Annotated in this window: 44 protein-coding genes and 1 tRNA gene; 34 read left to right on the top strand and 11 right to left on the bottom strand. The window is 65.3% G+C overall.

Features of this window, described 5'->3' with window-relative positions; genetic code table 11:
• Positions 1 to 59: 59 nt before the first annotated feature.
• The gene (gene trxB / locus WBG56_RS13840) at positions 60 to 1019 is read right to left on the bottom strand and encodes a thioredoxin-disulfide reductase (protein WP_424269301.1); all 960 of its coding nucleotides are present in this window, start codon (positions 1017 to 1019) and stop codon (positions 60 to 62) included.
• 45 nt (positions 1020 to 1064) lie between these two features.
• Between trxB and WBG56_RS13835 the strand changes: the two genes are divergently transcribed.
• Genes WBG56_RS13835 through WBG56_RS13820 form a run of 4 tightly spaced genes read left to right on the top strand, consistent with a single transcriptional unit; the run spans position 1065 to position 6166 of the window.
• Positions 1065 to 3428, top strand: coding sequence for a DNA translocase FtsK (locus tag WBG56_RS13835; RefSeq protein ID WP_424269299.1), 2364 nt, complete (start codon positions 1065 to 1067; stop codon positions 3426 to 3428).
• Positions 3429 to 3439: 11 nt separating this feature from the next.
• Positions 3440 to 4075 carry an outer membrane lipoprotein chaperone LolA gene (gene lolA, locus WBG56_RS13830; RefSeq protein ID WP_424269307.1) on the top strand — a complete coding sequence of 212 codons (636 nt, stop codon included), beginning with the start codon at positions 3440 to 3442 and terminating at the stop codon, positions 4073 to 4075.
• Entirely contained in the window at positions 4075 to 5466 is a 1392-nt protein-coding gene (locus WBG56_RS13825; protein ID WP_424269297.1) for a replication-associated recombination protein A, read from the top strand. The genes lolA and WBG56_RS13825 overlap by 1 nt, the downstream gene beginning before the upstream one ends.
• A 4-nt stretch (positions 5467 to 5470) precedes the next feature.
• A complete protein-coding gene (locus WBG56_RS13820) occupies positions 5471 to 6166 on the top strand; it encodes an aspartate/glutamate racemase family protein (RefSeq protein WP_424269305.1) in 696 nt (231 codons plus the stop codon).
• Positions 6167 to 6172: 6 nt separating this feature from the next.
• Here WBG56_RS13820 and WBG56_RS13815 read toward each other — a convergent pair whose 3' ends face one another.
• Positions 6173 to 6781 (bottom strand): HutD family protein, encoded by a 609-nt coding sequence (locus tag WBG56_RS13815; RefSeq protein ID WP_424269295.1) that lies wholly within the window; start codon positions 6779 to 6781, stop codon positions 6173 to 6175.
• Between the two features lie 154 nt (positions 6782 to 6935).
• On the opposite strand from WBG56_RS13815, the gene serS reads away from it, so the two are divergent.
• The 6 genes from serS to WBG56_RS13785 all read left to right on the top strand — a co-directional run bounded on the left by serS (position 6936) and on the right by WBG56_RS13785 (position 10989).
• The gene (gene serS / locus WBG56_RS13810) at positions 6936 to 8273 is read left to right on the top strand and encodes a serine--tRNA ligase (protein ID WP_424269293.1); all 1338 of its coding nucleotides are present in this window, start codon (positions 6936 to 6938) and stop codon (positions 8271 to 8273) included.
• A 99-nt stretch (positions 8274 to 8372) separates the two neighbouring features.
• A tRNA-Ser gene (locus WBG56_RS13805) sits at positions 8373 to 8463 on the top strand.
• A 93-nt stretch (positions 8464 to 8556) separates the two neighbouring features.
• Positions 8557 to 8958: a GFA family protein gene (locus tag WBG56_RS13800; RefSeq protein ID WP_424269291.1), complete on the top strand. Its 402-nt coding sequence runs from the start codon at positions 8557 to 8559 to the stop codon at positions 8956 to 8958.
• Positions 8959 to 9160: 202 nt separating this feature from the next.
• Positions 9161 to 9859, top strand: coding sequence for an aquaporin Z (gene aqpZ, locus WBG56_RS13795; protein ID WP_424269289.1), 699 nt, complete (start codon positions 9161 to 9163; stop codon positions 9857 to 9859).
• A 122-nt stretch (positions 9860 to 9981) separates the two neighbouring features.
• Entirely contained in the window at positions 9982 to 10560 is a 579-nt protein-coding gene (locus WBG56_RS13790; RefSeq protein ID WP_424269287.1) for a DJ-1/PfpI family protein, read from the top strand.
• A gap of 63 nt (positions 10561 to 10623) precedes the next feature.
• The gene (locus WBG56_RS13785) at positions 10624 to 10989 is read left to right on the top strand and encodes a ribbon-helix-helix domain-containing protein (protein WP_424269285.1); all 366 of its coding nucleotides are present in this window, start codon (positions 10624 to 10626) and stop codon (positions 10987 to 10989) included.
• A gap of 25 nt (positions 10990 to 11014) precedes the next feature.
• Here WBG56_RS13785 and WBG56_RS13780 read toward each other — a convergent pair whose 3' ends face one another.
• Positions 11015 to 12550 carry an MDR family MFS transporter gene (locus WBG56_RS13780; RefSeq protein ID WP_424269283.1) on the bottom strand — a complete coding sequence of 512 codons (1536 nt, stop codon included), beginning with the start codon at positions 12548 to 12550 and terminating at the stop codon, positions 11015 to 11017.
• 58 nt (positions 12551 to 12608) lie between these two features.
• Here WBG56_RS13780 and WBG56_RS13775 point away from each other — a divergent pair, with 58 nt between their 5' ends.
• Both WBG56_RS13775 and WBG56_RS13770 read left to right on the top strand, forming a co-directional pair.
• Positions 12609 to 12914, top strand: coding sequence for a biotin--protein ligase (locus tag WBG56_RS13775; protein WP_424269281.1), 306 nt, complete (start codon positions 12609 to 12611; stop codon positions 12912 to 12914).
• Complete coding sequence (locus WBG56_RS13770; protein WP_424269279.1) at positions 12911 to 13699, top strand: lipoate--protein ligase family protein; 789 nt, start codon at positions 12911 to 12913, stop codon at positions 13697 to 13699. The genes WBG56_RS13775 and WBG56_RS13770 overlap by 4 nt, the downstream gene beginning before the upstream one ends.
• Before the next feature lie 77 nt (positions 13700 to 13776).
• Here the strand turns inward: WBG56_RS13770 and WBG56_RS13765 are convergent, their stop codons facing one another.
• Both WBG56_RS13765 and WBG56_RS13760 read right to left on the bottom strand, forming a co-directional pair.
• Positions 13777 to 14496, bottom strand: a complete 720-nt coding sequence (locus WBG56_RS13765; RefSeq protein WP_424269277.1) for an RNA polymerase sigma factor — start codon at positions 14494 to 14496, stop codon at positions 13777 to 13779.
• A gap of 82 nt (positions 14497 to 14578) precedes the next feature.
• The gene (locus WBG56_RS13760) at positions 14579 to 14926 is read right to left on the bottom strand and encodes a carboxymuconolactone decarboxylase family protein (RefSeq protein WP_424269275.1); all 348 of its coding nucleotides are present in this window, start codon (positions 14924 to 14926) and stop codon (positions 14579 to 14581) included.
• 117 nt (positions 14927 to 15043) lie between these two features.
• Between WBG56_RS13760 and WBG56_RS13755 the strand changes: the two genes are divergently transcribed.
• Positions 15044 to 15967, top strand: a complete 924-nt coding sequence (locus WBG56_RS13755; RefSeq protein ID WP_424269273.1) for a DMT family transporter — start codon at positions 15044 to 15046, stop codon at positions 15965 to 15967.
• Here WBG56_RS13755 and WBG56_RS13750 read toward each other — a convergent pair.
• Positions 15959 to 16522, bottom strand: a complete 564-nt coding sequence (locus tag WBG56_RS13750; RefSeq protein WP_424269271.1) for a DUF924 family protein — start codon at positions 16520 to 16522, stop codon at positions 15959 to 15961. The genes WBG56_RS13755 and WBG56_RS13750 overlap by 9 nt on opposite strands.
• An 11-nt stretch (positions 16523 to 16533) precedes the next feature.
• Positions 16534 to 17523 (bottom strand): diaminopimelate dehydrogenase, encoded by a 990-nt coding sequence (locus tag WBG56_RS13745; RefSeq protein WP_424269269.1) that lies wholly within the window; start codon positions 17521 to 17523, stop codon positions 16534 to 16536.
• Positions 17524 to 17739: 216 nt separating this feature from the next.
• Here WBG56_RS13745 and sstT point away from each other — a divergent pair, with 216 nt between their 5' ends.
• On the top strand, positions 17740 to 18972 hold the full coding sequence (sstT, locus tag WBG56_RS13740; RefSeq protein ID WP_424269267.1) for a serine/threonine transporter SstT: 1233 nt from the start codon (positions 17740 to 17742) through the stop codon (positions 18970 to 18972).
• On the opposite strand, the gene WBG56_RS13735 is transcribed toward sstT, so the two are convergent.
• The 3 genes from WBG56_RS13735 to ompA all read right to left on the bottom strand — a co-directional run bounded on the left by WBG56_RS13735 (position 18929) and on the right by ompA (position 20990).
• Positions 18929 to 19612, bottom strand: a complete 684-nt coding sequence (locus WBG56_RS13735; RefSeq protein ID WP_424269265.1) for an HAD family hydrolase — start codon at positions 19610 to 19612, stop codon at positions 18929 to 18931. The genes sstT and WBG56_RS13735 overlap by 44 nt on opposite strands.
• Before the next feature lie 6 nt (positions 19613 to 19618).
• Positions 19619 to 20326, bottom strand: coding sequence for a bifunctional 2-polyprenyl-6-hydroxyphenol methylase/3-demethylubiquinol 3-O-methyltransferase UbiG (gene ubiG / locus WBG56_RS13730; RefSeq protein WP_424269263.1), 708 nt, complete (start codon positions 20324 to 20326; stop codon positions 19619 to 19621).
• Positions 20327 to 20420: 94 nt separating this feature from the next.
• Positions 20421 to 20990, bottom strand: coding sequence for an outer membrane protein OmpA (ompA, locus tag WBG56_RS13725; protein WP_424269261.1), 570 nt, complete (start codon positions 20988 to 20990; stop codon positions 20421 to 20423).
• A gap of 374 nt (positions 20991 to 21364) precedes the next feature.
• On the opposite strand from ompA, the gene gyrA reads away from it, so the two are divergent.
• The 15 genes from gyrA (at position 21365) to cysM (ending at position 37789) form a co-directional block, all read left to right on the top strand.
• Positions 21365 to 24055, top strand: a complete 2691-nt coding sequence (gene gyrA / locus WBG56_RS13720; RefSeq protein ID WP_424269259.1) for a DNA gyrase subunit A — start codon at positions 21365 to 21367, stop codon at positions 24053 to 24055.
• Complete coding sequence (gene serC / locus WBG56_RS13715; protein WP_424269257.1) at positions 24052 to 25182, top strand: 3-phosphoserine/phosphohydroxythreonine transaminase; 1131 nt, start codon at positions 24052 to 24054, stop codon at positions 25180 to 25182. Before gyrA ends, serC begins: the two co-directional genes overlap by 4 nt.
• Entirely contained in the window at positions 25175 to 26263 is a 1089-nt protein-coding gene (gene pheA / locus WBG56_RS13710; RefSeq protein ID WP_424269255.1) for a prephenate dehydratase, read from the top strand. Before serC ends, pheA begins: the two co-directional genes overlap by 8 nt.
• Positions 26264 to 26275: 12 nt before the next feature.
• The gene (hisC, locus tag WBG56_RS13705; RefSeq protein WP_424269253.1) at positions 26276 to 27388 is read left to right on the top strand and encodes a histidinol-phosphate transaminase; all 1113 of its coding nucleotides are present in this window, start codon (positions 26276 to 26278) and stop codon (positions 27386 to 27388) included.
• Positions 27385 to 28278 carry a prephenate dehydrogenase gene (locus WBG56_RS13700; protein ID WP_424269251.1) on the top strand — a complete coding sequence of 298 codons (894 nt, stop codon included), beginning with the start codon at positions 27385 to 27387 and terminating at the stop codon, positions 28276 to 28278. Before hisC ends, WBG56_RS13700 begins: the two co-directional genes overlap by 4 nt.
• Positions 28275 to 29600 (top strand): 3-phosphoshikimate 1-carboxyvinyltransferase, encoded by a 1326-nt coding sequence (aroA, locus tag WBG56_RS13695; RefSeq protein WP_424269249.1) that lies wholly within the window; start codon positions 28275 to 28277, stop codon positions 29598 to 29600. The genes WBG56_RS13700 and aroA overlap by 4 nt, the downstream gene beginning before the upstream one ends.
• An 8-nt stretch (positions 29601 to 29608) precedes the next feature.
• Complete coding sequence (cmk, locus tag WBG56_RS13690) at positions 29609 to 30313, top strand: (d)CMP kinase (protein WP_424269247.1); 705 nt, start codon at positions 29609 to 29611, stop codon at positions 30311 to 30313.
• A 108-nt stretch (positions 30314 to 30421) separates the two neighbouring features.
• Positions 30422 to 32134 (top strand): 30S ribosomal protein S1, encoded by a 1713-nt coding sequence (gene rpsA, locus WBG56_RS13685; RefSeq protein WP_424269245.1) that lies wholly within the window; start codon positions 30422 to 30424, stop codon positions 32132 to 32134.
• A gap of 8 nt (positions 32135 to 32142) precedes the next feature.
• Positions 32143 to 32493 (top strand): integration host factor subunit beta, encoded by a 351-nt coding sequence (locus WBG56_RS13680; protein WP_424269303.1) that lies wholly within the window; start codon positions 32143 to 32145, stop codon positions 32491 to 32493.
• 179 nt (positions 32494 to 32672) lie between these two features.
• Positions 32673 to 32996, top strand: coding sequence for a LapA family protein (locus WBG56_RS13675; RefSeq protein ID WP_424269243.1), 324 nt, complete (start codon positions 32673 to 32675; stop codon positions 32994 to 32996).
• Positions 32997 to 33007: 11 nt separating this feature from the next.
• Entirely contained in the window at positions 33008 to 34219 is a 1212-nt protein-coding gene (gene lapB, locus WBG56_RS13670; RefSeq protein WP_424269241.1) for a lipopolysaccharide assembly protein LapB, read from the top strand.
• Positions 34216 to 35151, top strand: a complete 936-nt coding sequence (gene rfaE1 / locus WBG56_RS13665) for a D-glycero-beta-D-manno-heptose-7-phosphate kinase (protein WP_424269239.1) — start codon at positions 34216 to 34218, stop codon at positions 35149 to 35151. Before lapB ends, rfaE1 begins: the two co-directional genes overlap by 4 nt.
• The gene (gene rfaD / locus WBG56_RS13660; protein ID WP_424269237.1) at positions 35148 to 36149 is read left to right on the top strand and encodes an ADP-glyceromanno-heptose 6-epimerase; all 1002 of its coding nucleotides are present in this window, start codon (positions 35148 to 35150) and stop codon (positions 36147 to 36149) included. The genes rfaE1 and rfaD overlap by 4 nt, the downstream gene beginning before the upstream one ends.
• Positions 36150 to 36262: 113 nt before the next feature.
• A complete protein-coding gene (locus WBG56_RS13655) occupies positions 36263 to 36751 on the top strand; it encodes a ComEA family DNA-binding protein (protein WP_424269235.1) in 489 nt (162 codons plus the stop codon).
• Positions 36752 to 36883: 132 nt separating this feature from the next.
• Complete coding sequence (cysM, locus tag WBG56_RS13650; protein WP_424269233.1) at positions 36884 to 37789, top strand: cysteine synthase CysM; 906 nt, start codon at positions 36884 to 36886, stop codon at positions 37787 to 37789.
• A gap of 75 nt (positions 37790 to 37864) precedes the next feature.
• Here cysM and mltB read toward each other — a convergent pair whose 3' ends face one another.
• On the bottom strand, positions 37865 to 39019 hold the full coding sequence (gene mltB / locus WBG56_RS13645) for a lytic murein transglycosylase B (RefSeq protein ID WP_424269232.1): 1155 nt from the start codon (positions 39017 to 39019) through the stop codon (positions 37865 to 37867).
• A 10-nt stretch (positions 39020 to 39029) separates the two neighbouring features.
• Between mltB and WBG56_RS13640 the strand changes: the two genes are divergently transcribed.
• From WBG56_RS13640 to WBG56_RS13620, 5 genes are all read left to right on the top strand, one after another.
• Positions 39030 to 39953, top strand: a complete 924-nt coding sequence (locus tag WBG56_RS13640) for a histone deacetylase family protein (RefSeq protein WP_424269230.1) — start codon at positions 39030 to 39032, stop codon at positions 39951 to 39953.
• 75 nt (positions 39954 to 40028) lie between these two features.
• Positions 40029 to 40778: an electron transfer flavoprotein subunit beta/FixA family protein gene (locus WBG56_RS13635; RefSeq protein WP_424269228.1), complete on the top strand. Its 750-nt coding sequence runs from the start codon at positions 40029 to 40031 to the stop codon at positions 40776 to 40778.
• Positions 40779 to 41708 carry an electron transfer flavoprotein subunit alpha/FixB family protein gene (locus tag WBG56_RS13630; RefSeq protein WP_424269226.1) on the top strand — a complete coding sequence of 310 codons (930 nt, stop codon included), beginning with the start codon at positions 40779 to 40781 and terminating at the stop codon, positions 41706 to 41708.
• A 90-nt stretch (positions 41709 to 41798) separates the two neighbouring features.
• Entirely contained in the window at positions 41799 to 43604 is a 1806-nt protein-coding gene (locus WBG56_RS13625; RefSeq protein ID WP_424269224.1) for an acyl-CoA dehydrogenase, read from the top strand.
• A gap of 120 nt (positions 43605 to 43724) precedes the next feature.
• Complete coding sequence (locus WBG56_RS13620; protein WP_424269222.1) at positions 43725 to 44366, top strand: peroxiredoxin; 642 nt, start codon at positions 43725 to 43727, stop codon at positions 44364 to 44366.
• Positions 44367 to 44676 lie beyond the last annotated feature (310 nt).

Here is a 44676-nt window from a genome sequence, read left to right as displayed (position 1 = left end):
GGCGTTCCGCCGCCTGTTCGGCAGCGGAACGCAGCCGGCGCAGATCCGCCAGCGTGGGCTTAGAGTCCTTCATTCTCCAGCCAGCGTTGTGCGTCCAGGGCGGCCATGCAGCCGGTGCCGGCGCTGGTGATGGCCTGGCGGTAGACGTGGTCCTGCACGTCGCCCGCGGCGAACACGCCGGGAACCGAGGTCATCGTGGCCAGGCCCTGCAGGCCGCTGCGCGTCGTGATGTAGCCGTTTTCCATCGCCAACTGGCCTTCGAAGATGGCCGTGTTGGGTTTGTGGCCGATGGCGATGAAGGTGCCGGTCACGTCCAGATCTTCGGTCCGGCCGGTCTGCTTGTTGATCAAGCGGGCGCCCGTGACGCCGGAATCATCGCCCAGGACTTCCTGCAGTTCGTAGAAGAGTTTCAGGCGCATGTTGCCGTTTTCGACCTTGTCCATCAGCTTGTCGACCAGGATGGGCTCGGCGCGGAATTTGTCGCGCCGGTGCACCAGGGTGACGGTGCGGCAGATATTGGACAGGTACAGGGCTTCTTCCACCGCCGTATTGCCGCCGCCCACCACCAGCACGTCCTGGTTCTTGTAGAAGAAGCCGTCGCAGGTGGCGCAGGCCGATACGCCGCGCCCCATGAAGGACTGTTCGGATGCCAGCCCCAGATACTGGGCGGACGCCCCGGTGGCGATGATCAGGGCGTCGCAGGTATAGGCGGCGCCCGTGTCGCCGTTCAGCACGAAGGGCCGTTTGGACAGATCGACGCTGGCGACGTGATCGAAGACCATTTCCGTATTGAAGCGCTGGGCATGTTCCATGAAACGCTGCATCAGGTCCGGCCCCTGGACGCCGGCCACATCGGCGGGCCAGTTGTCGACTTCGGTGGTGGTCATCAATTGACCGCCCTGTTCCAGGCCGGTGACGAGCACCGGGGACAGATTGGCGCGGGCGGCGTAGACCGCAGCGGTATAACCAGCCGGGCCGGAGCCCAGAATCATCACTTTCGCGTGTTTTGCAGTAGACATCACAGAAAATCCGTTCATCATCAACCGCCCAATTATAATGGGCGGATGGCTAGAATTCCGGTGACCTCTTCCCGCTCCACGCGTAACGTGCGCAATGGCCCTTCCCCCCTGCAGGCGCGCCTGACCGGTTTGCTGCGCGAGGCCCGCTGGATCCTGCTGGCGGCGGTCGCCGGCTGGCTGATCCTGGTCCTGGCGACCTGGCATCGATCCGATCCGGGCTGGTCGCATTCCCTGACCATCGGCGCCACCCAGAACTGGGGCGGCACCTTCGGGGCCTATGTGGCCGATCTGATGCTGTACCTGTTCGGCGCATCCGCCTGGTTGTGGGTGCTGCTGATGCTGCGCCACGTCGCGGCGGGGTTTTATCGCCTGACCCGCGTGGTGCTGCCGTCCAGGATTCCGGAACTCCTGCCCCGGGTGCGCTGGGAAGTCGGCATCGGCTTCACCTTGCTGTTCCTGGGCTGCATGGGCATCGAGGCCCTGCGCCTGCAAAGTCTCGGCACCGCGCTGCCGGCCGGCGCCGGCGGACAGCTCGGCCATCTGCTGGCAGGCATCCTGGCCGAAACCGCGGGCAGCGCCGGGGGCACCTTGCTGCTGCTGGCTTTCATCGTCATGGGTTCCAGCCTGTTCTTCGGGTTTTCCTGGCTCAACGTCTCGGAAAAGGTGGGGTTCTACCTGGAAACGGCCGTGCGCCGCCTGATGGACCTGAAGAATGCCTGGCAGGACCGCCGGGTCGGCATGACGGCCCAGGCCGAACGCCAGGAAATCGTCGAAACCCGCCAGACGCAGTTGGTGCACGAACAGCCGGTGCGCATCGAGCCCACCGTCACGACCGTGCCTAAATCCCCGCGCGTCCAGCAGGAAAAGCAGCAGGCGCTCTTCACCGTCAAGGAAGACCCTGCGCTGGGCGGCAGCCTGCCGGCCCTGTCCCTGCTGGACCCTGTCGAACAGGCCCAGGAAACCGTTTCGCCCGAGACCATCGAGTTCACCTCGCGCCTGATCGAGAAGAAACTATCGGATTTCGGCGTCAGCGTCACGGTGGTGTCGGCCCAGTCCGGCCCGGTCATCACCCGGTATGAAATCGAACCCGCCACGGGGGTCAAAGGCAGCCAGATCGTCAATCTGGCCAAGGACCTGGCCCGGGCCCTCAGCCTGGTGCGCATCCGGGTGGTGGAAACCATCCCGGGCAAGAATCTGATGGGGCTGGAGCTGCCCAATCCGCGCCGCCAGATGGTGCGCCTGTCGGAAATCCTGGGGTCCCAGGTCTATCACAGCAGCGCGTCGCTGCTGACCATGGCCCTGGGCAAGGACATCGCCGGCAACCCGGTGGTGGCCGACCTGGCGAAAATGCCCCATCTGCTGGTGGCCGGCACGACCGGTTCGGGCAAATCGGTGGGCATCAACGCCATGATCCTGTCGCTGCTGTACAAGGCCGATGCCAGCCAGGTGCGCCTGATCCTGATCGACCCGAAGATGCTGGAAATGTCCGTCTACGAAGGCATTCCCCATCTGCTGGCGCCGGTCGTCACCGACATGCGCCATGCGGCCAATGCCCTGAACTGGTGCGTGGCCGAAATGGAAAAGCGCTACAAGCTGATGAGCAAGCTGGGCGTGCGCAACCTGGCGGGCTACAACGCCAAGATCCGCGAGGCCCAGAAACAGGAACAGCCCATCCCCAATCCTTTTTCGCTTACGCCCGATGCGCCGGAACCCCTGGGCACTCTGCCCATGATCGTGGTCGTCATCGACGAGCTGGCCGACCTGATGATGGTGGTCGGCAAAAAGGTCGAGGAACTGATCGCCCGCCTGGCGCAGAAGGCGCGGGCGTCCGGCGTGCATCTGATCCTGGCCACCCAGCGCCCCAGCGTGGACGTGATCACCGGCCTGATCAAGGCCAATATTCCCACCCGCATCGCCTTCCAGGTGTCGTCCAAGATCGATTCCCGCACCATCCTGGACCAGATGGGCGCGGAAACTTTGCTGGGGCAGGGCGACATGCTGTACCAGCCGCCCGGCACCAGCGTGCCCACCCGCGTCCATGGCGCTTTCGTGCACGATGACGAGGTGCATCGTGTGGTCGACGCCCTGAAAGAAGCCGGCGAACCCGATTATGTCGAAGGCCTGCTGGAAGGCGCCCTGGAGGGCGAGACCGGCGACGGCGTCAGTTCCGTCACCGGCTTCGGCGACCAGGAAAACGACCCCCTGTACGATCAGGCCGTGGAAGTCGTCATGCGCAGCCGCCGCGCGTCGATTTCCTTCGTGCAGCGCAACTTGCGCATCGGCTACAACCGCTCGGCGCGGATCCTGGAACAGATGGAGCGGTCCGGGCTGGTCAGCCCGCAGCAGCCCAACGGCAACCGCGACATCCTGGTGCCGGCCCAGTCCGGCGAAGACGAGTCATCCCTATGAATACCTGTGTCTTGAATCGCCGCCGCATGCTGGCCGCCGCCGTCGCGCTCTGCGGCCTGGTGGGGCTGCCCGGTCCCTCCTGGGCTGTCGATACGGCCCAGATGCAATTGCAGTCTTTCGTCGACAAGGTCAAGTCCGCCACCGGCCGGTTCCAGCAGGAACAGGCCGCCCCGGATGGCGCCAAGCGCTTGCAGACCGGCACTTTCGCCTTCCAGCGGCCCGGGAAATTCCGCTGGCAGGTCGTGAAGCCCTATGCCCAGTTGATCGTGTCCGACGGCCAGCGCGTCTATCAATACGACCCGGACTTGGAACAGGTTACCGAACGCAAGGCGGGCCAGGCCATCGGCGCCTCGCCGGCGGCGCTGTTGTTCGGATCCGGTTCCCTGGACGATGCCTTCAATGTGCAGGCCCAGCCCGACCGCGATGGCCTGCAGTGGCTGCGCGCGGTGCCCAAGACCCCGGATGCCGGCTTCACCCACGTGAATATCGGCTTTTCGGATGGCGTGCCGCAGCGCCTGGAATTGCTGGATGCCTTTGGCCAGACCTCGCGCATTGCCTTTTCTGATCTGAAGGCCAATCCGGGGATCCCCGCCTCTGAGTTCCAGTTCACCGTGCCCCAGGGCGCCGATCTGGTGAAGATGAACTGATGGTCACTCAGGGGGATCTGCTGGGGGATGCGCCCCTGCCATCCGGCAAGGGCGCGGCGGGCGATCATTCCGGCTCGGCGCCGTCCGGGCGGCGGGTCGCGGTCGATCCCGCGCATGCGCCGCTGGCGGAATCCCTGCGCCCCCATACCCTGGACCAGGTCATCGGGCAATCGCATCTGTTGGGCGAAGGCAAGCCGCTGCGTCTGGCATTCCAATCCGGCAAGCCCCATTCCATGATTTTCTGGGGGCCGCCCGGGGTCGGCAAGACCACGCTGGCGCGGCTGATGGCCACGGCTTTCGATTGCGCCTTCATCGCCCTGTCGGCGGTTTTCTCGGGCGTGAAGGACATCCGCGCCGCCATGGTCCAGGCCGAACAGCACCAGGCCCAGGGCCAGCCCACCATCCTGTTCGTGGATGAAATCCATCGTTTCAACAAGTCCCAGCAGGATGCGCTGCTGCCCTATGTGGAAAGCGGCCTGGTGACCTTCATCGGCGCCACGACGGAAAATCCTTCCTTCGAGGTCAATTCCGCCTTGTTGTCGCGCGCCCAGGTCTATGTGCTGAAATCGCTGAGCGAAGACGAATTGCGTCAATTGGCCCGGCGGGCGCAGTCCCAGGCCATGGGCGAATTGGTGTTCGACGATCTGGCGCTCGACACGCTGGTCGGCTATGCCGACGGCGATGCGCGGCGCCTGCTGAATCTGCTGGAACAATGCCAGACCGCGGCCGGCGCCAGCGGCGTCACGCAGGTCGATGCCGGTTTCATCGAAAACGCCCTGACCCTGAACGCCCGCCGCTTCGACAAGGGCGGCGACAATTTCTACGATCAGATCTCGGCGCTGCACAAATCCGTGCGCGGATCCCACCCCGATGCCGCCCTGTACTGGTTGACGCGCATGCTCGATGGCGGCGCCGACCCGCGCTATCTGGCGCGGCGCATCGTGCGCATGGCCTGGGAGGACATCGGCCTGGCCGATCCCCGCGCCATGCAGGTCGCCAACGACGCCGCCCTGACGTATGAACGGCTGGGCAGCCCCGAAGGCGAATTGGCGCTGGGCCAGGCCGTGATCTACCTGGCCGTCGCCGCCAAGAGCAATGCGGGCTATATGGCCTACAACCGGGCTCGCGCCTTCGTGAAGCAGGACAAGAGCCGCGAGGTCCCCGTGCACCTGCGCAACGCCCCCACCAAGCTGATGAAGGAACTGGGCTACGGTCACGCCTACCGCTACGCCCACGACGAACCCAACGCCTACGCGGCGGGGGAAACCTATCTGCCCGATGGCATCGATGAACCCGGCTGGTACCGGCCTGTGCCTCGCGGCCTGGAAATCAGGATCGGCGAAAAACTGGCGCAACTGCGGCAATGGGACGAGGAGGCCGACGATGCCTGATCCCCTGAAGACCATCGGCCTGATCGGCGGCATGAGCTGGGAATCCACCGTGCCCTACTATCGCCAGATCAACGAGGCCGTCAAGGCTGGACTGGGCGGCCTGCATTCCGCCAGGATCGTTCTCTACAGCGTCGATTTCGCCGAGATCGAACGGCTGCAGCATGCCGGCGACTGGGACGCCGCCGGCGTCATCCTCGCGGATGCCGCCCGGGCCCTGGAACGCGCTGGCGCGGATTTCCTGGTGCTGTGCACCAACACCATGCACAAGGTGGCGCCCGCCATCGAATCCGCCGTCGGGATCCCGCTGCTGCACATCGCCGACCCCACGGCGGCGGCCATCCGCCAGGCGGGCCTTTCCCGCATCGGCCTGCTGGGCACGGCCTTCACGATGGAACAGCCGTTTTACCGCGATCGCCTGCAGGACCGGCACGGCATCAAGGTCCTGGTTCCGGACGCGGATGACCGCGCCCTGGTTCACCGCGTCATCTATGACGAGTTGTGCCTGGGCCGCATCGAGGCCGCGTCCCGCCAGGCCTACCGCGCCGTGATGCAACGTCTGGTCGATCAGGGGGCCCAGGGCATCATCCTGGGCTGCACGGAAATCTCGCTCCTGGTCGGCCCGCAGGACGCCGGCGTGCCGCTGTTCGATACCACGGCGATCCATGCGCAGGCGGCGGCGCAGGCCGCGCTGGGCCGCTAAGCTGCGTCAGGGATACAGGTTGACGCGCGTATCCACCAGCCGCGCGTCCGGCGTCAACGGGGTCAGCGCCAGCTTGAAGAAAGGCACGTAATCCAGGGTGATGCGCAGGGTGTCGCCCGTATCCAAGGTGCATGGTCCCCCCAGGCGAACGGGCAGATCCGCCTGGAAGCGTCCTTGCACGCAGTGCAGGATCGTCTCGCCCGGACGCAGGGGCAGTTGCTGGGCGCCGTTGCGCATATCGATGCAGCCGTGCGCCTGCTTGCGGCGCAGCATCAGGTTGAAATCCTTGGCCGGGCCGGCCGTCAGGGCGGCGGTGTAGGGCGTTTCCCCGGCGAAATACAAGCGGGCGCCGGTGCCCAGCAGTGTTTCCTGGCCGGTATCGGTCCGGGTCAGGCGCAGGGGGCCGCCTTCGGTCAGGATCAGGATGCGGTCAATGTCTTCCCAGTGCGAGAACGGTCCGTCGGAGGCGACGTCGGCCGCGCTGATGCGCCAGATGAAGTCGTCCGGCCCGGCGTCGTCCGGAAAAATGGCGATCTGGCGGGTGGTGCCGCCGCCGTTCTTCCAGGGGGCGGGCCGCAGTTCGGCGGCGGGGATGAAGCGGATGGCGTCCTGCATGAAAGCTCGCGTTCTATGGCTTGGTTTAATTTAATACAATAACCCGGCTCCGGATGCCGCCATCCGGGGCATCCGGTTTCGGCCCGCCCGCTGCGTGGGCCCAATCACAGATGTTCCGGTCGTCCCGGGGCATCTTCATCATTCGCTCATCGCCATGCTAGATACCAATCTGCTGCGCAAGGACCTGGAGCGCGTCGTGCACGCGCTGGGCCGCCGCGGCCTGACCTTCGATACGGACCGCTATCATGCCCTGGAAGCCCGCCGCAAGGCCGTCCAGGTGCAGACGGAAGAACTGCAAGCCCGCCGCAATGCGCTGGCCAAGCAGATCGGCCAGCTGAAGTCCCGGGGGGAAGACGCGTCCGCCGTACTGGCCGAATCCCAGGCGATCCCCGACCGTCTGAAGGCCTTGGAACAGGACCTGGGCGCCGTGCAGCAGGAATTGTCGCAGTGGCTGATGACGATCCCCAACCTGCCCGACGACAGCGTGCCCGACGGGGCATCTGAAGCCGACAACGTCGAAGTCCGCCGCTGGCTGCCGGGGGCGGCCGACGCCGACGGCAATCCGGCCGGCCTGGGTTTCGAACCGCTGGATCACGTCGCGCTGGCCGAACCCGTCGGCCTGGATTTCGAAGCAGCCCGGTCCCTGGTGGGCGCGCGTTTCATGATGCTGCGCGGCCCCATCGCCCGCCTGCACCGCGCCCTGGCGCAGTTCATGCTGGACCTGCAGACCGGCGAGCACGGCTATCAGGAATGCTACACGCCCTACATCGTCAACAGCTCCACGCTGTTTGGCACCGGCCAGCTGCCGAAATTCAAGGACGACATGTTCTGGGTGACCAAGGGCGGGCAGGGCAGCACGCCGGATGAAGACGGTCCCGCCGAAGACCTGTACCTGATCTCGACGGCGGAAATCCCGCTGACCGGCACCGTGCGCGACCGCATCCTGGACGCCCGGGACCTGCCCCTGAAGCTGACGGCCCACACCCCGTGCTTCCGCTCGGAAGCCGGCAGCGGCGGGCGCGACCTGCGCGGCCTGATCCGCCAGCACCAGTTCGACAAGGTCGAGATGGTGCAGATCGTGCACCCGGAACAGTCCTGGCAGGCCCTGGACGAGATGGTCGGCCATGCCGAGCACGTGCTGCAGGCCCTGGGCCTGCCCTACCGCGTGGTGCTGCTGTGCGCGGGCGACATGGGATTCGGCTCGGCAAAGACCTACGACCTGGAAGTCTGGCTGCCGGCGCAGAACACCTGGCGCGAAATCTCTTCCGTGTCCAACTGCCTGGATTTCCAGGCCCGCCGCCTGCAGGGCCGCTTCCGCCCCGAAGGCCCCAAGGCCAAGCCGGAATACCTGCACACCCTGAACGGTTCCGGGCTGGCCGTGGGCCGCGCCATGGTCGCGGTGCTGGAAAACTACCAGCAGGCCGACGGCAGCGTGGTCGTGCCGCCGGTCCTGCGTCCCTATATGGGCGGACTGGAAGTCATCCGCGCCTAGTCGCCGCGCCAGGAGGGCGGGGAGCGAATCCCTGCCCGTTCCTGCCGGGAGATCGCCGGATTCTGTGCTAGAATGCGCAGCTTGACCGCAGTCAAAGCCGGAGAGGTGGCAGAGTGGTCGAATGTACCTGACTCGAAATCAGGCGTACGGTAACCCCGTACCGTGGGTTCGAATCCCACCCTCTCCGCCAGTTTGAAGAAATGCAGCCCGCCAACCGAGAGGTTCGCGGGCTTTGTTGTCTCCGGCAATTGCTATCATGGGGTGACTCGTTGGAGCATTCGCCATGTACTCAGGCAGTTGCCTCTGCAAAAAGATTCGCTATGAAATCAGTCTGGAGCCGGGAGACTTCGGCTATTGTCATTGCGTCAGTTGTCGTAAAGCCAGCGGTTCCAGCCACGCGGCCAATGCGCCCATACAGCGAGAGAACTTCCACCTCTTGTCGGGCGCCGAGATCCTGAAGGAATTCGAATCATCGCCCGGCATGTTTCGTGCGTTCTGCACGAACTGCGGCTCGCCTATCTATGCCTTTCGGTCCGATCACCCGGGTCTGCTCGGCGTCCGCTTGGGTTCGCTGGATACCCCGTTCACCAAGCAGGCAAAAGAGCATCGGTACGTTGCTGAAAAGGCGTCGTGGGAAGAGATTGAAGATCACCTTCCGCAGTATCCGGGCCCCCACACGCCGTAGACTGCGCTAAGCCTGCCGGCCAGGAGAAAATCGAATGCTCTCCGATCTGGTTTTCCTGGATGCTTCGCGGGTGCTGCCGGCATAACGCAGCGATCAATCGTCAAATACCTTTAAATTGACAATCCATTGCATTCTCCATGCACCATCCGGCATGTCGCGTTGGTAGACTCTTTGGCTCTTGAACTTTCGTCGAGTCAACAATATGTCCTTGACCAAGCGATGCGCCGCGGAATTGTTCGGCACGTTCTGGCTGGTGTTCGGCGGCTGCGGCAGCGCCGTGCTGGCAGCGGCATTTCCTGAACTGGGGATCGGTTTTGCGGGGGTCGCCCTGGCCTTCGGTTTGACGCTGCTGACCATGTGCTATGCGATCGGGCATATCTCCGGCTGCCACATCAATCCCGCGGTGACTTTCGGTCTGGTGGCGGGCGGGCGCTTTCCCGCGCGCGACTTGATTCCCTACGTCTTGTCACAGGTGCTGGGCGCCATCGCTGCAGCTGCGGTGCTGTATCTGATCGCGAGCGGCAAGGCCGGCTTCGACGCGTCGGCGGGTTTCGCATCGAACGGCTATGGCGAGCATTCGCCCGGCGGTTATTCGCTGACGGCGGCATTGACGGCCGAAGTGGTGCTGACCGGGTTTTTCCTGTTCATCATCATGGGCGCCACACACCGGCTGGCGCAGTCGAGTCTGGCCGGCGTGGCGATAGGGCTGTCGCTGACGCTGATCCACCTGGTCGGCATTCCGGTGACCAACACGTCCGTCAATCCCGCGCGGTCGACCGGCGTGGCCCTGTTTCAGGGCAGTTGGGCGCTGGATCAGCTCTGGCTGTTCTGGCTGGCGCCCATTGCGGGCGGAGTGATCGGGGCGCTGGTGTACCGCGCCTTGCTTACCAGCGACGATTGAGGTTCCGCAGGACGTCATGATCACCGGTTTCTGACGCCCGGACGGTATGGGCATACCACCCGGGCCTCCTGCGAAAGCATCACAATGGACCTGATATCCACATTCAGGACAGGAGACACGTGATGGCCAAGAAATTGCTGATGCTGGTGGGCGACTACGTCGAGGACTATGAAGTCATGGTGCCGTTCCAGGCCTTGCAGGCGGTCGGGCATCAGGTCGATGCGGTGTGTCCGGGGAAAAAAGCGGGCGAATGGGTGGCCACGGCGGTCCACGATTTCGACGGCGCCCAGACCTATAGCGAAAAGCCTGGGCACCGCTTCACGGTGAACCGTGATTTCGACGCCGTCGATGAGGCGGCCTACGATGGCCTGGTCATTCCGGGCGGCCGCGCGCCCGAATACCTGCGCATGAATGATCGTGTGCTGGAGATCGTGCGGCACTTCCAGGCGGCTGACAAACCCATTGCGTCGATCTGCCATGGCGCGCAGTTGCTGGCGGCGGCTGGTGTGCTCCAGGGCCGCACATGCTCCGCCTATCCGGCGTGCGCAGCGGAAGTCCGCCTGGCAGGCGGCCGATATGCCGACATTGCGGTGGACCAGGCGCATACGGATGGCAACCTGGTCACCGCGCCGGCCTGGCCCGCTCATCCGGCCTGGATCGCCCAGTTCCTGACCGTTCTGGGCACACGCATCCAGCACTGATTCCCCAAGCCGGCGCCAATCTCTACAATCGGGGGGTGAAGCGCCTGTTCGGGAGCCTGTGCCATGTGTGAAATCTTCATCCGGGCCAATCCACGGTCCTACGGCAGCGAAAGCCGTTCAATGCGCCTGCATGGCGTGGCGACCAGCGTGCGCCTTGAACACCTGTTCTGGCACGTTCTGGAAGACATCGCGCGGCGCGATGGTATGCGGGTGACGCAACTGATCGAGCGCCTGTACGACGAGTTGCTGCAGTATCGGGGGGAAACCGGCAACTTCGCTTCGTTTTTGCGGGTCTGTTGCCTGCGCTACCAGATGCTGCAGGTCGATGGCCGCATTCCGGCGGATGCGGGCGTGCCGCTGCGTTCGCTGGATGCCGGCGCCGTGTTGCGCGACCTGCCGGATTTGCTGTGCGAAAACGAGGCGGCTTGAGCCCTGCAGCCGAGCCCGGCATGTCTCAGGGGTGAGCCTCGTCCGGGCGCCGTGGCACCAACAGCACCACGATCAGGGTCAGGACAGCGGCGCCGACCATGCCTGTATACACTTGGTGGGTGGCGATGTCGAAGGCCGACAGCAGGTATTGGCGGCTGGCTGAGGCGGCCGGATCCGTCTGCAATGCCGTGATCACGCCGTTCACGCTCGGCAGGGCGCCGCCCAGCGCGGCGGGAGCTGCATCCAGAGATTCGCGCATGGCGTTGTTGAACAGCGCGCCGACCACGGCGGCCCCCAGGCTCTGGCCCAGGTAGCGCGACCACATGTTGGCGCTGGTCGCCACGCCGCGCTGGCGCCAGGGGACGGCGGATTGCACGCCGACCAGCAGGGGGGTGGACAGCATCCCGAAGCCGGCCCCCAGCAGGATCTGGTCTGCCGTGACCAGCCAGACGGCGGGCTGGGGCGGTAGCCAGACGAAGCCCAGGACCGCCAGCAGGATCAGGACGCCGCCGAACAGCGCGGTATCCCGGAAGCCGAATTTCAGATACAGGCGCCCCGACCAGGCGGATGCCGAGACCCAGCCCAGGCTCATGCTGGCCAGCACCAGTCCGGCGCTGATCGGGCCCAGGCCCATGACGGATTGGGCGAAAACCGGCAGGTAGGTGCCGGGCGCCATCATGACCAGACCCATGCCCAACGCCCCCAGGTTCGAGCCCAGCATCAGCCGGTGGCGCCAGACCCAGCCGGGCATGATGGGTTCGGCCGCGCGCCGTTCCCGCGCCACGGTGGCGGTCATCAGCACGGCCATCAGGGCGAAGGTCGCCAGGCTGGGGGCGGATGTCCAGGCCCAGGCGTTGCCGCCTTGCAGCAGGCCGAAGACCCCCACGGCTCCCGCCAGCATCATCAGGATGGCGCCGATGTAGTCGATCGCATGCCGATGGGCGGGCGCCTGTTCGTGCAGGTAGCGGGCGATCAGGGCAATGGCCGCGAGGCCGATGGGCAGATTGATCAGGAAGACCCAGCGCCAGGTGGCGTATTCCGCGAAGGCGCCGCCCAGGGTGGGGCCGACGATGGCCGCGATGCCCCAGACGCTGGACAACCAGCCCTGCACCCGGGCGCGTTCCCGGGTGGAGTAAAGATCGCCCGCCAGGGTGTTGACGGTGGCCATGATGGACCCGGCCCCCAGGCCCTGGATGGCGCGAAAAACGATCAGGGGGATCATGCCCCAGGCCAGGGCGCAGGCCGCCGACCCCAGCAGGAACAGGGCGGAGCCGCCGATCAGCACGGGCTTGCGGCCGTACAGGTCCGCCAGCTTGCCGTAGATGGGGATGGTGACGGTCTGGGCCAGCAGATAGATGGAGAACAACCAGGTGAACCGGTCGAAGCCCCCCAGGTCGCCGACGATCTGCGGGATGACGGTGGCGACGATGGTGATGTCCATGGCCGCCAGCGACATCGTCAGCATCAGGGCGGCCAGTATCCAGCCTCGATGGGCGACGGGGGCGGATTCGGCGGGATGGCTGTGGGGGGATTCCTGCTTTTCGGAAGTGATCACGGTCATAATGGCGGCAGTGCGGCGAGGCTTCAATCTTAGTCCACGCGGAACAAGGGAAACAGGCATGCATGACGCGAAGCTGGGGCCCCGGCAGGGGCATGGGGAATACAAGATCCCGGGCGGCAAGTTGGTGGTGGTGGATCTGCGGGTGATGGACGGCCATTTGAATCATGTGCGGCTGTCGGGGGACTTCTTCCTTGAACCGCCGGAGGCCCTGGATGCCATCAATGCGGCGCTGGAAGGTCTGCCCGCGGACACCGATGCGGCGCATCTGACGCGGGTGGTGAACGACGCCCTGGGGGCGGACGTCGAGATGTTCGGCCTGACGCCGGAAGGCATCGCCGTCGTGGTCGGGAGGGCGCTGGCATGAACGAATCCGCGAACCGTAGCGCATGGGCCGATTTCGATTGGCAACTGCTCCATCCCGCGCCGATGCTGCCGCTGCAGCATGTGGCGCTGGATCAGGTGCTGCTGGACGAGGTAGCTGCAGGGCGCCGCGCGCCGACCCTGCGGATCTGGGAATGGGCGGCGCCGGCCGTCGTCATCGGCATCTTCCAGTCCCTGAAGAACGAAGTCGACGCGCAGGCCGCCCAGGCGCTCGGCATCCAGGTCGTGCGTCGCATCAGCGGGGGCGGGGCCATGTTCATCGAGCCCGGCAACGCGATCACCTATTCCATCTACGCGCCGCTGTCCCTGGTGGAAGGCATGAGCTTTCGGGAAGCCTATGCCTACATGGATGATTTCGTCCTGCAGGCGTTGGGGGATCTGGGTATCAAGGCCTGGTATCAGCCGCTGAACGACATTACGTCCGATGGCGGCAAGATCGGCGGCGCGGCCCAGGCCCGCCGGGGCGGCGCCGTGCTGCATCATGTGACCATGGCGTATGACATCGATGCGGTGAAAATGCTGCAGGTCCTGCGGATCGGCCGGGAAAAGCTGTCGGACAAGGGCACCACGTCCGCCGCCAAGCGCGTGGATCCGCTGCGCAGCCAGACCGGCCTGCCCCGCGAAGCCATCATCGCCCGTATGCTGGAGACCTTCCGGCGGCGCAACGGCTTGCGGGACGACGCCTTGAACGCCGCCGAACTGGCCCAGGCCGATCGCTTGGTCCGGGAAAAATTCGGCGCCCCGGACTGGCTGTCCAAGGTGCCTTGAGAAATATCGTCCCGCGGGGCCGAGCCATACGAGGGCCTGGCTAGCCCCTCAATAGCCCTGGGCAAGCCGGGGGCGGCTTATTCCGGGGCCTTCAGGATGCCGGCCGCCCGCATCCGGGCGTGGACGCCGGCCACGATACGGTCGCAGCGCTCGCCGGCAAACGAAAACGCTTCGCCGATGTGGGGATCGAAGTCTTTCTTCAGGCCTTCCTGAAGCAGGCGTCGGGCCCGCATGAACCTGACCCGCACCGTGGCTTCGGGCATCCCGAGCGCTTGGGCGACTTCGGCTGCGGACATTTCCTCGACCCCGCGCAGCATGAAGACCGTCCGGTAGATGTCGGGCAGGGCGTCGATGCGCTCTTCGATGTGATGGCGCAGTTCAGCCCGCCACGCGGATTGATCGGGACGCGAGGTGTCGGAAGCGGGGAGGTCGGAGCCGGGCGCAAACATGCTGTCCTGTTCGGTGGAAACCTGGTATGCCGATTGGATGTGGGCTTCGCGGGTTTTGTTTCGTCGGCGGCGCATCAGGGCCTCGTTGACGGTGATGCGGGTCAGCCATGTGGCGGGCTGCGCGTCGGCGCGGAAGTCCGCCAGATGCTGAAAGGCTTTCCACCAGGCTTCCTGGACCGCGTCTTCGGCCTCGGCCTCGTCGTGCAGGATGCTGCGCGCCGCCCGGTAGAGCTGCTGGTTGTGCCGGCGCATCAGCAGGTCGAATGCCTGCAGTTTGCCGGCGCGGCACCAGGCGATCAGCGATAAATCGCTTTCTTTCGTCAAGTCGTGCTGAATCTGAGTATCCACCTCGTTCCCCGAATAAGCCTCGACACCATTAGATGGCCCCGGCTGTGAAAACGTTTCATGGCCCGCTCCGGCGATGGGCAGTTCAGCCGTGGGCGTTGCCATGCAGGCCGTCCAGAGTCTGCAGCGCGAGATTGGAATGCGCGTAGGCCCCGCCGGCCCGCATTTCGGCCGCCACCCAGATGGCTTCCATGATTTCGGCGTCCGAGGCCCCGGCGCGCGAGGCGCCTTCGGTGTGGCCCTTGATGCAATAGGGGCACTGGGTGACATGGGCCACTGCCACGGCGATCAGCTGTTTGGTCTTGGCGTCCAGGGCTCCGGGCGCAAAGACGGCCTTGCTGAAGGCCTTGAACGCGGCCAGGGGTTCCGGGGCCAGTTCGGCCCGGCGCTTGGCCAGGTCCGCTGTGGCGTGAGGGTACATGGGTGCATCCATGGGACGGCTCCTGTGTCGATGATCCATCCATGATAGACCCGGCGGCCGCCGGGAACCAGCGAACCCCTGTTGCGACCAGGGGCCTACAATGTCAGGTTTTGATCAAGGAAGCTTCTCGTGGAGAGTCGTCAACCCATGGATGGCAGGGCATCGGGGATCATGCTGCTGCTGTGCCTGATCTGGGCGATGCAGCAGATTGCGCTCAAGGCCACGACGGATGATTTTTCCCCGGTCTTCCAGATCGGCCTGCGCACGGCCCTCGGCGGCCTGCTGGTCGGATTGATGATGATCGGGCGCCGCGAACGGATCGGTGCGGCCCTGGCCCTCTGGAAGCCCGGCCTGTGCGCGGGCGCCTTGTATGCGCTGGAATTCATCCTGATCGGGGAAAGCCTGCGGTTCACCACGGCGGGCCATGTGGTCGTGCTGCTGTATACGGCGCCGATCTTCGCCGCCATCGGACTGCACTGGAAATTGGCCGAAGAGCGCTTGGCGGCGGTGCAGTGGGGCGGGGTCGTCCTGGCGTTCTGCGGGGTGGGTATCGCCTTTCTGCTGCGCGGCGGCGCTGCGCCGGCCCAGGCCGACGCCATGTTGTGGGGCGACCTGCTGGCTTTGCTGGGCGGCGCGGCATGGGGGGCGACGACCGTCGTGGTCCGGGTGACGCCGCTGGCATCCCTGCCGGCCAGCCAGACTTTGATGTACCAGCTGGTGGGCGGGTCGGTGCTATTGCTGCTGGCGGCGGCGCTGATGGGGCAGACGACCTTTCATTCCACGCCGCTGGTCTGGGCCGGCCTGGCCTTCCAGGTCTTTTTCGTAGCGTTTTTCAGCTATCTGGCCTGGTTCTGGCTGCTGACGAAATACCTGGCATCGCGCCTGGGCGTGTTTTCCTTCCTGACGCCGCTGTTTGGCGTGATCCTGGGCGCCTGGCTGCTGGGCGAACCCATCGGGCCGGGCTTCCTGCTGGGGTCCCTGCTGGTTGTGGCCGGGGTCGTGCTGCTCAGCGGCTATGGGTGGTATGCGCAATGGCGGACGCATTCATCCTGAGAATCCTCCCGAATCCAGGAAATCCTGTTCTTCCGGCGTCGTGACGCGGCCCAGCGCGGCATTGCGATGGGGGAAGCGTCCGAAGCGGGCGATGATGTCGTGATGCACCTGGGCCCAGGGCAGGGAGTCGGGGGCGTGTCGCTGATAGATGACCAGCGCCTCTTGCTGGGTGGGCAGGTTTTCCGCATGCATGAAGGGCAGGCAGATGAAATTGCGCAGGGCGGGTTCGATCCGGTCCAGGAAGTCCAGGCTGCGGCGGGCATAGGACAGCGCCAAGCCGTCGGTGGCGAACATGTGGCCCGTATCCCGGAAGGCATTGCGCGGGTATTGATCCAGCAGCAGGATCAGGGCCAGGGCGGATTCGGGCTGCCGCAGCCAGTCTTCCAGTTCACCGCGGGCGGCGGCGTAGTGGGCGTCTTGGAAGCGGCTGCGGAAATCCGTGTCGAACGCCGCATCCTTGGCGAACCATTTGGCGGGGCCGGCATCCCGCCAGAAATCAATCATGGCCTGTGCGGTCTGTGCGAGGGCGGGCGGATTCTGGCTGGATCGGGTCATGGCCGGGCTTCCTATAACAGTTCGCGGCGCAGATCGGCCGCCGATTTGGGGGACAACAGGCCGGGGGCCACGTCGAAGACCGTGCGCGCGCCGGTTTCGCCGGCGGATTTCATGCGCCAGGCCGCGCGGGCGTAGGCCACCAGCACGCTGGATGTAAACCCCGGGTTGCTGGCCAGCTTCAGGGAATATTCCATCACCTGCGGGTCGCCGTGGCCGGATTCGCCGCTGCGGATGACGAATCCGCCATGCGGCATGCCGGCGTGGTCGCGCCGCAAGGTGTCGGCATCGATGAAATGCACCGTGGTGTCGTAATCGGCGAAATAATCCGGCATGGTCACGATGGCCTGTTCCACCTGCCGGGCGTCGGCTCCCGCCTGCAGGACCACGTAGCATTCCCGGGTGTGCTTTTCACGGGTGCTCAGTTGCGGCTGCCGGCCTGCCCGCACGCGTTCGACCGCGGCTGGCACGGGGATGGTGTACTGCACGCCGCCCGCGACGCCGGGCACGCGACGGATGGCGTCGGAATGGCCTTGGCTGAGGCCCTTGCCCCAGAACGTATAGGTCGCGCCTTGGGGCAGGATGGCTTCCCCCATCAGGCGGTTGATGGAAAACAGGCCCGGGTCCCAGCCGACGGCCAGGATGGACAGATTGCCGTGCGCCCGCGCCGCCGCGTCGACGGTCTGGAAGTACTGCGGGATGCGGGCGTGGGTGTCGTAGCTGTCCACTGTGGTGAACCACTGGGCCAGTTCCGGACCTTGCGTGGGCAGGTCGTCCTTGGAGCCCCCGCACAGGATCAGCACGTCGATGTCGTCGCGGCGGGCCGCCGCGTCGGCCAGGGACCAGACCGGTACGGTCGGATCGTCCAGCACCAACGAGGCCGGATCGCGGCGCGTGAAGACGCCGACCAGCTGCATGTCGGCGTGGCGGGCGATGGCCGCCTGCGCGCCGCGTCCCAGGTTGCCATAGCCGGCGATGCCGATGCGGATGGGGGATGAAGCCATGAATGTCCTTTCAGTGGAAGTCAGCCGGATGCGGCAGTGGTTTCATTGTATCGGCTCGAGTTTCCGCAGGTGGGGCGCCGCTCGCCCGGATGCTAGAATGGCGGCCATTTCTCGCTGGGCGCGGTGCCCTGCCGGTTTTCGGAGGCAGGGTGATTTGGGTAGGTACATGATTGATCTTCCTGGTCCGTCGCCGGAAGTTCATCCTGGAGTATCCCTATGGCGCTTTCCGCCTCCAAATCCAATCCGTTGCTGCAGTTCGTCAGCAATGGCAGCCTGGTGACGCAGATCCTCATCGGCCTGATCGCCGGCGTGCTGCTGGCCTACGTGTCTCCCGATGGCGCCCGGGCCGTCGGCCTGCTGGGCGGTTTGTTCGTCACAGCGCTGAAATCCATCGCGCCGTTGCTGGTGTTCGTCCTGGTGGCCGCCTCCATCGCCAATCACAAGAAAGGCGCCCAGACGCGCTTGAAGCCGATCCTGGTGCTGTATCTGGCGGGGACTTTCGCGGCGGCGCTGGTGGCGGTCGTGGCCAGCTTCATGTTTCCCCTGACCATCCAGTTGCACCTGGGAGATGCCGCCTTGACGCCGCCCAGCGGCGTGCTCGAAGTCTTGCGCAATCTCTTGCTCAGCGTAGTGGACAATCCGGTGCGCGCCCTGCTGGAGGCCAATTACATCGGCATTCTGGCTTGGGCCGTCGGCCTGGGCGTGGCCTTGCGTCATGCCCATGAGTCCACCAAACACGTCATGTCGGATCTTTCTCTGGGGCTGTCCTTCATCGTGCGCATCGTGATCCGCATGGCGCCGCTCGGGATCTTCGGGCTGGTCGCCTCGACGATCGCCGACACCGGTTTCGGCGCCTTGCTCGATTATGTCCGCCTGTTGGGCGTGCTGCTGGGCTGCATGGCGTTCGTGGCTTTGGTGGTCAATCCCCTGATCGTCTTCTGGCGGCTGCGCGCCAACCCCTATCCTCTGGTGCTGACCTGCTTGCGGGAATCGGGCGTGACGGCGTTCTTCACCCGCAGCTCGGCGGCCAATATTCCGGTCAATATGGCGCTCTGTGAAAAGCTGGGTCTGGAAGAAGACACGTACTCCGTCTCGATCCCTCTGGGAGCCACCATCAATATGGCGGGCGCGGCCATCACCATCACGGTGCTGACGCTGGCCGCCGTCAATACGCTGGGGGTCTCCGTGGATCTGTTCACGGCGCTGTTGCTCAGTGTCGTGGCGGCCGTGTGCGCCTGCGGCGCGTCGGGCGTGGCGGGCGGGTCCTTGCTGCTGATTCCGGTCGCGTGCAGCCTGTTCGGCATTTCCAACGACCTGGCCATGCAGGTCGTGGGCGTGGGCTTCATCATCGGCGTCCTGCAGGATTCTGCGGAAACCGCGCTGAATTCCTCGACCGATGTGCTGTTTACGGCTGCGGGGTCGGCTCGCGTTGCGACCAGCGCTGGATGATCGGCCACAGGTCGGCCGGCTGGCGGGCGATGGCGTCCGCCTGCCAGCGGGCCGGGTCGTCCAGGGAACAGTAGCCATAGCCGGCTGCCACAGTCGCCATGCCGGCGGCCTTGCCGGCCAGGATGTCGCGTTCGTCGTCGCCTACGTACAGACACTGGGCCGGGGCGAAGCCTGCCTGCCGGGCGGCATGCAGCAGGGGTTCGGGATGCGGTTTGGTATGGGGCGTGGTGTCGCCGCCCACCGTCACGCGGCAGCGCGGCTCCAGTCCCAGATGGCGCACGATGGGCAGAGCCAGGGATTCGACCTTGTTGGTCACGATGCCCCAGCTCATCGAGGCCTCGGCCAGCTGATCCAGCAGGGTGTCGATGCCCGCGAACAGCCGGGTGTGCACCAGCATGTCCTGAGCGTAGTCCTGCAGGAACTGCCGGCGGCTGCGTTCGTATTCCTCGCTGCCCGGGTCCAGGTCCAGCGCAGCCTTCAACAGGCCGCGCGCACCGTGGGAGGCGTAGGGCCGCAGGGCGTCGTAGGGCAGGGGATCCAGGCCCCGGTAGCTGCGCTGGCGGTTGGCCGCCGCCGCCAGATCGGGCGCCGTGTCCGCCAGGGTACCGTCAAAATCGAATAGAACGAAACAGGGATGCATGGGGATTCATTCCGGGCGGCGGGCCGCCATCAGATAATTCACGCCCGTGTCCGGGGCCAGGCGGTATTGCCGGGTCAGCGGCAGGTATTCCAGCCCGCTGAGCGCGCTGATGTCCAGGCCTGCCGCGCGCGCCGCGCCGGCCAGTTCGCTGGGGGTGATGAACTGGTCGTAGCTGTGAGTGCCCTTGGGCACCATGCGCAGCAGGTATTCCGCGGCCACGATCGCCAGCAGAAACGATTTCGGGTTGCGGTTCAACGTCGAAAAGCAGACCAGCCCGCCAGGACGGACCAGTCGGGCGCAGGCCTGGACGATGGCGGCCGGGTCGGGCACGTGCTCCAGCAGTTCCATGCAGGTGACCAGATCGAACTGACCGGGCTGCTGCTCCGCGTAGTCTTCGGCGCTGATGCATTCATAGTGGACCTGGACGCCGGATTCGTGGCCGTGCAGGCGGGCTACCTGCAAGGACGCCTTGGCCAGGTCGATGCCCGTGACCTGGGCGCCTTCGGCGGCCATGGCTTCGGTCAACAGGCCGCCGCCGCAGCCGATGTCCAGCACCCGCTGCCCGGCCAGGTCGCCCGCCTGGCTGCGGATCCAGTCCAGCCGCAGGGGATTGATGTCGTGCAGCGTTTTCAGATCCCCCAGGGGGTCCCACCAGCTGGAGGCCAGGGCACTGAATTTGTCGAGTTCGGCGGGATCGGCGTTGGCGGTGTGCATGGATGTCGGATTCCAGAAATGAACAAGGCCCCGCACGCGCGGAGCCTTGGGTTCCGCCGCGCCAGAGGCGCGGCGGCTCGTGCGGCCTGCAGAATTACTTGCGGGTACCGACGATTTCGATTTCCACGCGACGGTTTTGGGCACGGCCTTCGCGAGTCTTGTTCGACGCGACCGGTTGCAGTTCACCCTTGCCTTCGGCGTAGACGCGATCAGCCGGAACGCCCTTGCTGACCAGGTACTGCTTGACCGAATTGGCACGGCGCTCGGACAGTTTCTGGTTGTAGGCTTCGGTGCCGATGGAGTCGGTGTGGCCGACGGCAATGATGGTTTCCAGGTTGATGGAGCTGGCCTGTTGAGCGACCTGATCCAGAACCTGCTTGCCTTCGGGCTTGATGGTGGACTTGTCGAAGTCGAAGAAGGTGTCGGCGTTCAGGACGACCTTGCTGGCGGTCGGGGCGACGACAGGGGCTTCGGCGACGGGCTTGCCGCAGCCTTCAGCGGCGGTGGCCGGCGTCCAGAATGCATCGCGCCAGCAATTTTGGCCGCTGGCATCTTTCCAGACATGACCATCGACGTTGGTCCAGTTGTCGGAAGCCGACGCGGTACCCATGGCAGCCATGGCAGCAATGGCGAGTCCAATAGCGATTTTGGAGGGTTTATTCATGTTTCTCCTCGTTTGAGCATGATGCTTGAAAGTGACCGCAGCGAACCCCCGCCGCATCTCGAAAGAACATTTCCAGTATAGCAATGTCCAGTTGGAAAACTATCAATTGCGCTGGGTTTGGTGCGTGTTAGCCGAAATCTTAAGGCATTTTCAACGCCCGGGTTAAGTATTGATGGCCTTGCCCGGTACTCTGGGGGTAATTTGTCCGGGCCAGGGGCCTCAGGCTGTGGGCTTTTTGCAACGCTGGTCCCTGCCGGGTCGGATCGGGCCACCGTCCGGCCCCCGGCGGGCGCCGGACGGTGGCCCGGCGGCACGGATGATAGAATCACCGATTGCCTCTGGCGGTTTGACGCCTATCGGTTTCGGACATACACATGGAATCCTTCGCTAAAGAGACCCTGCCCATTTCGCTTGAAGACGAAATGCGGCGCAGTTATCTGGATTACGCCATGAGCGTGATCGTGGGACGGGCGCTGCCCGACGTGCGCGACGGCTTGAAGCCCGTGCACCGACGCGTCCTGTTTGCCATGCACGAGCTGAACAACGACTGGAACCGGGCATACAAGAAGTCCGCCCGTATCGTCGGCGACGTCATCGGTAAATATCACCCGCACGGCGATTCCGCCGTCTATGACACCATCGTGCGCATGGCGCAGGATTTCTCCCTGCGCTACATGCTGGTCGACGGGCAGGGCAACTTCGGCTCCGTCGATGGCGACAATGCGGCTGCCATGCGGTACACCGAAGTCCGCCTGGCGAAGATCGCCCACGAACTGCTGGCCGACATCGACCAGGATACGGTCGACTTCGGCCCCAACTATGACGGCAGCGAACAGGAGCCTCTGCTGCTGCCCTCGCGCCTGCCCAATCTCCTGGTCAACGGCAGCGCCGGGATCGCGGTGGGCATGGCCACGAATATCCCGCCGCACAATCTGTCCGAGGTCGTCGAGGGCTGCCTCTACTGCCTGCGCAATCCCGATTGCACGATCGATGAACTGATCGAACGCATTCCTGCGCCCGATTTTCCCACGGGCGGCATCATCTACGGCATGGCCGGCGTGCGGGAAGGCTATCGCACCGGGCGCGGCCGGGTCATCATGCGGGCCAAGGCCCACTTCGAAGATCTGCCCCACGGCAACCGCCAGGCCATCGTCATCGATGCGATCCCTTATCAGGTGAACAAAAAGTCCCTGCAGGAACGCATCGCCGAACTGGTCAACGAAAAGAAAATCGAAGGCATTTCCGACATCCGCGACGAATCGGATAAAGACGGCATGCGCCTGGTGATCGAACTGAAGCGCGGCGAAGTCCCGGAAGTCGTGCTCAATAATCTGTACAAGAACACCCAGCTGCAGGAAACCTTCGGCATGAACATGGTGGCGCTGGTCGATGGCCAGCCGCGCCTGCTGAATCTCAAGCAGATGGTGCAGTACTTCCTGCGGCATCGCCGCGAGGTCGTCACCCGCCGCACGATCTTCCAATTGCGCAAGGCCCGCGAACGCGGCCACGTGCTGGAAGGCCTGGCCGTGGCCCTGGCCAACATCGATGACTTCATCGCCATCATCAAGGCCGCCCCCACGCCGCCGGTGGCGCGCCAGGCCCTGATGGAGCGCAGCTGGGATTCCTCCCTGGTCCGGGAAATGCTGGCGCGCGCGGATGACAACATCGAATCCGGCGGGCGGGCCGCGTATCGCCCGGACGGGCTGGAGCCCCAGTTCGGCCTGCAGGCCGACGGCCAGTACCGCCTGTCCGAGGTCCAGGCCCAGGAAATCCTGAACATGCGCCTGCAGCGCCTGACGGGGCTGGAACAGGACAAGATCGTCGGCGAATACCGCGAGATCATGGACACCATCGCCGACCTGCTGGACATCCTGGCGCGGCCGGAACGCGTCACGACCATCATCAGCGACGAATTGCAGGCCATTCGCGCGGAATTCTCCGCCCCGGGCAGCGACCTCCGGCGTTCCGAGATCGAATTCAACGCGACCGAGCTTGAAACCGAAGACCTGATCACCCCCATGGATATGGTGGTGACCCTCTCTCGCAGCGGCTACATCAAGAGCCAGCCGCTGTCCGAATACCGGGCGCAGAAACGCGGCGGGCGCGGCAAGCAGGCCACCACCATGAAGGAAGACGACTGGGTCGACCAGCTCTTCATCGCCAACACGCACGATTTCCTGCTGTGCTTCTCGGATCGCGGCCGGGTGTACTGGCTGAAGGTCTGGGAAGTCCCGCAGGGCTCGCGCAATTCGCGCGGCCGGCCCATCGTCAATATGTTCCCGCTGGTCGATGGCGAAACCATCACCGCCGTGCTGACGGTCAAGGCCTTCAGCGACGATCACTACGTCTTCATGGCCACGTCGCGCGGCACGGTCAAGAAAACCCCGCTGTCGGATTTCTCCAATCCTCGCAAGGCCGGCATCATCGCCGTCGGTCTGGACGATGGCGATTACCTGATCGGCGCCGAAGTGACCGACGGGCAGCATGACGTCATGCTGTTCTCCGATGCCGGCAAGGCCGTGCGTTTCGACGAGAACGACGTTCGCCCCATGGGCCGCACGGCGCGCGGGGTGCGGGGCATGTCCCTGGAAGACGGCCAGTCCGTCATTGCCTTGCTGGTGGCCGAAGACGAAACCCAGAGCGTGCTGACCGCGACTGAAAACGGCTATGGCAAGCGCACGTCCATCGTCGAATACACCCGCCACGGGCGCGGCACCAAGGGCATGATCGCCATCCAGACCTCGGCCCGCAACGGCAAGGTCGTCAGCGCCGTGCTGGTGCAGCCTGAAGACGAAATCATGCTGATCACCACCAGCGGCGTGCTGGTGCGCACCCGGGTCTCGGAAATCCGCGAAATGGGTCGCGCCACCCAAGGGGTGACGTTGATCAACGTGGACGAAGACAGCCGACTGATCGGGGTGCGTCGCGTGGCCGAAAGCGACGCGGACGATGACGAGGTCGATGCTGCCGACACGACAAATGGCGACGATGCCGGTCCGGCGGGCGGCGCGCCTGCCGACGACGCCGCGCCCGAGGCTTCCCCTTCTCCCAAGGACCCTTCATGACCCGCCCCTGGAATTTTGCCGCAGGCCCCTCGACCCTGCCTTTGGAAGTATTGCAGCAGGCCGCGGCGGACCTCTGCGATTGGCAGGGCAGCGGCACGTCGGTCATGGAAATGAGCCACCGGGGCAAGCACTACAGCCGCATCCGGGACGAAGCGGAAGCCGACCTGCGCGCCTTGCTGGCCGTGCCGGACGATTTCGAAGTGCTGTTCATGCAGGGCGGCGCCTCGGCGCAGAATGCCCTGATTCCCTTGAACCTGATCGGCCGGGCCGGGCAGGGGCGGGCGGATTACGTGCTCAGCGGCCATTGGGCGCGGAAGTCCTTCAACGAAGCCCAGCGCTATGGCGACATCGCCGTGGCGGCCACGGCGGAATCCTCCGTCGACCTGGACGGCCGCGCCTATGGTCCCTGGTGCTGGCTGCCGGCCCAGGATCAGTGGCGTGTGCGCCCTGATGCGGCTTACCTGCATCTGTGCGCCAATGAAACCATCGGCGGCGTCGAACAGGCCGTCATGCCGGACATGGCCGGTCTGGGCGCCCCCGACGTGCCGCTGGTGGCCGATATGTCCTCGAACATCCTGTCGCGACCGATCGATTTTTCGCGCCTGGGCGTGGTCTACGCCGGCGCGCAGAAAAATGCCGGCCCGGCGGGCGTGACCCTGGTGTTCGTGCGCAAAGACCTGATCGGCCACGCCTTGCCGCATTGCCCTTCGGTCTTCGACTATGCGCCGGTGGCGGGCGCCCAGTCCATGTTCAATACGCCGCCGACCTTCGCCATCTACATGGCCGGACTGGTCTTCAAATGGCTGCTGAAGAACGGCGGGGTGGCCGCCATGGATTCGGCCAGCACGCGCAAGTCCCGCGCCCTGTACGATTATCTGGATGGTTCCGCGTTGTATGAAAGCCGCATCCATCCCTCCGTGCGATCCCGCATGAACGTGCCGTTCTTCCTGCGCGACGAATCTTTGAACGCCGCGTTCCTGGCTGAAGCGGAAGCCGCCGGGCTGTTGGCCCTGAAGGGGCATAAGGCGGTGGGCGGCATGCGGGCGTCCCTGTACAACGCCATGCCCTTCGAGGGCGTCCAGGCATTGATCGGCTTCCTGCAGGATTTCGAGGCGCGCCATGGCTGAACAGGATCTGCAGGCCAGTCTGGAGCCTTTGCGGGCGCGCATCGATGCGCTCGACGAACAGATCCTGGTCCTGCTGAATCAGCGCGCGCAGGCGGCTTTGCAGGTAGGCGACGTCAAGAAACGCTTTGACGCCGCCGGTCCGGTTCTGAAGCCCGAACGCGAGGCCCTCATCATCCGGCGCCTGCAGACCATCAACGGCGGGCCTCTGCCGGAATCGGCCGTGGCGGCCATCTGGGGGCAGGTGATTTCCGCCTGTCGAGGCCTGGAAAGCGTCCTGACCGTGGCCTTTCTGGGGCCGCAGGGATCGTTTTCGGAGCAAGCCTCCTATGAGCATTTCGGCCAGGCGATCACGGGCTTGCGTTGCGAATCCTTCGACGAAGTCTTTCGCTCCGTCGAGGCCGGCCAGGCCGATGTCGGCATGGTGCCGGTCGAAAATTCCACGGAAGGCGCCGTCAACCGCAGTCTTGACCTGTTGCTGAATTCTTCGCTGAAGGTGCTGGGCGAACGCACCATCCGCATCCACCACAACCTGCTGACCCGGACGGGCGGCCTGGAGGGCGTGCGCCGGGTGCTGGGACATCCCCAGGCCCTGGCGCAGTGCCAGGCCTGGCTGAGCCGCAACCACCCGGGGCTGGAACGCCTGCCGGTCGCCAGCAATGCGCAGGCGGCCCGCATGGCTGCCGAGGACCCTTCCTGTGCGGCCATCGCAGGGGACGCGGCAGCCGCCGCCTGGGGCTTGAGCGCCGTGGCCAGCGGCATCCAGGACGATCCCCAGAACCAGACCCGCTTCGTGGCGGTCGGAGCGCGGGACGCCGGGCCGACCGGCCGTGACAAGACCAGCCTGATCCTGGCGGTGCCCAATCGCGCCGGCGCGGTCTACGAGATGCTGGCGCCGCTGTCGCGCCACGACGTGTCCATGACCCGCTTCGAATCCCGGCCGGCCCGCACCGGTCAGTGGGAATACTATTTTTATGTGGATCTGCTGGGGCATCACCAGGACGAACCTGTGCGCCAGGCCCTGGCCGAATTGCGCCAGCAGGTGGCCTTTTTCAAGATCCTGGGCTCCTATCCCCGGCAATGAGGTAACTCCGTCATGATTCAGCCCCTGGCTCCGGAACACGTCCGGGCGATTGCACCGTATCAGCCCGGCAAGCCCATCGAAGAACTGGCCCGCGAATTCGACCTCGATCCGGCCGGCATCATCAAACTGGCATCCAATGAAAACCCGCTGGGCTGTTCCGGTCGCGTGCGCGGGGCTCTCAGCCAGGCGGCGGGCAGTCTGCAGGGACGCTATCCCGACCCCAACGGCTTCGACCTGAAGGCCGCCCTGGCCGCCCATCACGGCGTGCCGCCCGCCTGGATCACCTTGGGCAATGGTTCCAACGACTTGCTGGAACTGGCCTCGCTGGCTTTGCTGGACGAGGGCACGTCCGCCGTGTACGCGGCGCACGCCTTTACGGTGTACCGCCTGAGCACCCAGGCCCGGGGCGCGCGCCATATCCAGGTCCCCGCCCGCGATTACGGGCACGACCTGCCGGCCATGCTCGGCGCCATCGCCGACGATACCCGGCTGGTGTTCATCGCCAACCCCAACAATCCCACCGGCACGCATGTGCCGCCGGCCCAGGTCAGGACCTTCCTGGATGCCGTCCGGGATCGTCATGGGGATCGCGTCACTGTCCTGCTGGACGAGGCCTACGACGATTACCTGGATCCCGACGAGCGCGTCGACAGCGCCCGCTGGGTCGAGGAATATCCCAACCTGATCGTGACCCGCACCTTTTCCAAGGCCTATGGCCTGGCGGGACTGCGGGTGGGCTATGCCCTGGCTCAGCCGGCGTTGACGGACCTGCTGAATCGTGTGCGCCAGCCCTTCAATGTCAATGCCCTGGCCCAACTGGCCGCCCGGGTGGCGCTGGCGGATACGGATTTCCTGGCCCGGACTTACGCCCTGAACCGCGATGGCCGCTCCCAGTTGCAGGATGCCTTTGCGGCGCTGGGCCTGGATTACGTGCCCAGCCACAGTAATTTTGTCCTGGTCGAGGTCGGTGATGCCGCCCGGGTGCATCGCGAATTGCTGCGCCGGGGCATCATCGTGCGTCCGGTGGCGGGCGATGGCTTGCCCCAGCATTTGCGTGTCACCATCGGCCTGCCTCAGGAAAATACCCGTTTCATTCAGGCGCTGACCGATATCCTGCAGCCATGAGCAGCGTTCCCGACCCTCTGGTGCCGGTGCTGGCCGTGGTGGGCACCGGCCTGATCGGCGGCTCGTTCGCAGCCGCTTTGCGCCGGGTAGGGCAGGTGGGGCGCGTGCTGGGGGTGGGGCGTCAGCCGTCGTCTCTGCAGCGGGCCCGCGAACTGGGCCTGATCGACGAGATCGCCACATTGGAACAGGCGGCCGCCCAGGCCGATCTGATTTTCCTGGCAACCCCCGTGGGGGCGATGGCCGGTATCCTGGAGACACTGGCGCCGCGCCTGCGGGCGCGGACCCTGGTGACGGACGCTGGCAGCACCAAGTCCGACGTGGCGCGCCTGGCGCAGGATGTCCTGGGCGATCGCTGCGCGCAGTTCATTCCCGGGCACCCGATTGCCGGCTCCGAGATGACCGGGCCGGAAGCCGCCGATCCCCTGCTGTACCATGGCCGGAAGGTCGTGCTGACGCCATTCGAAGAGACGCCTGGCGCCGTCCTGCACAGTCTGATCCGCATCTGGGAAGCCACCGGCGCCCGGGTCCAGTTGATGGATCCTGCCGCGCACGATCGGGCGCTGGGCTGCGTCAGCCATCTGCCGCATTTCCTGGCGGCGGCCTTCATGACCCAGGTCGTGCGGGCCGACGATGCCGATACCCGCCTCAGCCTGGCGGGCACCGGCTTTCGGGATTTCACCCGGATTGCGGCGGGTTCCCCCGAGGTCTGGCGCGACATCTTTTTTTCCAATCGCACCGCCGTCCTGCAGGAGCTCGACGATTTCGCCCGGATGCTGGATCTCTGGCGTTCCGCCTTGGACGACGACACCCACCCTGAAACCCTTGAAACCCTGCTCGAACAATCGGCGCTGGCTCGCCGGTTCTGGGGCGGGCGCAATCCGACGCCATGACTGACCGCACGCCTTTCCTGTCCTTGCCGCCCTCCGTGAGGGCGCAGGGCGCCGTGACCCTGCCGGGCTCCAAAAGCATTTCCAATCGGGCGCTGCTGCTGGCGGCGCTGGCCGAGGGCGAGACGACGCTGACCGGCCTGCTGGATTCCGACGACACCCGGGTCATGAAGGACGCCCTGCGGTCATTGGGGGTGGAGGTGCAGGACGACGGCGCCGGACAGGTGCGCGTCGCGGGCGCGGCCGCCTGGCCGCAGCGCGCTGCCGATCTGTTCCTGGGCAATGCCGGCACGGCATTCCGGCCGCTGACCGCCGCCCTGGCCGTGATGGGAGGCGATTACCGATTGTCGGGCGTGCCGCGCATGCACGAGCGGCCCATCGGCGACCTGGTCGATGCCTTGCAGGGTCTTGGGTGCGAGCTGGCCTACGAAGCCCGTGAGGGCTACCCGCCGCTGCGCATCGGGCAGGGCCGCCTGCATCTGGATCAGCCCATCCGGGTGCGGGGCTCGGTGTCCAGTCAGTTCCTGACCGCTTTGCTGATGGCGGCTCCGATCGCGGCCGGCCGGGTGGGGCGGGATGTGGTCATCGAACTGGACGGCCCCCTGATCTCCAAGCCCTACATCCTGATCACACTGAACCTGATGGCTCGCTTCGGCGTGGTGGTGCGGCGCGACGGCTGGGAACGGTTCACCATCCCGGCCCAGGCGCGCTATCGCAGCCCCGGCCGCTATGCCGTCGAAGGCGATGCCTCGTCCGCCTCTTATTTCCTGGGTCTGGGGGCCATTGCCGGAGGGCCCATCCGCATCCAGGGGGTGGGCGCCGACAGTATCCAGGGCGATCTGGCCTTTGCCGACGTGGTCCAGGATCTGGGCGCGGATGTGCGCCGCGAAGCCGACGCGCTCGTCGTGCAGGGGCCGGTCGTGGCCCGTGGCGAACGCCTGCGGGCCTTCGACCGCGACTTCAACCTGATTCCCGATGCCGCCATGACGGCCGCCGTGCTGGCCCTGTATGCCGACGGGCCGTGCCGTTTACGCAATATCGCCAGCTGGCGGGTCAAGGAAACCGACCGGATCGCCGCCATGCACGCCGAACTGGCGCGCTTGGGGGCGCAGGTGGACTCCGATGCCGACAGCCTGACGGTCCATCCGCTGGCGGCGGATCAGTGGCGCGCAGCCCGCATCGGCACCTATGACGACCACCGGATGGCCATGTGTTTTTCGCTGGCGGCCTTCGGTCCCGTGCCGGTCACGATTCTGGACCCGGACTGCGTGGCCAAGACCTACCCGGCCTATTTCCAGGATTTCCAGCATCTGCTGCGGGCTTGAGGCGACCGATGACATCCACTTCCTCCGGGCGGGACGCATGCGTCGTTCCCGTCATCACCATCGACGGGCCGACCGCGTCGGGCAAAGGCACCATCGCTCAGCGGGTGGCCGACCATCTGGGCTGGCATGCCCTGGATAGCGGGGCGTTGTACCGCCTGACCGCGCTGGCGGTGCGGCAGGCCGGGGGGGATGGCGGCGATGAATCGCAGGCGGCCCAACTCGCCCGCCGGCTCGATGCGCAGTTCAGCGCCGGCGTCATCCGCCTGGATGGCCGGGATGTCACGCAGATCATCCGCCAGGAAGCCATCGGCAATCTGGCCTCGAAAGTCGCAGCCTTGCCCGCCGTGCGCGCGGCGCTGCTGGCGCGCCAGCGCGACTTTCGCCGTGCGCCGGGGCTGGTGGCCGATGGCCGCGACATGGGCACCGTTATTTTTCCCGATGCGCCTCTGAAAATATTTCTGGATGCCGCTGTGGATGTGCGGGCCGAAAGGCGCCATAAGCAGTTGAGGGACAAGGGAATTTCTGCTAATCTAGACGACCTTTTGAATGATCTGCGGTTGCGCGATGCGCGTGATCGTGATCGGGCGCATGCGCCGCTTGTTGCGGCTGCAGACGCTGTGACGATCGATTCATCCCATGTCGGGGTGGATCAGGTCGTCGATCAGGTGCTGGATCTCTGGCGCAAGCTGGGATCGGCGCATGGGCCTGCCTGACGGGCATGACCGGGTTTCCGGCCGCCGTCCTGCAGGATTTTTGTTCACTCCGCCGGGTTCGTCCTGGCGTGTCATGATTGCCCTTCGGGGCATATGGATCAATAGTTCATGTCCACCCTTACCACCGAAGCCGCATTGGGCGGCGAAAGCTTTGCCGATCTGTTTGCCGCTAGCATCAAAGATCAGAACATGCGCTCCGGCGAGGTCATTTCGGCCGAAGTCGTGCGCGTCGACCACAATTTCGTCGTGGTCAATGCAGGCCTGAAATCCGAAGCCTACATTCCTCTGGAAGAATTCCTGAACGATCAGGGCGAGCTCGAAGTCCAGGACGGCGATTTCGTGTCCGTGGCCATCGATTCCCTGGAAAACGGCTACGGCGACACCATTCTGTCGCGCGACCGCGCCAAGCGCCTGTCGGCCTGGCTGCAGCTCGAACAGGCTCTGGAATCCGGCGAACTGGTCAACGGCACCATTACCGGCAAGGTCAAGGGCGGCCTGACGGTCATGACCAACGGCATCCGCGCCTTCCTGCCGGGTTCGCTGGTCGACCTGCGTCCCGTCAAGGACACCACGCCTTATGAAGGCAAGACCCTGGAATTCAAGGTCATCAAGCTCGACCGCAAGCGCAACAACGTCGTGCTGTCGCGCCGTGCCGTGCTCGAAGCCAGCATGGGTGAAGAGCGCGAAAAGCTGCTGGAAAACCTGCACGAAGGCGCCATCATCAAGGGTATCGTCAAGAACATCACCGACTACGGCGCGTTCGTGGATCTGGGCGGTATCGACGGCCTGCTGCACATCACCGACATGGCCTGGCGCCGTGTCCGTCACCCCTCCGAAGTCCTGTCCGTGGGCCAGGAAATCGAAGCCAAGGTCCTCAAGTTCGACCAGGAAAAGCAGCGCGTCTCGCTGGGCGTCAAGCAACTGGGCGAAGATCCCTGGATCGGCCTGGGCCGTCGCTACCCGCAAGGCACCCGCCTGTTCGGCAAGGTCACGAACCTGACCGACTACGGTGCGTTTGTTGAAGTCGAAGCCGGCATCGAAGGCCTGGTGCACGTGTCCGAAATGGACTGGACCAACAAGAACGTCGATCCGCGCAAGGTCGTGACCCTGGGCGAAGAAGTCGAAGTCATGGTCCTGGAAATCGACGAAGACCGTCGCCGCATCTCGCTGGGCATGAAGCAGTGCCGCCCGAATCCCTGGGAAGATTTCGCCTCCAACTTCAAGCGTGGCGACAAGGTTCACGGCGCGATCAAGTCCATCACCGACTTCGGCGTGTTCGTCGGTCTGCCCGGCGGCATCGATGGCCTGGTTCACCTGTCCGACATTTCCTGGACCGAAACCGGCGAAGAAGCCGTGCGCAACTTCAAGAAGGGCGACGAGCTCGACGCCGTGGTTCTGGGCATCGACACCGACAAGGAACGCATCTCCCTGGGCGTCAAGCAACTGGAAGGCGATCCGTTCAACAACTTCGTGGCCACCTACGACAAGGGCGCCGTCCTGACCGGCACGATCAAGTCCGTCGAGCCCAAGGGCGCCGTCGTGACCTTGTCCGTGGACGTCGATGGCTACCTGCGCGCCTCTGAAATCTCCGCCGGTCGCGTCGAAGACGCCACCACGGTGCTGCACGCTGGCGACCAGGTCGAAACCATGATCATCAACGTTGACCGCAAGGCGCGTTCGATCCAGCTGTCGATCAAGGCTCGCGACAACGCGGAAACGGCTGACACCATCCAGCGCATGACCGAAGCCAGCGCGTCGTCGGGCACCACCAACCTGGGCGCCTTGCTGAAGGCCAAGCTCGACCAGCAGCGCGACAACTAATGCCTGGCCTGACCAAGTCCGAGCTCATCACCATGTTGGCGGGTCGCTATCCTCAATTGGCGATCCGCGACATGGACCTGGCGGTCAAGACGGTGTTGGACGCGATGGCCGATGCGCTGGCCCAGGGTCAGCGCATCGAAATCCGCGGCTTCGGCAGCTTCTCGCTGTCGCAACGCCAGCCGCGTGTCGGACGCAATCCGAAATCGGGTGAGAAAGTGCTGGTGCCGGCCAAGCTGGTGCCGCACTTCAAGCCTGGCAAGGAATTGCGCGAGCGCGTGGATCAGGGGCCGACCGCCCCCGATGCCGAGGAGCCCGCCACTGTGACGGACTTGTATCAGATGCAGTACTTCAATGAATGAATCCCTCACCGGATGAATTCAAAGCGGCCTCCGGGCCGCTTTTCTTTTGCCTCCGGGCCGCCCCAAGGCAAAAGGGCTCCCTCGGGTGGACAGCAAGCAGGCGCGAGCCCGCGCAGCGTGGGGGTCCACATACCTTTTCCCTTTACAATATCGGCATTCCCTTTCAAGGAGCTTGGCATATGCGCTATCTGGTGTGGTTGCTGCGCCTGGTGATTTTCATCATCGTGCTTTTGTTCGCCCTGAAAAACACGGCGCCGGTGGACGTGGGCTTTTTTGCCGACCGGGTGCTGCATCAGGTTCCGCTGATCGTGGTGATGCTGGTCGCCTTCGTCCTGGGGGTGGCCTTTGGCCTGCTGGTGGCGTTTTCAGCCGTGCTGCGCCGGCGCCGCGAGATCAATCGCCTGCGGCGTGAATTGTCGCGGGCGCAGGATTCCTTGGCGCATCCGCAACCGGGGCCCGGGCCGCTGATCCCTGAAACTGTGGCGCCGCTGGCGCCTCTCTGATCGGGGGCCTCGTGGATTTTGAACCCTGGTGGCTGATCATCGTCCCTGTCCTGTTCGGACTGGGCTGGCTGGCTGCGCGTTTCGATTTCCGGCAGATGCTGTCGGAAACCCGCGCCTTGCCGGACTCGTATTTCAAGGGCTTGAATTTCCTGCTCAATGAAGAGCCCGACCGCGCCATCGATGCCTTCATCGAGGTCGCCAAGCTCGACCCTGAAACCACCGAATTGCATTTCGCCCTGGGCAGCCTGTTTCGCCGCAGGGGCGAGATCGAGCGCGCCATCCGCGTCCATCAGAGCCTCCTGGCCCGCGAAGACCTGCAACTGGCCGATCGGGAAAACGCCCAGTTGGAACTTGCCCAGGATTTCCTCAAGGCGGGGCTGCTGGACCGCGCCGAACAGGGCTTTCAGGCCATTATCCATACCCGGCATGCCCAGGAAGCCATCCGCGCTCTGATCCGCATCTACGAGTCCGAACACGATTGGCCCAGGGCCATCGATGCAGTCCAGCAGTTGCGCAGCCGTGTGGACGAGCCGGTGCCGCAATTGGCCCATTACCATTGCGAGCGCGCTCAGGCGCTGCTCGAGGCCGATCCCATTGATTTCGACGCGGCCGCCCAGGCGCTGGATGCCGCGGACCATGCCGTGCGCCAGAATGGCACGACGCCAGCGTCCGAAACCCGGGTGCGCTTGCTGCGGGCGCAGTGGGCGGCGCGGCGCGGCGATCTGGAATCCCAGAGGGCGTATCTGCAGGAAGTGCTGGACGCCGCCCCCGACTATGCGGGGCTGGTGGCCGGGCCGCTGCTCGCCTGCTATACCGCCCTGGGCCGGGGGGCCGAGGGCCTGACCCTGCTGCGGACGCAGTATGCCCGTGTGCCCACCCTGGATCTGTTCAATGTCGTTTTCCGCGCCTTGCGCACGCAGGATGGCGCCGATCCCGCCTGGGCATTTGCCCGGGAAGCCTTGCGCGCGCGTCCTTCCTTGCTGGGTCTGGACCGCCTGCTGGAAGTCGAGTTGTCCCAGGAAGGCGAACCGGCGGCCGGTCACCGGCTGGTGCCCGGGGCCGACCTGGGCCTGTTGCGCAGCCTGATTCATAAACATACTCAGCGCCTGGACCGCTACGCGTGCAGCCAGTGCGGCTTCGAGGCTCGCCGGTATTACTGGCAGTGCCCGGGATGCAACGCCTGGGAAACCTACCGGCCCCGCCGCCTGGAGGAAATCCGATGATGTCTTTTCCTGAGTCGGCCGCGCGCGCGGCCCGGATCCTGGTGGTCGGCGACATCATGCTGGATCGCTACTGGTTTGGCGAGGTGGACCGCATTTCCCCCGAAGCGCCCGTGCCGGTGGTGCGCGTCGCTCGTCGCGAAGATCGCCTGGGGGGCGCGGCCAACGTCGCCCGCAACATTGCCGCCCTGGGGGCTCAGGTCGGTCTGCTGGGCATCATCGGCGCCGACGAAGCCGGGGCGCGGGTCCGGTCCCTGATCCGCGACGCCGGTATCCGGGACAATCTGGTTGAAGATGCGGACGGCATGGACACCACGCTGAAGATGCGGGTGCTGGGCCGCCAGCAGCAGCTGTTGCGGGTGGATTTCGAACAGGGCCCGGGCGCGAGCGCGCTGCAGGGCCTGGAGGCCGGCTTGCGGGCCGGCCTGGCGGATTACGATCTGCTGGTGCTGTCCGATTACGCCAAGGGCGCCCTGGGGCAGGTGGAAACCCTCATCCGCATGGCCCGGGATGCCGGGGTGCCGGTGCTGGTCGATCCCAAGGGCCATCGCTACAAGCGCTATGTGGGCGCGACCCTGGTCACGCCCAACCGCAGCGAGATGCAGGATGCCGTGGGCCGCTGGGATTCCGAAGACGATCTCACCGACCGCGCCCAGGCCCTGCGCCGGGAGCTGGCGCTGGAGGCCCTGCTGATCACGCGATCCGAACAAGGCATGACGCTCTACACGGACGCGGGCCGCCAGCATGTGGACGCCCAGGCGCACGAGGTTTTCGACGTTTCGGGCGCCGGCGATACCGTGCTGGCCACCCTGGCGGTCATGCGGGCCGCCGGATTGGGCTGGTACGACGCCATGGCCTGGGCCAATCGGGCCGGGGGCATCGTTGTAGGTAAACTGGGCACATCCATCGTGACCGCAGAGGAGTTGTCATCATGATCGTGGTAACGGGCGCCGCCGGCTTCATCGGCAGCAATCTGGTGCGGGGCCTGAATGCCCGCGGGGTCGAGGACATCCTGGCGGTCGACGACCTGACGGATGGGGATAAATTCCGCAATCTGGTCGATCTGCGGATCGCCGATTACCTGCATAAAGATGAATTCCGCAGCCGCGTGCTGGCCGGAGAGCTGCCGCGCCCGGACGCGGTATTCCACCAGGGGGCCTGTTCGGACACGACGGAACGCAATGGCCACTTCATGATGGACAACAATTTCCGCGTGACGCTGGAATTGTTCGAATACTGTCAGGCCCGCGAGGTCCCGTTCCTGTATGCTTCGTCGGCTGCCGTGTATGGCGCGGGTCCGCGCTACGTTGAAGACCCCGCCCACGAATCTCCGCTGAACGTCTACGGCTATTCCAAGCTGCTGTTCGATCAGGTGCTGCGTCGCCGCATGGATACCCTCACGGCGCAGGTCGTGGGGCTGCGCTATTTCAATGTCTACGGCCCGCATGAGCAGCACAAGGGCCGTATGGCTTCCGTGGCATTCCACAACATGAATCAATATGTCGACCAGGGCCACGTGCGTCTGTTCGGCGGCTGGGATGGTTATCCGGATGGCGGCCAGCAGCGCGATTTCGTCTATATCGACGACGTGGTGGACGTCAATCTGCATTTCCTGGACCACCCGGATGTCTCGGGCATTTTCAATTGCGGGACGGGGCGCGCGCAGCCTTTCAACGACGTGGCGCAGACCGTCGTCAACAGTCTGCGGGTGCGCCAGGGACAGCTGGCCCTGCCGCTGGAAGAACTCGTGGGTGGCGGACAATTGCGCTACGTGACCTTTCCGGATGACCTGAAAGGCCGTTATCAGAGCCATACCCAGGCCGACCTGACCCAGTTGCGGGCCGCCGGCTATGCCCGCGCTTTCTGCGATGTGCAGACCGGCGTCAGCGACTATGCGCGGCGCTTGCTGGACGGGGGCCAGTTGCGGGTCTGACGGTTTCGGGGGGCGTGTTTTTGGCGTATGACAAAACCAATCAAGCCCGTCCCTGCGCCACGCCCGCCTGCGGCATCATGGCCGGACATCCCTCTCTTTTCAGGAGTCCTGCCATGAACCCCTTCCTGCACAGCACCGTGGCCCAGCCCTTGGCCCTGACGGGCGCGGCCGTCTTGCCGGTCCGTCGACGGCGGATGCGTCTGCCCTCCGCGCCGCGCGTATCGCGCGTGCTGCGGGCCGCCAGCCTGGCGGCGCTGACCTGGGCCGGCGCCGCCGGCGCCGTGGACCTGAATACCGCCACCCTGGACCAGCTGCGAGGCATCCGCGGCATCGGGCCCAAGACGGCGCAGATCATCCTGGATGAGCGCGTCCGGGGCGGGCGTTATCTGTCCTTTGCCGATTTGTCGGATCGTGTGCGCGGCATCGGCCCGCGCCGCGCCCAGGCGCTGCAGTCCGCCGGGCTGACCATCGATGGCGGAGGAACCCGGTTGTCCGGGCAGGGGGCGTCGGCCTCTCAGGCGGCCAAGGCCGCGCATCCGGCCGGCGCGGCGGGTTCGGCGCCCGGTCTCGCCACGGGCCGGGCGCCTGCGCCGAAACGCTGAGCAGCCGCGCGGATCGCGATCGACGCTGCCGTGCCGACGCCGGAATGCGGCTATCCGGCGTCGGCGGCATAAGCTTATTCCCAGCCCAGGCATGCGTCGTGAGCGGCCTGGGGCGGGTGTATGATTTCGAGCATGAAAACCTACCCCACTATCGAAGACATCGTCGGCTCCACACCTCTGGTGCGCTTGCAGCGCTTGCCTGGGGAGGCCGGCGCCTCGCGCGGCAACGTCATCCTGGCCAAACTCGAAGGCAACAATCCTGCGGGTTCGGTGAAGGACAGGGCCGCCCTCAGCATGATCCGCCAGGCGGAACTGCGCGGCGACATCCGGCCGGGCGACACGCTGATCGAGGCCACCAGCGGCAATACGGGTATCGCGCTGGCCATGGCGGCCGCGGTGCGCGGCTACCGCATGATTTTGCTGATGCCCGACAACTCCTCCCAGGAACGCTGCGCCGCCATGACGGCCTACGGGGCCAAGCTGATCCTGACCCCGTCCGACAAGGGCGGCATGGAATATGCCCGGGACGAAGCGCTGCGGATGCAATCCGAAGGCCAGGGCTTCGTGCTGGATCAGTTTTCCAACGAAGACAACCCCCGGGCGCACCGCGAGACCACCGGCCCGGAAATCTGGGAGCAGACCGACGGCCAGGTCACGCATTTCGTCAGCGCCATGGGGACGACCGGCACCATCATGGGCGTGGGCGGCTACCTGCGATCCCGCAATCCGGCGGTCCAGGTGATCGGGGCTCAGCCGGCTGACGGCGCTCATATCCCGGGCATCCGCAAGTGGCCGGAAGCCTATCAGCCCAGCATCTACCATCCCGCGCAGGTTGACGCCTTCGAGCCCATCACTCAGGACCAGGCCGAATCCATGGCCCGCCGGCTGGCCGCCGAGGAAGGCATCTTCGGCGGGATTTCATCAGCCGGGGCCGCCGTGGCCGCTTTGCGAGTCGCCGCCACGGTGCGCGACGCCACGATCGTGTTCATCGTCTGCGACCGGGGCGATCGCTACCTGTCCACCGGGGTGTTCGGCTAGTGCCCTGCGCGGGTTGATCGGCCAGCGCGCCGGGACCCGCCCGGCCGGGGCTGCCCGGTGCCGGGCGGCCGGGCTTCAGAAGCCTGTCCTGTCCTGGATTTCGCGGGCCAGATCGGCGACGGAGGTCGCGTAGAAATAGCTGCGGTTGTAGTGGGTGATGGCAAAGAAATTGGGCGTGGCCGTGCGGTATTCGTGCGTGCCCCGGATTTCATCCTGCAGGTCGATCACCCCCAGAGGCTGAGTCTGCCAGCGTGTGCCGCTGCCCGGCAGCGCCTGGGCGCCGGCCGCCTTCAGGCGGGGCCAATCGCTGAGAGGCGTCAGACCGTCCTGCACCAGCCGGGAGGCATCGGCCGGCAGCCTGACCGGCGCGAACACCGGCACGTCGCGCACCCAGCCGTGTTCCTTGAGGAAATTGCCCACCGATGCGATGGCATCGTCCGTGTTGCCCGCCAGGTCCACCCGGCCGTCTCCGTTGCCGTCCACTGCGTAGCGCATCAGGCTGCCGGGCATGAATTGCGGCAGCCCCATGGCGCCGGCGAAAGAGCCTTCGACGGTGTAGGCATCCAGTTTCCCCTGGTGATCCAGCAGAATCAGGTCGGCCAGCTGCTCGCGGAACATGGCCTGGCGTTCGGGGCGGGATGGATCGGGGTAGCGGAACCCCAGTGTGGTCAGGGTGTCCAGCACCCGATGGTCGCCGGTGTACTGGCCATAGACCGTTTCAATGCCGATGATGGCCACTATGATTGAGGCAGGGACGCCGGTGCGGGCGCTGGTCTGGTCCAGTGTTCGGCGATGAGCCTCCCAGAAGGCGGTTCCTCGGCGGATGCGGATGGGGTCTACATGCCGTTGTCGGTAGCTGAACCAGGCGCGCCGGATACGGCCCTGGCGAGCGGGCGGCGTCATCAGACGGACCGCCGTGGCATTGTATTTGGCGGTCTTCAGCAGGGCTTCGACCTGGCTGGGCGGGACGCCCTGGGCCTGGGCCGTCTGGCGGGCGAAGGCCTCCAGTTCGGGTTGCAGTTGCCCATCGGGACCGAGAAAATCACCGGGCGTCGATGCGTCTTGGAGCGCGCCCCGGCTTCTGCTAGAATTAATACGATCGTTTGAAACAGTCGTTTGATTTATGGCGCTGCCAGTGTCTGATACGGTGTGACCGCCGTTGCTGCTGGCGCAGCCGGATAAAAATAGCGACGCTACGGCAACTTGCAAAATACGGGTTGGTCTGAACATAATCGCCCTTATGGAGACGCTCTATATTACTCACCCAGCCTGCCGCCTGCATGAAATGGGTGCATGGCACCCGGAATCCCCTCAGCGCCTCGATGCGGTGGCCGACCAGCTGGTCGCCAGCGGCCTGATGGATTTCCTGTCCCAACAGCAGGCCCGCCCGGCGACGCCCGATGACGTGCTGCGGGTGCATACCCCGGAATATCTGGCCTTTTTGCGGCAGCATGCGCCGGCTCATGGGTATTTCCCGGTCGATCCCGATACGATCATGAACCCGGAAACCCTGCAGGCGGCATGGGCCGCGGCGGGCGCGGGGCTGACCGCGCTGGATGAAATCCTGGCGGGCCGGGCGCAGACGGCGTTTTGCGCCATCCGGCCGCCTGGGCATCATGCCCGGCCGGGCCAGGCGCTGGGTTTCTGCTTTTTCAACAATATCGCCGTGGCGGCCCGCTATGCCCTGGATCGCCATGGGCTGCAGCGCATCGCCATCGTCGATTTCGACGTGCATCATGGCAACGGCACCGAAGAAGCCTTCCTGAACGAAGATCGTGTCATGATGTGCAGCTTCTACCAGTACCCGCTGTTTCCCAACACGCGCCAGGACCATCCAGGGGCCAATATGATCAACATTCCCGTGGATGCCTATTCAGATGGTAAGGTAGTACGCGATCTGGCCATGCAGCATTGGCTGCCGGCTCTGCGCCGCTTTCAGCCGGAACTGATCCTGGTATCCGCAGGATTCGATGCCCATCGGGAAGACGACATGGGCAGCCTGAAACTGGTCGAGGCGGACTACGCCTGGATCACCGAACGCCTGGTCGAGGTGGCGGACGAATTCGCCCAGGGGCGGATTGTCAGCTTCCTGGAGGGCGGTTACGATCTTTCCGCCCTGGGGCGCAGCGTCGTGGCGCACGTGCGGGCGCTGGGGGGGTACTGATATCCGTGTCGCACCGGGATTTCTGCCGTTTGTGGCGCATGCATTCTCTTTTCTTTCCATTCTGGAGTTAGCTCGATGAAGGTCCTGGTACCGGTCAAGCGCGTTGTTGACTTTAACGTCAAGGTTCGCGTGAAATCTGATCACACTGGCGTGGACATCGCCAACGTCAAAATGTCCATGAATCCGTTCGACGAAATCGCCGTCGAGGAAGCCACCCGCCTGAAGGAAAAGGGCGTAGCCACAGAGGTCGTGGCTGTGTCCTGCGGGGTGGCGCAATGTCAGGAGACCCTGCGCACCGCCATGGCGATCGGCGCCGATCGCGGCATCCTGGTGCAGACCGATGTCGAACTGCAGCCCCTGGCCGTGGCCAAGATACTGGCTGCGCTGGCGCACAAGGAACAGCCGCAGCTGATCGTGCTGGGCAAGCAGGCCATCGACGACGATGCCAACCAGACCGGCCAGATGCTGGCCGCCCTGCTGGATTGGCCGCAAGCCACCAACGCCAGCCAGGTCGAGGTCCAGGGCGATCGTGTCCAGGTCACGCGCGAGGTCGACGGCGGCCTGGAAACCATCAGCCTGGCGCTGCCGGCCGTCATCACGACCGATCTGCGCCTGAACGAGCCGCGCTACGTGACGCTGCCCAACATCATGAAGGCCAAGAAAAAGCCGCTGGACACCGTGTCGCCGGCCGATCTGAACGTCGATCCCGCGCCGCGCCTGAAGACCTTGAAAGTCGCGGAACCGCCCAGCCGCTCGGCCGGCGTGGTCGTGCCCGATGTGGCGGCCCTGGTGGACAAACTGAAAAACGAAGCGAAGGTGGTCTGAATGAGCATTCTGGTTATTGCTGAACATGACAACGCCCAGCTGGGCGGTGCGACCCGCAACGTCGTGACGGCGGCTGCGGCGCTGGGGGGCGATGTGCACGTGCTGGTGGCCGGTTCCGGCGCCCAGGCCGTGGCCCAGGAGGCGGCCCGGACGGCTGGCGTGGCCAAGGTCCTGCTGGCTGATGGCGCGGCCCTGGCCGATGCGCTGGCCGAGAACCTGGCCGCCCAGGTGCTGGCCCTCGCCGGCGACTACAGCCACATCCTGTTCGCGGCGACCGCCTCGGGCAAGAACGTCGCCCCGCGCGTGGCGGCCAAGCTCGACGTGGCGCAGATCTCCGACATCGTCGCCGTGGAATCGGCCGACACCTTCGTGCGTCCGATCTATGCCGGCAATGCGCTGGCGACGGTGCAGTCGTCCGACGCGAAAAAGGTCATCACCGTGCGCACGACGGGGTTTGATCCGGCTTCGGCCGAAGGCGGCAGCGCAGCGGTCGAATCCGTGGATGCGGTGGCCGACTCGGGCAAATCGTCCTTCGTGGGCCGGGAACTGGCCAAGAGCGACCGGCCCGACCTGACGGCGGCATCGGTCGTGGTGTCGGGCGGCCGGGGCCTGGGCAGCGCGGAAAACTTCAAGATCCTGGATCCGCTGGCCGACAAGCTGGGCGCCGCGCTGGGCGCTTCGCGCGCGGCGGTGGACGCGGGCTACGCGCCCAACGACTGGCAGGTCGGCCAGACCGGCAAGATCGTGGCGCCGCAGCTGTACGTGGCCATCGGGATTTCCGGGGCCATCCAGCACCTGGCCGGGATGAAGGACTCCAAGGTCATCGTGGCCATCAACAAGGACGCCGAGGCGCCGATCTTCGGCGTGGCGGACTACGGCCTGGTGGCCGATCTGTTCGAGGCCGTGCCCGAACTGGTCAAGGCGCTCTGACGCCGAATAGCGACGGGCCCCGCGGGGCTCGTCGCGTTTCTTGCCGACTGCCCGGCGGGTCGCCGGGGGCCGCTCTACACAGGAATCATCATGACATACCAGGTCCCTACCCAGGATATCCGTTTCATTCTGCGCGAGCTGGCCGACCTGTCCGGCGTGCTGGCGCTGCCCGGTTTTGAAGAGGTCTCGGACGACCTCGTGGATGCCGTGCTGGAAGAAAACGCCCGTTTCGTCGAGCAGGAGATCGCCCCGCTGAACCGGGCGGGCGACACCCATCCGGCCCAGTGGCAGGATGGCGAGGTGCGGACCACTCCGGGTTTCAAGGCCGCCTTCCAGGCATTTGCCCAGGGTGGCTGGCAGGGCTTGCCGCATGATGCGGAATTCGGCGGCCAGGGATTGCCGAAGCTGGTCTCGGCGCCGGTGACCGAGAGTCTGAATGCCGGCAATTTGTCGTTTTCCCTGTGCCCGCTGCTGACGGATGGCGTGATCGAGGCGCTGTCCATGGTCGGGACGCCGGAGCAGAAATCCCGTTTCATCCCGCCGTTGCTGGAAGGCCGCTGGACCGGCACCATGAACCTGACCGAGCCTCAGGCGGGTTCCGATCTGGCGCTGCTGAAAACCCGCGCCGTGCGTCAGGATGACGGCAGTTATCGCCTCAGCGGCCAGAAGATCTTCATCACCTACGGGGATCATGACCTGGCCGAGAACATCATCCATCTGGTGCTGGCCCGCACCCCCGATGCGCCCAAGGGGGTCAAGGGGATTTCCTTGTTCATCGTGCCCAAGCGGCTGGTGAACGAAGACGGCAGCCTGGGCCAGCGCAATGACGTCTACTGCGCCTCGCTGGAACACAAGCTGGGCATCCATGGCAGCCCGACCGCCGTGCTGCTGTATGGGTCGGGGAAGGGCGATGTGGGCGAGGGCGCTGTCGGTTATTTGATCGGCGAGGAAAATCGCGGCCTGGAATACATGTTCATCATGATGAATGCCGCTCGTTATGCGGTAGGCCTGCAGGGCGTGGCGGTGTCCGAGCGCGCCTTGCAGCACGCTGCCGCCTATGCAGCCGACCGCGTCCAGGGCAATGCCCTGGAAGGCTCGGACGGTCCGGTGCCGATTGCCCGCCATCCCGACGTGGCCCGCATGCTGGGCATGATGCGCGGCCTGACCGAAGGCGCGCGGGCCGTGGCCTATGTGGCTGCCGGGTTCCGGGACAAGGCCGCGCATGCGGTCGGTGAAGCCGAACGGGCGCATTTCAAGGCCGTCTATGAATACTGCGTGCCCATCGTCAAGGCGTTTTCCACGGAGTCATCCGTCGAGGTCGCGTCCCTGGGTGTGCAGGTGCACGGCGGCATGGGCTTCATCGAAGAAACCGGGGCGGCCCAGTATTACCGGGATGCCCGCATTCTGCCCATCTACGAGGGCACCACGGCCATCCAGGCCAATGATTTCATCGGCCGCAAGATCGTGCGCGACGGCGGCAAAGTCGCGCTGGAACAGATCGCCGGGATGCGGGCCACTGTGGCGGCCTTGCGGGCGACGGCGGGGAGCCACGCGGATGCCCTGGAACTGATCGCGCAGCGCCTGGAAAGCGCCGCCCAGGCCTATGAGGCAGCCGTGGGTTTCATCCTGGGGCACATCCGCGAGGACATCCGCGGCGTGTTCGCGGGCAGCGTGCCGTGCCTGATGCTGGCGGGCACGGTCCATGCCGGTTGGCAACTGGGGCGTGCCGCCCAGGCGGCGGCAGCGGCCATCCAGGCAGGGTCCGCCGACCCGTTTCACGCCAACAAGATCGCGACGGCGGTGCAGTATGCCGCGCATGTGCTGCCTCGCGCCGCCGCCTTGGAGGCGGCCGTCCAGGCGGGCGGCCTGGCGGATCGCTATGTGCATCAGTCGTAGATATAGTTATAACTTAGATGTATTTCAATAGCCTCCTATATTCTGCAAGAATCTTAAGTGTCTAAACCAATTCGTCGCCCGGGTCGTCCGGGCGGCAGACACTTGAGACAGGAGTGATCAATGGCTACGCTGCGTCTGGGCGATGTCGCCCCCGATTTCGAACAGGAATCCTCCCTGGGGAAAATCAAATTCCATGAATGGCTGGGCAATGGCTGGGGGGTGCTGTTTTCCCACCCGGCCGACTTCACCCCGGTCTGCACCACTGAACTGGGTTACACCGCCATCGTGTCGGGCGACTTCGCCAAGCGCGGAGCCAAGGTCATCGCCGTGTCGGTGGATGGCAAGCAATCCCACATCGACTGGATCAAGGACATCAACGATACGCAAAAGACGGATGTCCAGTACCCGATCCTGGCCGACGAGGACCGCAAGGTCGCCACGCTGTACGACATGATCCACCCGAACGCCAGCACCACGGCCACGGTGCGCTCGGTGTTCGTGATCGATCCGAACAAGAAGATCCGCCTGATCCTGACCTATCCGGCCAGCACCGGCCGGAATTTCGATGAAATCCTGCGGGCGCTGGATTCCATCCAGCTGACGGACAATTACAGCGTCGCGACCCCGGTGAACTGGAAGCCGGGCGAAGACGTCATCATCGCCCCGTCCATCAAGGACCCGGCCGTGCTGAAGGAAAAATTCCCCAAGGGCTACAAGGAAGTGCGCTCGTATCTGCGCACGACTCCCCAGCCGAATCTGTAATTCCCGGTTCGAGCATGCGAAGCGCCGGCCTCTGAGAGGCCGGCGTTTTTTTCTTGCGCAAAATACTGTTTCTTTGTACAGTATGCAGACTACTGGATGAAAGCACAGTTTCGGCGTATTTCCGCCGGGCGCAAAGGAGACTCGACATGGCTGGATCAATGGGCTTGGGTATGGCATGGGCAGGCGATGGGCGTGGCGCGGCGGGGGGGGCCTGCTTGAACGCAGCCGGCGCCTTGCAGGGGCCTTGGGTGCCGGGCGGGTCGTGGGGCGGTCGGCCGGCGGGTCGTTCCGGCGGGGGCGGGGCCGCCCG

Source organism: Castellaniella sp. (genome assembly GCF_049671645.1).
Classification (GTDB): Bacteria; Pseudomonadota; Gammaproteobacteria; order Burkholderiales; family Burkholderiaceae_B; genus Castellaniella.
The sequence above is the reverse complement of the archived record's forward strand: the minus strand, read 5'-3'. Positions and strand labels throughout refer to the sequence as shown.

What these genes read in the sequence shown, in the direction of transcription:
- WBG56_RS13745 (WP_424269269.1), bottom strand. Translation starts at nt 17,523, where the DNA reads ATGGCTTCATCCCCCATCCGCATCGGCATCGCCGGCTATGGCAACCTG.
- sstT (WP_424269267.1), top strand. Translation starts at nt 17,740, where the DNA reads ATGGCGCTTTCCGCCTCCAAATCCAATCCGTTGCTGCAGTTCGTCAGC.
- hisC (WP_424269253.1), top strand. Translation starts at nt 26,276, where the DNA reads ATGATTCAGCCCCTGGCTCCGGAACACGTCCGGGCGATTGCACCGTAT.
- WBG56_RS13770 (WP_424269279.1), top strand. Translation starts at nt 12,911, where the DNA reads ATGAACGAATCCGCGAACCGTAGCGCATGGGCCGATTTCGATTGGCAA.
- WBG56_RS13630 (WP_424269226.1), top strand. Translation starts at nt 40,779, where the DNA reads ATGAGCATTCTGGTTATTGCTGAACATGACAACGCCCAGCTGGGCGGT.
- rfaE1 (WP_424269239.1), top strand. Translation starts at nt 34,216, where the DNA reads ATGATGTCTTTTCCTGAGTCGGCCGCGCGCGCGGCCCGGATCCTGGTG.
- WBG56_RS13790 (WP_424269287.1), top strand. Translation starts at nt 9,982, where the DNA reads ATGGCCAAGAAATTGCTGATGCTGGTGGGCGACTACGTCGAGGACTAT.
- WBG56_RS13655 (WP_424269235.1), top strand. Translation starts at nt 36,263, where the DNA reads ATGAACCCCTTCCTGCACAGCACCGTGGCCCAGCCCTTGGCCCTGACG.
- WBG56_RS13760 (WP_424269275.1), bottom strand. Translation starts at nt 14,926, where the DNA reads ATGGATGCACCCATGTACCCTCACGCCACAGCGGACCTGGCCAAGCGC.
- WBG56_RS13775 (WP_424269281.1), top strand. Translation starts at nt 12,609, where the DNA reads ATGCATGACGCGAAGCTGGGGCCCCGGCAGGGGCATGGGGAATACAAG.
- WBG56_RS13825 (WP_424269297.1), top strand. Translation starts at nt 4,075, where the DNA reads ATGGTCACTCAGGGGGATCTGCTGGGGGATGCGCCCCTGCCATCCGGC.
- WBG56_RS13700 (WP_424269251.1), top strand. Translation starts at nt 27,385, where the DNA reads ATGAGCAGCGTTCCCGACCCTCTGGTGCCGGTGCTGGCCGTGGTGGGC.
- WBG56_RS13735 (WP_424269265.1), bottom strand. Translation starts at nt 19,612, where the DNA reads ATGCATCCCTGTTTCGTTCTATTCGATTTTGACGGTACCCTGGCGGAC.
- cysM (WP_424269233.1), top strand. Translation starts at nt 36,884, where the DNA reads ATGAAAACCTACCCCACTATCGAAGACATCGTCGGCTCCACACCTCTG.
- serC (WP_424269257.1), top strand. Translation starts at nt 24,052, where the DNA reads ATGACCCGCCCCTGGAATTTTGCCGCAGGCCCCTCGACCCTGCCTTTG.
- WBG56_RS13815 (WP_424269295.1), bottom strand. Translation starts at nt 6,781, where the DNA reads ATGCAGGACGCCATCCGCTTCATCCCCGCCGCCGAACTGCGGCCCGCC.
- serS (WP_424269293.1), top strand. Translation starts at nt 6,936, where the DNA reads ATGCTAGATACCAATCTGCTGCGCAAGGACCTGGAGCGCGTCGTGCAC.
- mltB (WP_424269232.1), bottom strand. Translation starts at nt 39,019, where the DNA reads ATGTTCAGACCAACCCGTATTTTGCAAGTTGCCGTAGCGTCGCTATTT.
- WBG56_RS13635 (WP_424269228.1), top strand. Translation starts at nt 40,029, where the DNA reads ATGAAGGTCCTGGTACCGGTCAAGCGCGTTGTTGACTTTAACGTCAAG.
- ubiG (WP_424269263.1), bottom strand. Translation starts at nt 20,326, where the DNA reads ATGCACACCGCCAACGCCGATCCCGCCGAACTCGACAAATTCAGTGCC.
- rfaD (WP_424269237.1), top strand. Translation starts at nt 35,148, where the DNA reads ATGATCGTGGTAACGGGCGCCGCCGGCTTCATCGGCAGCAATCTGGTG.
- WBG56_RS13620 (WP_424269222.1), top strand. Translation starts at nt 43,725, where the DNA reads ATGGCTACGCTGCGTCTGGGCGATGTCGCCCCCGATTTCGAACAGGAA.
- cmk (WP_424269247.1), top strand. Translation starts at nt 29,609, where the DNA reads ATGACATCCACTTCCTCCGGGCGGGACGCATGCGTCGTTCCCGTCATC.
- WBG56_RS13835 (WP_424269299.1), top strand. Translation starts at nt 1,065, where the DNA reads ATGGCTAGAATTCCGGTGACCTCTTCCCGCTCCACGCGTAACGTGCGC.
- WBG56_RS13675 (WP_424269243.1), top strand. Translation starts at nt 32,673, where the DNA reads ATGCGCTATCTGGTGTGGTTGCTGCGCCTGGTGATTTTCATCATCGTG.
- rpsA (WP_424269245.1), top strand. Translation starts at nt 30,422, where the DNA reads ATGTCCACCCTTACCACCGAAGCCGCATTGGGCGGCGAAAGCTTTGCC.
- WBG56_RS13785 (WP_424269285.1), top strand. Translation starts at nt 10,624, where the DNA reads ATGTGTGAAATCTTCATCCGGGCCAATCCACGGTCCTACGGCAGCGAA.
- ompA (WP_424269261.1), bottom strand. Translation starts at nt 20,990, where the DNA reads ATGAATAAACCCTCCAAAATCGCTATTGGACTCGCCATTGCTGCCATG.
- WBG56_RS13800 (WP_424269291.1), top strand. Translation starts at nt 8,557, where the DNA reads ATGTACTCAGGCAGTTGCCTCTGCAAAAAGATTCGCTATGAAATCAGT.
- WBG56_RS13780 (WP_424269283.1), bottom strand. Translation starts at nt 12,550, where the DNA reads ATGACCGTGATCACTTCCGAAAAGCAGGAATCCCCCCACAGCCATCCC.
- pheA (WP_424269255.1), top strand. Translation starts at nt 25,175, where the DNA reads ATGGCTGAACAGGATCTGCAGGCCAGTCTGGAGCCTTTGCGGGCGCGC.
- WBG56_RS13750 (WP_424269271.1), bottom strand. Translation starts at nt 16,522, where the DNA reads ATGACCCGATCCAGCCAGAATCCGCCCGCCCTCGCACAGACCGCACAG.
- gyrA (WP_424269259.1), top strand. Translation starts at nt 21,365, where the DNA reads ATGGAATCCTTCGCTAAAGAGACCCTGCCCATTTCGCTTGAAGACGAA.
- aroA (WP_424269249.1), top strand. Translation starts at nt 28,275, where the DNA reads ATGACTGACCGCACGCCTTTCCTGTCCTTGCCGCCCTCCGTGAGGGCG.
- WBG56_RS13625 (WP_424269224.1), top strand. Translation starts at nt 41,799, where the DNA reads ATGACATACCAGGTCCCTACCCAGGATATCCGTTTCATTCTGCGCGAG.
- aqpZ (WP_424269289.1), top strand. Translation starts at nt 9,161, where the DNA reads ATGTCCTTGACCAAGCGATGCGCCGCGGAATTGTTCGGCACGTTCTGG.
- trxB (WP_424269301.1), bottom strand. Translation starts at nt 1,019, where the DNA reads ATGTCTACTGCAAAACACGCGAAAGTGATGATTCTGGGCTCCGGCCCG.
- WBG56_RS13640 (WP_424269230.1), top strand. Translation starts at nt 39,030, where the DNA reads ATGGAGACGCTCTATATTACTCACCCAGCCTGCCGCCTGCATGAAATG.